Raw genomic sequence first — 57,060 nt, forward strand, 5'->3', positions numbered from 1 at the left:
CCAACCTTCTGTCCGCCACGATCTTTATCACCGACATGAACGTGAAGCCGCAAATGGATGCTGTCTGGAAGGAATGGTTTGCTCCGGAGGAGTTGCCTGCCCGCGCGACCATCGGCGTTGCCGACCTTGGTGACACAACGCTGATCGAACTCATAGCCACTGCTCATTACTGAAGCCCGAAAGCCTGTTGAAGAGACCGCTGTATCGCGGTCGTTGTTGGAGACCTCTATGGAATGCACGTTGATCGGAGCGCCGCTACAAATCGGAGCAGGGCATCTCGGATGTGAGATGGGGCCCGGCGCGCTCAGGATCGCCGGTCTCGCCGCGGCGCTTGAGGAGCTGGGACACAGGGTCCGGGACATTGGCAATATAGGTCCAAAGGTTGTTCATGACATCGCCCATCCCAATGCTTCCGTCCATCACCTCGGCGAAACAGCGGCGTGGATCAAGCTGCTTTCAGCCGCTGCCTATGAGCACAGCCGCGACAGCATGCCGATCTTTCTTGGCGGGGATCACACGATCTCGGCTGGCACCGTACCGGGGATAGCACGGCGTGCTTCGGAAACCGGCCGCCCACTCTTTGTGCTTTGGCTTGATGCCCATACCGATTTCCACACATTGGAAACGACGGTCAGCGGAAACCTGCACGGCACGCCCGTCGCCTACTATACCGGTCGGCGTGGCTTCGAAGGCTTCTATCCAGCGCTTAATCATTCCGTCCAGCCCGAAAACCTGTGCATGATCGGTATCCGGAGCGTGGATCCTGCCGAAAGAGATGCGCTGCGATCCTCGGCGATAACGATCCACGACATGCGCGCGATCGACGAACGTGGCGTCGCAGGTGTAACGCAGCAATTTCTCGAGCGCGTCCGCGCGGCAAATGGAATGCTGCATGTAAGCTTTGATGTCGATTTCCTCGATCCCGACATTGCGCCTGGCGTCGGGACCACTGTTCCTGGGGGAGCTACGTTCCGCGAGGCGCACCTCATCATGGAAATGCTCCACGATAGCGGCCTCGTCAGCAGTCTGGACCTCGTCGAACTGAACCCGTTCCTTGATGAGCGCGGAAAGACCGCGAGGCTGATCGTCGATCTCGTAGCAAGTCTCATGGGCAAGCGGGTCATGGACCGACCGACGCGCGCAGCCTGAAATTAACCTCGAAAAACCGGAGGAAGAATGCCAATCGACCCGAAACTGAACGTGGTTCCCTTCGTCAGTGTCGACCACATGATGAAGCTGGTGCTCAAAGTGGGTATCGACGCTTTCCTGACCGAACTCGCCGCTGAGATCGAGAAGGATTTTCGCCGTTGGCCGATCTTCGACAAGACGCCGCGCGTTGGTAGCCATTCGCAAGAGGGCGTTATCGAGCTGATGCCAACCAGCGATGGCGCGCTCTACGGCTTTAAATATGTCAACGGTCATCCGAAGAACACACATCAAGGCCGTCAAACGGTGACGGCCTTCGGCGTTCTGTCGGATGTTGGCAACGGCTATCCGTTGCTTCTTTCGGAAATGACGATACTCACCGCACTTCGCACGGCAGCGACATCCGCTCTCGCTGCGAAGTATCTCGCGCGGTCCAACTCGAACACGATGGCCATCATCGGTAACGGCGCGCAAAGCGAATTCCAGGCCCGGGCCTTCAGGGCCATTGTCGGAATTCAGGAACTCAGGCTGTTCGATATAGACGCTTCGGCTACCAGGAAATGCACGCGAAACCTCACAGGGCTTGGCTTCAACATTGTTGAATGTGGCTCCGTCGCCGAGGCTGTCGAGGGTGCCGATATCATCACGACGGTGACGGCCGACAAGCAATTCGCCACTATCCTTTCCGACAACCATGTCGGGCCAGGTGTCCATATCAATGCGGTCGGCGGAGATTGCCCTGGAAAGACAGAAATCAGCAAAGAGGTGCTGCTGCGCTCCGACATTTTCGTGGAGTATCCACCACAGACCTGGATCGAGGGCGACATTCAGCAGCTTCCGCGTTCGCACCCGGTGACCGAGCTTTGGCAGGTCATGACCGGTGATGCGACGGGGCGTGCCGGTGACCGCCAGATCACGATGTTCGACAGCGTCGGCTTCGCAATCGAGGATTTCTCGGCGTTGCGTTACGTTCGCGACAAAATCAGCGAATTCGGAATGTTCACAGAGCTGGACCTCCTGGCCGACCCGGACGAGCCGAGAGACCTGTATGGCATGCTTTTGCGCTGTGGGAAGACACTGGAGGTTGTTGGGAGCAGATAGCGACATAGCGGACCAACAGCAGAGACTGCAGAAGTATAAAAGTCATGTCGCGGAGAAGAACGAGGGAAAGCTTCTCTTCGCATGGGTGGCGACGGCGCCGTCAATACTGACGGATGCCGTCGCTTGCCCAATCGTCAAGTCGTCGTGGACCGCTTTTATACTTAAGAGGTGATTTTTCTTTAATCACTATAATCTATAGAAAATATGCACTTTAAAGATCGAAGGCGCCTCCCTACCAATGTGCTTCTCTTAACGCAACGAAGTGCGGTTCTAACGTCCAAACCAGGAAGCAGCATGTCATCAAAAATCACAATCTTAGACGGCGGCATGGGGCGAGAGTTGCTTAGGAGCGGCGCACCGTTCCGGCAACCCGAGTGGTCCGCACTTTCGCTCATCGAGGCACCTGAATTCGTCGAGAGGGCACACGACACGTTCGTTGCCGCGGGCGCTGAAGTGATCACCACCAACAGCTACGCACTGGTCCCATTTCACATCGGTGACGAGCGCTTTGCCGACGACGGACTCGCTCTGGCGGAGCGTTCGGGGCGCATTGCCCGATCCGCCGCGCTGAAGGCCCCTCATCATGTCCGCGTTGCTGGATCGCTCCCGCCTGTATTCGGCTCGTATCGTCCCGATTTGTTCGACGCGAAAAGGGCACCCGCGATCCTCGGCGTCCTGATCGAAGACCTCGCTCCTCACGTTGATTTCTGGCTCGCGGAGACCCAGAGCTCCGTCTCCGAGGTCGAGACGATCCGGGCCGTCCTCGGTGCTGACACTAGACCACTGTGGATTTCCTTCACGTTGGACGACACCAAGGGGGTGGCCGACGTTGTCGCCGGCCACGTTAAGCCGACCTTGCGATCGGGTGAGGCTGTGGCGGATGCTGCCGTCAAGGCAGTCCAGCTCGGCGCTGCAACGCTGCTGTTTAACTGCAGCCAGGCGGAGATCATGGAGGCTGCGGTCAAGACCGCGCGCGAGGCATTTATTACGTATGGCTTCACGACCCCAATAGGCGTCTATGCCAACGCCTTCGTGCCGAAGCCGGAATCAGGAAAGCAACTGGCTGCGAATGAGGGATTGAGCGGACTGCGCTACGATCTCGATCCTCCCGGCTACCTGTTATTCGCTCGGCGATGGGTCGATGCAGGAGCAACCATCATAGGTGGGTGCTGCGGCATCGGACCCGAACATATCGCTGTGTTACGACAAACTTTCGACCCGCAGCCGGCCGCTGCTTGAATTTGATCTTACCTAGGATCCCCCTTATGACACGACATTTCAGCCTCGACACATCGCTCGAACTCGATCGCCGTTCGTTCCTCCGAGCAAGCGCCGCCGTCGCCGCAGGCGCGCTGCTCCTGCCAGGTGCGGCTTTGGCCGCAGGTCCGAAGAAGGGCGGACATCTGGTGCTCGGCATCGACAACGCCTCCACATCCGACCGCCTCGATCCCGCCTATTACTTTGAAGACTATACCTATAACGTCGGTCTGCAGCTCTTTGACACGCTCACCGACCTCAACGACGACGGGAGTCTGCGAGCAGGCCTTGCCGATAGCTGGGAGCCGGCCAAGAACGGCAGCGAATGGATTTTCCGCCTTCGGAAGGGCGTCCAGTTCCACAACGGCAAAGAGCTGACACCCGAGGACGTCATCTATTCGCTCAATCATCACCGTGGAGAGAAATCGGAATCCGCCGGGAAAGGCTATCTCTTAACCGTCACCGATATCGTGAAGTCGGCGCCGAACGAGGTCACCTTCAAACTTAGTGGCCCCAATGCGGATTTCCCGTACCTGCTCGGCGATGTGCATTTCGGCATCACGCCGGATGGCGAAAACTTCGACAAGGGCATTGGTACGGGCGCCTTTGTCCTCGAAGACTTTCAGCCGGGCGTTCGCACGCTTGCAAAGCGCAATGCGAATTATTGGGACCCCGAAAGAGGACACGTCGATTCGGTTGAGACGGTGGCCTATAACGACAAGTCAGCGCGCGTTGCCGCCCTGCTTAGCAAATCGGTCCATCTTGTTAACAACGTCGAATCTCGTGTTGCACAACGTCTAAAGAGCCAGCAAGGCATCACGCTCCACACCGAAGCGGATTCCTCGATCATCCTCTTTGTCGGACGCGCCGACGCCGACCCGTTCAAAAACCTCGATGTCCAGTTGGCGCTCAAATACGCCATTGACCGTGAGCAGATCGTCAAATCGATCCTCAATGGCGCCGGAACAGTCTCCAACGACAATCCGATCTTCCCGTCGAACCGCTACTTCACGAACGACGTGCCAAAGCACGCCTACGATCCGGAAAAGGCTGCCTATCATTGGAAGAAGGCCGGCTATGCCGACAAAATCGTCCTGTCGGCAGCCGATGGTGCGACCTTCTCCGGAGCACTCGATGCCGCACAGCTCTATCAGCAATCCGCGGATAAGATTGGCATCCCCTTCGAGGTCAACCGCGTGCCAGCCGATGGCTACTGGAACGACGTATGGCTTAAACATCCATTCGTAGCCTCGGGCTGGGCCGCGCGTGCAACAGCCGACGCCATGCTGTCGTTGATCTATCTCTCCGATGCGCCGTGGAACGAGTCCGGCTGGAAAAACAAAGCCTTCGACGAACTGGTGCTGGCCGCGCGCGGTGAGCTCGATGAGAACAAGCGCAAGAGGCTTTACCATGATGCCCAGGTGCTGATCGTCGAGCAAAACAGTTCGGTAATTCCGGCCTACGCCGCGAAGATCAGTGCTTCCGTCTCCGACCTGCAAGGCTTCAAGTCAATTCCAGGTCAGGTCGGGGCACGTACCGCCGAAAAAGTCTGGTTCGACAGCTGACGCCATCAGAGGCCAACTGGCTCTCTTCCTGGAGACGTAGCAATGGTCATTGCCCCGCCGGATATTTCCGTATTGCATCGCCCCAGCAGGCGCCGCGGTCTCGCACGCTATGTGCTCGGGCGCCTGGGTGCGGGTCTTGGCCTGCTGCTTGTCCTGTCGAGCCTGGTCTTTATCGGCAGTGAACTGCTGCCTGGGGATGCGGCAACCGCGATTTTGGGGCGCTCGGCAACGCCGGTCGCACTTGCCGAAATGCGCGAGAGGCTCGGGCTCAACGAGCCCCTGATCATCCGGTACTTCAACTGGTTGACTGCTTTCGTTCACGGCGATCTCGGCTCGAGCCTGCTGAACGGGAGAAGCGTTGCGGATAGCATCGGTGCAAGGCTCGGCAACACGCTGTTCCTCGCCGGGGCCGCGGCTATCGTCGCAGTGCCGCTCTCGGTGTTCCTCGGCCTTCTTTCCGTTCGCTATTGTGGCGGGTTCGTCGACCGGACGATCGCGTTGCTGACGCGACCCTTCGTGGCCTTGCCAGAATTTTTCGTCGGTTACCTTTTGATCTATACACTTTCGATTTCGCTTGGCTGGTTCGCAAGCAGCAGCACTGTCTTCGCGCATATGGGTTTTGTAGACAGGATCGAGGCAATTGCGCTGCCCTGCCTCACTCTCGTTATCGTCGTCACAGGCCACATAACCACAATGGTACGTGCGTCGGTGCTCGACGTGATGGGCAAGCCCTTTATCGAGATGGCAGCTCTGAAGGGTATTCCACACGCCACGGTCGTCTGGCGCCACGCGCTGCCGAACGCCTTCTCGCCAATCATCAACGTCGTCTTTGTCAATCTCGCATACCTTGTTGCCGGCGTGGTCGTGGTTGAAGTGATCTTTGTCTATCCCGGCATGGGACAATTCATGGTCGACAGCGTGGTCAACCGCGACGTTCCGGTCGTTCAGGCCACGTCGCTGCTGTTCGCCGGCGTCTACATCGGGCTAAACCTGTGCGCCGATGTCCTTTCCGTCCTCTCCAACCCACGTTTGCGGTTTGCATGATGAACATCAGACTACCGTTTTCCGTCGCGCTATCGGTCCTGACCCTCGTTTTTTGCCTGATCGTCATCGTCTTCGCACCGCTGGTCGCACCTCACGGCGTCAATGAGATCGTAGGTACAAGCTGGGATCCGCCATCCGTTTCCAGCCCGTTCGGCACCGACATGATCGGCCGCGATCTCTTGTCGCGTTTCGTTTGGGGTGCACGTGTCACCATCCTGACTGCCGGAGCAGCCGTGTTGATTGCGTTCGTCGTGGGCTCCGGTCTCGGCTTTCTTGCGGGCTTACGCAAAGGCTGGCTTGACACGGGGCTATCGCGTGTCGTCGATCTCGTAATGGCGATGCCAACCCTCGTTCTGGCGATGGTTCTCCTCACGATCCTGCCCCGCTCTATCGCCTTCATCGTGTCAATCATCGCGCTGGTGGAGGCGACCCGCTTCTTTCGCCTGGCACGCCTGATCGCCGCCGATACGGCTGCACTCGACTACGTTGAGGCAGCTTACCTACGTGGCGAGACCACCCAATGGATTATACGACGCGAAATTCTGCCAAACGCGATCACGCCCCTGCTTGCGGAATTTGGTTTGCGCTTCATTTTCTCCGTCCTTTTTCTGTCGACATTATCTTTTTTGGGGCTCGGTGTGCAGCCGCCGGTGGCAGACTGGGGAAGTCTCATCAAGGAGAACAAGGATGGTCTTCTGTTCGGGATCACGGCAGCCCTCGTTCCGGGCGCCGCCATCGCTGCGCTCGCCTTGGCAGTTACGACGCTCGTGGACTGGGTTTCCGCAAACCGAGGTGGAAGACCTAAGCCATGAGCACGATCAACCTCCTCGAGCTACGCAACCTGACGATCGGCGCGACGAGCCGCGCCAATTCAACCCTTATTGTTGACGACGTCTCACTCAACGTCGGGCGCGGCGAAGTTCTGGGCCTTATCGGCGAGTCTGGAGCCGGCAAGTCAACGATAGGTCTTGCGGCACTTGGATATTTACGACCAGGGACCGAGCTTGTTGGTGGAACGGTCAACTTCGACGGCGCCAACTTGTTCGACCAGACTGAAACTCAGCGCCGAGTTCTTCGCGGCCGCCGGATCGCCTATGTCGCGCAATCCGCCGCCGCCGCGTTCAATCCTGCTTTCCGACTTCTTGATCAGATCATTGAGTCGAGTATGCGCGGCCGTCAGACAACCCGGGCGGCAGCCATAGAGCGGGCCGCCGCTCTACTCGATGTCCTCGGCCTGAATGCCAAGACGATCGCAACGCGCTATCCGCACGAAGTATCGGGGGGGCAATTGCAGCGCGCCATGACCGCGATGGCACTCTGCGGGAAGCCGGATCTGATTATATTTGATGAACCCACGACCGCCCTCGACGTCACAACGCAGCGCGAGGTGGTAACCGCAATCCGCAAGGCCATTGCCGTGGAGTCGACGGGGGCCATCTATATCAGCCACGATCTGCCGCTCGTCGCCGAAATCGCCGACGACGTCCACGTGCTAAGGCAGGGGCGCAGCGTCGAAAAAGGACCAGCAGCAACCATTATGCGCCGCCCCGTGGATCCTTACACGAAGGCGCTGACATCCGCCGCTGATCTGCACTTCTCTCGCCCAATTGCGGCAGGGGAGTCTGTCGTTGAGCTTTGCGACATCAGTGCCGGCTACAACGGCGCCCCGGCAGTTCGACAGGTATCACTTAGTATTGGCCGGGGTGAGACGGTTGCCCTTGTTGGAAAGTCCGGTTCCGGCAAGTCTACGCTTGGACGCGTCCTGAACGGTCTGCTGCAGCCGACTGGCGGACATATTCTCCTCGACGGTCGGCCTTTGGCTGCGTCCATCCACGAGCGATCACTCAGGGATCGCCGGGCGGTCCAAACAATACACCAAACGCCAGATACCGCGCTCAATCCGAGGCAAAAGGTTTCGGAGATTCTCGGTCGACCATTTGCGCTTTACGAAAATCTTCGTGGGCGGGAACGGATTGATCGCATCGAGGAGGTGCTTGATCAAGTTGAACTCAGTCGCGACTTAGTCAATCGTTTCCCTGGCGAACTTTCGGGAGGCCAAAAACAACGTGTTGCCATTGCTCGCGCTCTGGCCGCGCGGCCGCGGGTTCTGATTTGCGACGAACCGACGTCAGCCTTGGACGCCCTTGTGGCACGTGAAGTTCTCGCACTACTGTTGCGCCTCCAAGTGGCCGAGCATATCGCGTGTCTCTTCATCACTCACGATCTCAATATCGTCGGTGCTATTGCCACGCGCGTCATTGAGTTGCGTGATGGCGAAATCCTCGACACGGATTGCGATGCGTTAGATCCTGCTAACAAGGGCTCTGGAAATAAGCTTGGGGGCAAGGTCACAACGACCAAAACGTGTGGTCTTCCGGCCGCAGGGAGCTTAGGGGCAGGCAGACAACATCCGAACTTATAAAAGAACGGATTAACATAGGAACGAACGAATTAACGAACATGACAAAAAGATAGATCCTGTCACACGTCGTTAGCCAGATATAGACTTTAATTCAGCAGAAACTTTAGCGCTCATATTCAAGGAAGAATTGGTCTGCGATGATGAACCGTTCGCGGGTCGTTTTCGTGAACCCATATTTCCATACAGCCAACATTATCTAATAAACAATTGAGGGCATCGAGGCGCGTCTTTGAATATGATGTGACCGGTCTGCCTGATAAGGCACAATGCCACGTCGACACCTTGAAAGGATAAGGATCACGTGCATCTCCTCTATTTGAAGGCGTAGGAAGAGGATTTATCCAGCACAGCACCTTTGAGTTCAGACTAAAATGGCCAAGATAGCAATCCTTGGAGCCGGAAATCTTGCTCTCACCCTTGCCGGTGATGTCGCCTGCAGGCTCGGCGGCGAATTTAGGGCTGTCATCTGGTCACCACCTTTCAATAGGAGGAATTTCAATGATGTCCGTGCCCTAGGTACTCTAGAACTGATCGGCCCCAATTATGGAGGTAGCTTCACTCCGATCCTGCTGGATGATCTCGAAGCCGCTATATCGAACGCGGAATTCATTTTTCTGACAGTCCCAACCTTGGGGCATGAGGGGATTATTCGCCAATTGCTCAACTTCGATTTGAGTAACTGCATACTTGTTGGGTTGCCGGGCAGTGCAACCTCGCTGTCGTGCCGGAGAATCTTGTTTCCGAGCCATTCACCTGCTGCAGTCATAGAGTCAACAACATCCCCCTATGCCTGCCGCCGGACGGGAAAGTGCGTTCACATGCTTGCCTTGAAATCCACCTTCGAAGTTGCAACAACACGGGAACTTGCAGACGGCGTTAAAAGTCGTTTGGGGGCAATCTTTCCGAATCAACTGCAGTGGTATCGAGATGTCGCGTCGATATTTTTCTCGAATACCAACCCTTGTGCGCATCCCCCTGGAATCATTGAGGCGAAGGATATGATTGAACGCGGAATAAACCCACTTCCTAAGTTCTACAGATATTTTGTGCCGCGAGCTATTGAAAGGGTTATCGCTGTGGACAATGAACGCCTTGCGATTGTTGAAGCGCTCGGTCTCGAATCTGATACAGACTTTGGATATTCCAAAAAGTGGTATGGTGGCGAAGCGAATAACTCGAAGGTATTCTATGAGACCTTTGCGGGTTATGCAGAGATAAACACGCCCACGACTGTGCATCACCGCTACCTTACGGAGGATGTCAAGCACATCATGGTTCTCTGGGTTCAAATAGCAGAGGTGGCCGGGGTGCAGGTTCCGACAATGAAGTCAATTATAACGGAGACGAGCGAAATCCTCAAAGAGAACCTCTTTGAAACTGGCAGGACTCTTGCTTCGGTAAACCTAGGTGGCGCGGACCGATATGCTATCGTTAATGCTCTCAATGGCTGCTGAGATTTAACGTTCGACGTGTGCTTCAGTTATGCTCTACGGGATATCGAATAAGAGTCGAGCCGACTGTGACGGGGCATTATATGAAACTCAATGAACCATTATGTGTGACAATTTTATCTTATGAAGATTTAAAATATGTTTCATTTTTATGCATAAATAGTGTTCTGCATTATCCTAGGATAATAACATTTTTATTTGCAATCAAGAAAATTAGTTCTCCTATATTCATAAACCTTCTTCAATTTCTTTGAAAGATCTTCAATTGCTGCATTACATTTTCACCGCTTTGTTAAACTAAAAATAAGATATACCGAATTTTTAACAAAAACTACAATTAAAAGGAATTTTTTAAACACGAAATACATCGAGACAGAGATATTATACATTCCCGGGTGGGTTTAACCAACTTCTCTCGGTAGATATATTTTTCCCAGCTGTGTACTATAGGATTGCCCTCTTCGAGTATTCCTCCGGAATGATGGATTACAGCACATGCGGCATTACACGCCGTCTGAATTGCACCGTCCACCCAGCCTCCAGTGAAGGAACAACTACAGCCTGCTAGGTAAACCCCTGTGTCATGCATCAGGTCTAATGGTTGAAAGAAAAGTCTTTGAGAGTAAACATCATCACCACGCCTATTGAGTTTGAAAGCTCCACCGGCGTTCTCATCAGTCAACCAATCATGTTGAATCACATTTCGATCATAATCAGCATTGACAGGATGCAGGTGCTTAGCAAAGTCTGGAAATACTCCCTCGATGTCCTTCCGCAGCAAACCTAACCGCTCTTTCTTATCCGGAACAGCCAAGAGCCTATGGGAATCATCCTCCCATGTATAGCTAATTAGTACCAGTCCACTTCCCTCCGGATTCTGCGGCTCATAATCCAAGCAGTAGGTTGCTTTAGCAATCCCGGTGGTGAGAAGACACGGCGGCAGTAGGTGGTCGAGCCAGAATTTTCTCTTAGTCAACAGAAACAGTTTTGATGAACCAATCATATGGCTGCTGTTCACTGCGTCGTTTACCTGTGCGCGAAAGAAGGTAGTATCTGATGTCATAAGATGCCGGAGTTGTATATTTGCAAGCCCGGATGTAACCACCACCCTATCATAAAGGTCACACACCCCTCCTTTGTCCCTCACTTTGATCCTTGCATTTTCCTTTTCAATTGCTTCGACTTGAACATGGCGTACGCGCCCACACACTGAGACACCCTGAAGCACTTCGGAAGCGATCCGGCGGGGCAATTCTGAAATCCCCGCACAACTTAGTTGCTGATTGTCCTCATAACCGTTTACGAGCAGGCGCAGGATCTCGATAAAGCCGCTTTCAAAAACTGAACCAAGCCCACCTGTTCCTACGCCCATTAGCTTGAAAAGGTCCCAGTCATGAGGAAAACTCCATTGTTCACCACCGGGAGGATTTGCACCCAAAAAGATTCTTTCTATGCCGGAAGAGAATGATTCCCTCTCGAAACGCGTCAACCAGCTTTGCCAGAACTCATGCGCTTGCTGCAAAAACCCTAATTTCAGAGCCTCCGTGATAGCGTTTGGGGAAGCCAGCATCATGTCTTCATCAAGGTAACCATCCCTCAGGAACGCTTGCCAACCCTTCCACACGCTATGGAATAACTTTGGTGGCCCCTCGCCCGCCTTCCAGCTGTATCGGCGGCCCTCATAGACTATCTGGGTATCGACAATACCGGGATTTGGAAACCGCTCTGTCGAAGCCAAGCCATACCTTCTGAGGTAGAAAAACAAGCAAGATTCACTGGAAGGAAATCGCATCGCTCCCATTTCGGCTATGACGTTTGGAGCATCCTCGAAAGCATGCGACCAAAGCTTTCCTCCAAGCCGTTTACTAGCTTCATACAGCGTGACATCTTCTACGCCTGCATGAAGCAGTTCGCTTGCCACCACGAGCCCTGAAATGCCTGCACCGATCACCGCCACTTTTGGTTTGCTAACGCCTTCGGGAAAGTAACCGATCCGTCCAGCAGCGGAACATCTTTCAAAAAAGGCTCTATAGTCATAGAGCAAGTCAATTGTCGGGAAGATATCTGCACAAGCGTTCGGCATCAGGTTGCGGCCATAAGCCACCATCTCAAATGCTTGCTCAGCTTCAAGTGCCATGGGGAACCCGGTGAAGCTCTCCACGAGGCCTTTTCCGAACGGCGCCATACTTAGTGTCCGAGAGTCGGCAGTCTTGGAAATTGCAATTGCAATGAAATGGCTAAGATCATTGGGTGCGAAATTCTTGCCACCCAGCAAATTGATAGATTGTAGAAGGAGTGCTCTTGGGAGATCCATGCGAAACGGCGAAACGTCGATGGCAACGAAATCACTGACGTTTGCGTGCGCAAAGGATTGCGATTTGAGAATTACATGCAGCGTTTCTTCGCTGACATAGATGAACGCCACACGGACTCCGACCCTCTGACCACCTGAGATCTCCGGGAAAGTGGCTAACCTTTTGCATGCCAGCCCAGCCTCGCACTCGCGAGAAATCTGATCTATTATCCTTTTTCTAGAATCTTGTCGTTTGAAGAATGCGGCGACGAGCCGCTTCCGCAGCTCACCCACATCATCGACCTCAGCCAGACTCATCATTTGGTCAGACTGTGTGCATTGAGAGTCCAGAAGAGATGAACCTGCCATTGCCATAATTTGAGGGTAGAGTTCGTTTGTTGCACCCAGAACCGATGACATGCCCTCCCACTATATAGGCTGAAGATAGGGATATACTTTTTCGCAAATCCCAATGATTATCGAAAATATCAGGCGTGCTGTCGGACGACAAAGTCCACAATTATCACTGGGTTAATCAATTAGTTCACTGTTTGCTTTTTGAAAAAAGACATCTCGATTTGACCGCTGCCCCATAATTTCAGCTACATGCAGTAATAGTTGACTTTCTCTCCAATTATTTGTGCGATTTAAATCAAGCACGGAATATTTCTCCAACCTTAGCTGCAACTGAGCTTCCCCAACCCAAAAAGACAATGGTGCCCATTAGCTCCTTAGCGCAGACCCTCAAATGTCTGAGAAGGAAAGAATACTCCTGCGTCGAACTGGCCCAAACGTTAATTGCTCGTTGCGAAGCTGCAAGGTCGCTAAACGCCCTTCTAGCAACAGACTGGGAGCATCTGCAGCAAAGGGCCAGAAGGATGGATCAACTTGGATGCGCCGGAGTTGGGCTGGGCGGCATTCCACTGTGCTTTAAAGCGAATATCGCAACAGGCATCTTTCCTACAAGCGCCGCTACCCCAGCATTGATGCAGCACTTACCGGCAAAGCCGTCCGGCGTCGTACAACGACTTTTGTCCGCAGGCGCACTGCCAGGCGCCTCGGGAAACATGCATGAGTTATCGTTTGGCATTACGAGTAACAACTATGCGACTGGGGCGGTGCGAAATCCCTGGAACCTAAGTTTGATTGCAGGAGGCTCGAGTGGCGGCGTGGCTGCCGCAGTCGCTAGCCGACTGATGTTGGCCGGCATTGGCACGGATACTGGCGCATCTGTTCGTCTGCCCGCAGCTCTGTGCGGGGTCGTAGGATTTCGCCCGACGCTCCAGCGATATCCAGGTGACCGAATAATCCCTGTTAGCCCTACCCGTGACACCGCCGGGGTTATTGCACAAAGCGTTTCGGATGTGATTCTCCTCGATAGAATTATCTCCAAGAGGACGCCATCAATTCCGCCCGTATGCCTGAAAGGAATACGGTTTGGCCTGCCAACAAGCTATTATTATGACGACTTGGATGCTCATGTGGCCCTAGCAGCAGAAACGACTATCCGGTTGTTGGCCAAGAAAGGTGTAACCTTCGTTGAAGCTGACATCCCGCGCCTGGAAGATCTGAACAATCGCGTCAGCTTGCCGATCGCGCTTTATGAATTCCCTTTCGCTCTCCAGCAATATCTTCGCAAGTTTGTAGAAAATGTGTCTCTTAATGACGTTGTGAGTGCAATTCGCAGCCCGGATGTGGCGAATATCATTGGCGCCCAAATCGAAGGGCAGAAAATTTCCCCAGCCGAATATAGGCTAGCGCTTCAGTTGTTCAGGCCACAACTGCAAGCCGCATACCGAAACTACTTCAAGCGATATCGGTTAGATGCGATCTTTTTTCCCACTGCACCATTGACAGCCAAACCCATCGGCCAAGATAGCTCAGTCATGCACAATGGTTCGATAGCAAACACTTTCAAAATCTACGTGCGAAACGTCGACCCGAGCAGCAATGCGGGCCTGCCAGGCTTAAGCCTTCCTGTTTTTATCACATCGGACAGTTTACCCGTCGGAATGGAAATTGATGGTCGTGCAGGTTCTGACAACCGCTTGCTAGCAATTGGCGCGGCTTTAGAGGAAGTCATAGATTTTCATGGCCAGCCTGAGTTCCCGAAATAAAATCAATGATTGTACTCCGGTCTTTAATTTCCTTTGACTTTGAATAATATTTCTTTTCATTATGTGTTTTATCCATAAATATACTTGTATATTCCGAGGCGCCGCTTGAATAAAGTTCAATGTAAAAAAATTTTTAACTATATATCAAGCTGGCATTGGCTGATATAACATTTCCCTAAATACAAATGAGATCACATCAAATGCATAAAGCAATTTCCTGAAAAAAATAAATCTGTCCCCTGATAGCATAAAGTAAAGCAGTTCCAGTTGACACCACCTTTGGACTTGTCTCTAACAAAGTGAACAAGACGTACACTAATTGCGCTGTCTCGCCTCAAGTACCAAAGCCACATCATTTTTTGGCATTGTCTAAAATCAATTATCTTCAAGCACCGGTAGCCTTGTGGAAGAGAGGCATCCCCTCAAATTTAATCAAGCAAACCATTGCAAAACGAGCATGTTTACAACTGAATATATCCTGCCACTACCTTGCCTTCATGCCTACGCCAGGCTTCGCTTAACGGCAGAATTATCTGCGAAAGGCCTACTTTGTAGGCCGGGAGGGAGCGAGCACGTACCTCAAATTGGCGCCTATACTGCACGGAACAATGAGATCGAACGTCCCTATCACCCCTTGAATCTGATTTGCCACGTCCAGTGCCGTGCGCATAAGCTTCGTTCGAGCCGCGACTAATGTCCGAGAGAGCATGCACGCTGTCGAAGCCCTTTACTCGAACTTCGCGGAGGAAATCGACCTCCACTAGATTCGGGAATTCATCTGTGTCATTCGCGTCAGTTTTGTTGGCTACCATATCGAGCGCCGCTTCGGCGTGACGAGCATCGACGCAATTGGCAGGCAGGCCCTCGGCACGTAGGGCATGATAGAACCGTGCCGAGAGAAGACCTGCTTCGATTTCTACGCGTTCTTGGGGTCAGGACCAGAGCAGTTCGCGAGAGATGTTTCTTGAGGACGTCCGCCCAAGCGGGACCTCTGCTTTCACAACGAATGAGGAATGCTACGCCTGGGGGATCAACGCTTTTTTCGGCGCGGAAGAAGCGGCGTCCACTCAACGCCGTTCGTCTTCCCCCACGCCCATAGAGGCGTAAAGGTTTGCGTCGGCACATTGAAGGGAGACGCCAGCAGCATAGCACGGTTGCCATATCCGAGCGCTCTGCCGGCAAGCCGTGCCCGATATTGCTCCTCAGACTCGTCAGTCTTTCGCTTGCTCTCCGCCTGAAGCAGCTCTGCGCCGATCTGCGCACTCTTGATCATAAACGCTTCTACCTGTCTTTCCGGCAGGCCCTCGAGCGCCTGTGACAGGAACGGGATCTCCTGTTCTGAGATGTTGCGATAGACCGTCGCAGAAAGGCCGAGCTTTTCGGTGATCGATCCAACCTCTGCAACGCCATCATCCCAGGCAGCCGTGAAGACGAAGCCGATCCGCGAGTCTTTCAGAAAATTCTGAATGTCAATGCTGAAGAGATTTCGATCTTCTCCGAGACTTGCCCGTAGGTCATCGCGCCCGAAACCGGCGGCGAGAATATCTTTCGTCTGCCCACCTGATCCGACGAAGTCGTCGAGGAAAATGATGGGCCGGCCGCCACGCTGCTGGAAAGCGTCATCCAGGTTTAGGCATTCGGAGATGAGCTTGCCCTTAAGATCGGCTGCAAAATAGCCGTGAACTGCCCCGCTGTCGCGCGCGCTGCCGAACGGGATCACTACGCTGCCTTGGAAACTTGGATTGGCCTGGATGAACTTTCTGACCGCATCCACCGTGTCGGCCCTGTTGATCATACGCAGCGCGCTCAGGACGCGGACCGCACATTCCAGATGATCATCTGAATCGAATTGGCGAAGCCAACGTTTCGTCGCAGCTTTTGCTTCCTGCTTGTGCGACGGATGGTCTTGCTCGACGGGTGCCTGAAACGCGTCATATTTCGGTTTGAACTCGGCGATGGCCCTGGCGATATCGGCATGGGCGAGCCTCGATGGCTCCGGTCGGATGTCGAACGGCGCGGTCTCATAGTAGCCGCGATCCTTGAGCCTTGCCTTTAGATCGCCGATATAGTCCGGATCCCTCTTGCTCATCTCGAGCGCCGATTCCGGTAGTATGATCCCGTGGTCGATGCGCAAGAGCTTCTCGATCGCGACGAAAACCGCGTCGGCAATATCGGGATCGGCAAAAGCATATCCAGCTGGTTGGTCCGACAGATAGCTGTCGGCCCAGGCAGTGCGGTTAACCAGATAGTCCTTGAATTCGATCGGGCTGCCCGTCTTGGTGATCAGATAGGCGCGTCCGATCTGTGTGCCTCCAGGGGTCTTACCGATCGGGTGCAGCATTATCGATCCTTCCAGATCGACCCGCGAGCGCTTGGGCTCGCCGAGCGCATCGAGGATTTTCTCGACCTCGGCGATCAACCGGATGCGAAATACTTCGCGCTCCTGCGGTTGCTCGATGACCTCGCGAAATTCGATCAAGCCGTGCTTCTGGTCCTCATCCTGGTTTTGATTCCCGCCGGGATAGGTGCGCTGGAGCTGGAACACTTTCGCCGTCAGGCGGCGCGTGCGCAGGTCAAGCAAGATCGCGCTTGCCTTGTTGATGCGCTCCACCACGGCTGGAGCCGCTGTCGCCAGATCCACGCTGAGCGCCACCGCGAGCACCGGCGCAGTCATCGAGAGTAGTTCGTCATCGTTGTGACGGTAGACCAGATTGAGGACGGCACGGACATCAGTCGCTGCGGCGAGCATCACGAGAGCCGTCCGCACCATCTGCTCGATCGCCACCACCTTCGGGTGGCGGTAGATCTTTGCATAGAGCAGCACGCGCGACAGATGCAGCTCATCGAGCACGGAGATGCCGGACCATTTGATGCCGACAAGGACATGTCGATCCTGGGCCTTGATGTCCCGGCCTGTGTTGCCCGGCAGATCGGTGGCGGGCAGTTCACGTAGCGCGATCTTCTGGACGAGCCGCGAAATGTCAAGAAGCGAGGGCGTACCTGCGTTTCGGGCATCCCGCACGAAGTAGTCGAGCTTGTCGGCGTCGAACGGTCCCGAGATGACCTCGTGAAGTAGTGGAAGGCGGTCATCGATACTGCGACCGACGATGGCTCGGGAGACCTTGTCGATGACTTCTTTGACGTTGGCGGCACGCTGATTGTTGAGCTTGATATAGTCGCTGTCGTGGTCGAGAAGGACGCCCATCAGCCGGCTCATTGCCGGTGACTGAACGACAAAATAGGCGAAAATTTCCGAAAGTGAACGCTGTTCGGCGCGGTGGACAGTGCCGAACTCCACGGGGATAGAGGAGAGAGCGTCGAGGAGATCGATTGCGTGCTCCGAGACATGCGAAAATGCAGCGTGTCCGACGTCGTGAAGGAGGGCGGCCAGTCTCAGTAGATTGACCTTGCTTTGAGGAATGAGATCGCGAAGGCCCTGCTGAGCGCCGAGGCTGTCGATGGCGGCGGTCAGATATTCCACTTGGCGAACGACACCAAGCGTATGTTCGAACCGGGTGTGGATCGCGCCTGGATAAACCCAATGCACGACGCCGAGCTGCCGGATTAGCCGCAGGCGCTGAAGCAACGGACTGTCGAGGACCGCGACTTCGGCACCGCTCAGGCTGATCGTCCCCCAGAGTGCGTCGTTAATTTCCTTGCGGCCAGGATTGTGTCCTTTCTTGATCAGGACATCTGTATAGGCCGTAAGGTGGTCTGCCGCGAACGCCTCGGCGAAGATACGGAACTCCTCCAGCGACAGAGGTTGCGCCATCGATGCGGCCTCAGGCGGAAAAATGGGCCTCGACCAGCTGTTCCAACAGCTCGCGCGGGACGGGATTGCGCTCGATGTAACGCTGTGCCCGATCCGGTGAAAGCTTCACATCAAAGGTGCGGAAAGTCGGATTGTTGAAGGAAACCAGTTCCTTTTCCTTAGCTGCCGTCAGTGTCTCTCGCAGGCAGACGGAATCACCGTGATATGGGTCGACGTAGAACGAGAAATTCGGGCGTATATTGTAGCGATCCTCGGCTTCGACAAGATCGCCGAAGGCCTTTTCGAACCGGCCGTCGAGTTCCGTGTCGGTAAGCCAAAAATGCGTCCGATTTTTCAACGCAAGCATCGCAACGATGCCGGCCACGAATTGATCCGACGTTACAAGCCTTGCCATCGCATAGTCCCCCTGAAAACCGAGGTCATCCGTAACTCCAACTGAAGCGGCGCGCCACTGGAATAGCCGAAAAAACTTAACGACGATCGCTCAGCGATCCCGCGTTGACGCAATTCAGACACATAATGCGCAATCGCGGCATTTTTTCCACAGCACCGGTACGAAACGAGAGGCGTGCGAAGCTTATCACGGATGCGAACAAGGCGAATCGCAAAATTCAACGCAACGCGCTTGGTAATCCGGCCGGAATTCGGTTATTTCAGATTCCCGGTCGGACCCTTCGCACCGCGTGATGTTACTGTCGTTGTCGGCTACAACAACATGGCGTGCGAGTGCCTTCGAAAGTCGGCCGCGGCACTCTGCGGCCTTCGTCACCATCAACAATCGTCCCGCAGAGATAGTGCGTAGACCTTGCCGAAACTCCGTGTTAGCGGTGACCGTATGGTCGAACACGAAATCCGTGCCGCGAGGCCCACCGATTTGCTGGGTGTTCTGGCCCTCGATCGTCAGCTCAACCCCGGCGATCCTGTTCTCGATCTTCCCTCAGCCGAAGCAACGTGGTCGGCATTGCTTTCATGCGGCCTGACAACGGTGTTCGTGGACGAAATGGAAGGCAAGCTTGTTTCGTCCCGCACACTTGCGATTGTGCCGAACCTCTCTCGGGGCGCACGGTCCCACGGAGTGATCGAAAATGTAGTAACGGATGCCGACCATCGTCAAATGGGATTAGGAAGAGCCGTTTTACATTCCGCGTGTAAGAAAACATGGGAGGCGAACTGTTATAAGGTTCTGCTGGCGACGGGCTCTCAGCGGGAGTCTACTCTCAGGTTCTATGAAGGCGCCGGATTTCAGCGAGGCGGCAAAACTTACTTCGAGATTCGTCGACCATAAATTCGCTCGCATTCTAGTGTCCTGCGTTCGAGCGAAATTTGGTCGTCACTGGAGCATATTATTCCACTTTCATGCTTTGTTCGACGTTAGCGTGTCCGGGGGCACAGATCTTGTTTCGTCCACGAACTGTCGTAGCGTGGCGACAGCTTAGTGTAGCGACGCCTGCTCAGATGGCAGCAGTTCGCGCACCGCTGCATCGGCGATCTCTCCGAGTCTACGCCATCCGTAAAGATTACGCTCGCTCACCCGCTCCTGGATCGCAGCCAGCATCCAACCAGCCGCCGCTGCGTTATCGGCGTTCTTATGCAAGTTGAAGTGCTCCAGGCATGCCTCGACAGGCGGGCGAGCCGAACCGCGATGACGATCCATCGTCGCCATCAGTGAACGCGCATCGTGGTAGGCCTTCGCCATGCGCTGCTTGCCTTGCGCTCCGCTCTCGACAATCTTCCGGACGGTAAAAAGGAGGGCCATCAACAAGTCGGCCGTTTCGTCGGGTATAGCTGCCACCTCGACATTGAGTGCATAGCTGACGAACGACAGGCACCACTCCTTGAGCGCGAATGTCTGCTCATATTCGAACATTGCATCAAAGAGCACCGACGATACCTGGTCGTGTTGCAGGTACCGACGAAGAAATGCCGGTGTCAGTTTTGACCCTTCCCACAGTCGGCGCTCAACCAAATCCTCGCTGACGACTGTCGGCCGTCCCTCTTCGTTTTCCACAGATGCGCTGATGGTCCTGATCACACCGGTTCGGATCATATTTGCGAGCTCCGGTAGGCGCTCGCCACCGCGTCGACGGTTTCACTAGCACTCAGCATACGCGACACGACCCAACAGCTGGCAACTCAACAAGTATCAGGCGATGGCCGCTGATGCCTGGTTCGTGGATGGTGGCTTCTACGTGATAGCCTAACACAGCGCAGACCCGTAGTGGGGCCGCGGTCTCTACACACACTCGATTTCCCGTAAGTTGTTGACGCGTTTTCACTACCGCTTGCTGTTTTCTACGGCTTATGGCTGAACTACCGCCATGTTGACTGACATTTTTGCTCGCCGCTTTGATCTCAACACTGTTCGGGGCACCTGCGGGCCGCGGGACAGCCGTTTGCTCGTTCAAGAGGCTAGTCCGGCGTCCATGACATTACGGGCTAAAGCCACCGCCGCAATTTCTGTCGACACGAAGAGTAGGTATCGGAGAAGTGACTCAGGACGAAATTAAACAGTTGTTCGCGGAGCTTATAGTGAGTGTCGGCTCGCTCGAACAACTGGACCCCGCCGATCCCAAGTTTCTGCGATGGAAGCGGGAATGCGCTGTAGTGGTCTCCAGGACTTTTGGGGAGAGTTCGGCGCAGATGAAGTCCTGGAACGATATCCCATATCGCTTGATGGTTTTCGGTAGTAACACGACGAAACATAAACACCACGAAGCCTACCGAAAGGGACTTAGGCAAGCAGTCGAATTCCTTGATTCTTTCCAAGCCGACGTCGTACGGTATGGGTTAAATCGTCCGCCGACCGAGACCAACGCCCAACGGACAGTCGAGAAAATCTGCGACCGTTTCCCTTTGGTCGCGCGGCAGTTGCTCCACAGACACGGCGGTCGAGAAACTCTCGTCGTCAACGACGAGTACGACATCCAGGACCTCATGCATGGCCTCCTTCGACTGCATTTCGACGATGTCCGCGCTGAGGACGCGGTGCCAAGCTATGCGGGTGGAAACTCGCGCATCGACTTCTTTCTGAAATCCGAAGGCATTGTCATCGAAACGAAGATGATGCGAGACTCGCTAACGCCCAAGAAGGTCGGCGAGGAGCTAATCATCGACATCGCCCGCTATCAGGCGCGCGGCGACGTCAAGACAGTGATCTTCTTCGTGTTCGATCCAGCGCACCGGATATCAAACCCGACGGCGCTGCTGGACGTCGAAAAACAGGTCGAGTCCGTTCGGATAAAGGTGATAGTTAGGTCCTAGGGAAATCACATGACGCTGAGAGCCACTGACACCAATCCTTTCCCGGGCCTGTCCGAGGTCAAGACTTCGCTCGTGGACGCGGGCTCCCATAGCTACGAGCTGCTGACCGAGCTCCGTATTCATCCCACTGAGGTCGAAGGTGAAAAGCACACCGTTTCAGTCGAGGTGCTCGAGGCCACAATAACCCTTGAGCTTGAGGGCCTTGATATCGTCCCGCAATCCAAACGCGGCCAACCCGTCGTGCCGGCAGACGGGGAAGTGCCTCCTCACAAGGTTCGGCATTTTCCCGTCAAAGCCGTAGGACGCGACAAATGGAAGGTTTCGGAAAAACAGGCGCCACTGGACGGGGTCTATATTGATTTCCAGCCTCTATGCGGACTTAGTCCGATAGTGGGAAGTAACAGACGGCGTTGTGTCACGTCCTTAGGCGTCAAGCAAAAGCATCTGAAGCTCGACGCATTGTCCCCTCCAATTTGGGGTGTCAGCCAAGACAAGTTGCTGGCAGTGCTCCTTGCGAAATCTCTACATGACAGGACTAGCTCCGGCATATTCCGTGGAGAACTCATTATTTCCAGATCGGAAGTTGACGATGAGGCCTGAAGATGAGCTGGACGACTTGGACGTCGACACGGCCATGGAAGCGGTGGAACGCACGTTGGGAAAGAGTTTCTCCGACGCCGTGAAAGCCCTTGGTCTAGATCATCGCCACAATTTCCGCTGCTCCGACCTCAGAGGCGTGGATTTCACCGATTCCGACATCCGCGGTTTCGACTTCACCGAAGCGATGCTCGATGGTTGCTTCGGGATTAACGTAACTTGGGACAAGACTACAATCCTCGATGGAGCAGCAGCCTCAAACTCGATCTTCGCTCTGGATCGCAGGCTTTCATCGGTGTTCGACGACAATAGACGAGCGTCTTCGGTACTCAAGTTGATGTCCGGCTCGACGGATGCCGACCAGATTTCCTGGTTGGCATCCAACCTCAAAGCAGGCGCGAAGTACAACGACATTGCTAGACATGTGGCGGAAGCCCTCTTCCTGAGGGCTAATAAGGCGTTCCTGAAGGCGGAACTTCTGAACTACGTTATCGGCCCGTTCCAGTCCGACGCTGAGATCATCGATACGGCTCTCGGTCTTCTGGCCGACCCCAATGTGGAGGGTTTGGTAGTACGCGCTGCCTTTGATACGTTGAGGCGCCGGCGCCTCTATTCCAAAGACTTTATTCGAGCGACAGCAACGGCAATGCTCGCCAGTGAAAATTTGGCGCACAGGGTCGCTGCGATGCGTTTCATCGTGCAGACGGGCTTAGAAGACAAGGAACGCGAAGCAGTCATTCGAGCTGCCCGCGCAGATGATGGAAAGCTTTTCCGGCACTACGTCGAAGTAGTCGCCGAGAAGCTGGGCGAGGTCCACGATCTTGTGGTTCACGACCCGCGAACCAACGAAATCATGGACCCAATACATCCTATAGCTGCCGAGACACTTCAGCTAATCGCTCGACGTTGGCTGAGAGCCGAGAAATCCGAGGGCAAAGATGCGCATACGCCTTTGAGGTCGAGGAAGTTGGCCTTTCTCCAGTTCCCCGATCAGGTCGTTGCCCATCAGGCGAACAAGGTAGGCGAAATCTTGCGGTCTCTGACCGAATTCGGCATCAACTACACCCTTTCACCCTCTCTAAATACCGCTCTGCAAAAGGCTGTTTGATGGGGCGCCCGACGCACATTTATACGATCGAAGACGTCGCCACCATGATCGGCGAGAACCTGGAGCTCCTCCAGGAAATCGCTGCCAACTCCGATAACATCGACTACGGCGAAATGGTCCACGTCCATAACGGCACAGAGGACGGCACCACCGGCTTCACCAGGCGAGGCATCGAAAGCCTCCAGGAGTTCCTCGCCGAAACCAGGTCATGGGATGGAGGTATGCGATGTCAGGCTCACAAGCATCAGGGGATTGTGCCTGAAGCATGTGCTTGGTGACAATTGAGCGGCGGGTTTTTATCAACTCCGACGAAGTTGACCGAGCCTGTCTTGTCAATTCACCGCATGCAAGTCCCAAGGCCTTGATATCGCCACCGACAAATTATATATTCCGGCCCATCGGAATAATTAAGATGGAGGCGCACATGCCCGCAGTGGCGGAAATGCTGAAGGCGAGCGAGGCTGCCGTTGTCTCGCGCGTGAGCCTACGCGACGTTAATCGCGTCATCGACGAGCACATTTTGCCGGAAACCTTCGTGTCGCTCGACAACGGTCGGCATGTTCTGGCGGCGGCCTGCTCGCTGATCGCATTTTATTTCGAGAGCGCCCGCCGCCTCACCTCGGAAGAACGACTGTTTGCCATCCGGATCGCAGAGGCACGACTGGCAAGAGCGCGCACGCTCGCATGGCCCGCCCTGTTGAGCGAGGATTGGACCGTGCAGCACGAGTTTCTGACGATCGATCTTATGCCCTTTATGAGAGGTGCGAGCGAACGGCTGGACGACCTCGCCGCAGCGCGAGAGGCCGTCACGTCCTCGCCTGATATCCTTGGCGGGACGCCTGTCATCCGCGACACCCGCGTTCCGGTTTATGATGTTGCCGCATCAGTAGCTGCGGGCCATTCGACGGAGCGCATCCTTGAAACGTGGCCTAGCCTTGATGAAGAGAAGATCAGGCTTGCGTCAATCTTTGCTGAAGCCAACCCCTTGCGTGGCAGGCCGCGCGGCGTCGGCGACCTTCCCGAAGGTTCGGTCATTATCGCAGATCGCCGCGTTCCCCGTCGCAGGAAGGCGGGATGAAGTTTCTGATCGATGAGTGCCTAAGCCCTGAACTGGCTAAGATGGGGTTGGAACAAGGTTATGGCGAAACCAGCCATGTCGTCTGGATGAAACTGGGCGGCCTGAAAGATTGGGAACTCAAACCGATCATTCTTGACGGCGATTGGACCTTTGTTACGAAGAACTCGGTCGATTTCCGCGGTCCGAAGGACAAGCCCGGAACGAAGGGGCAATATGCCGACGTCGCTATCCATGCCGGGCTGATCTGTCTCAACGGCCCGCCTGGCATGGACCTCGATATGCAGATCGAGCTGTTCGAGCAGGCACTGGCTGAACTCGATAACGACGAAGATCTCGTCAATCGGGTGCTGGAAGTTTCCCTCGAAGATGAGGAAGAGTTGCGCGTGCTCCGGTACGCCCTGCCGAGAGAGTAATCATAGCGTTCGTGAGGGAAATATGGCTGAGGCAGCCAAGCCGCCAAAACTTCTGTACAAGTATCGAGCGTTCAGCCCTCGCCTTCTCGACATGCTGGTCGCCGATGAGCTTTACTACTCGGATCCCAGCGACTTCAACGATCCCCTCGATTGTCGCCCAAGCCTCGACGCCGATCTTGCGAATGATCGATTGGAAATGGTTCTCAGCCGTCTGCGCGAACAACGTGCTCTCGCCGAGATGCAGGCCGCCGCAAAATCGCTGAAATATCGCGGTCCGAAAACCATCGACCACATAGCACGGCACAGCCAGAAGGAAGCCGGCCGGCTCCTTGATGAGATCCGCTATCATGCGACCGATCCAAGCTACGATGTAGATGACCCGCTTCGCTGGCTTCTGCGCCAGTATCTCGAGGAGGAACTCCTGCGGCGTTACGATCGCGGGATCGTCTCCTTCGGCTCGCGTGCAACATGCCCCTTGATGTGGAGCCACTATGGCGATCAGCACAACGGCATTTGCGCCGCCTACTCCGTTCCACCGGAGGCACAACCCAGCCTGCATAAAATCACCTATGGCGGCAGCCGGGAGGTTCTGGCCAGCGAAGTGGCCGCAATGGACAACGACAACGAAGCCCGCCGCCGGGTCGACGACGCCGTCCTCCTTCGTAAGGCCGCAAGCTGGGGTTACGAACGCGAATGGCGTCTGATCGGGAAACGCGGCGTTCGGGATTCTCCTCTTGAGCTCGAAGAGGTCATTTTCGGGATTCGCTGCAAATCGACTGTCAAGTTCACCATCGTCCAAGTGCTGTCGAACAGAGGCAGGCCAGTGCGCTTTTTCGAGATGCGCGAGGTCGCCGGCACTTTCCGTCTTAAAAAATATGCTCTCGACACCGACGAGCTTACGGCCTCACTCCCCCGACGATCGCGCTTGGCTCATGAGATGTTCGAGAATTTGGACTGATCTGAACAAGACCCTATGAAATTTCACTTTCAAGCAACCTGCGGCTGCTAAATCTCGATCCCATCACAACATGCGAAGTCCGCCAGACTATAGAGCAGCTATTTCTGCCGGGTAACAAGCGAAGAGGCAATGATGATCGGCAGAGGTTCGCAATGGCGGCGATGGGAGCCACACATCCACGCGCCCGGGACTATCCTGAACAACCAGTTCGGAGGCGGCGACCCGTGGCTTGCATATCTTGCATCGCTGGAAAGCTGCACTCCTGCAATCGAGGCTATCGCCGTCACCGACTACTATGTGACCGATACCTATGAAGAGTTTTTGCGCCGGAAGCAGGCCGGGGGGCTGCCCCATGTGCAGCTCGTCTTTCCCAATGTCGAATTGCGGCTCGACATCGCTGCCAAGACAGGCTTCGTGAACCTTCATCTTCTGGTCAGTCCGGAGGACCCCAATCACCTTGGCGAATTGCATCGAATCCTGCAACGATTGCAGTTTCAGGCGCATGGCGACACCTACAACTGTACGCGCAATGATCTGATCGCGCTTGGCAAGCGCGCCGACCCTTCGATCATGGATGATGGTGCGGCTCTTCGCCATGGCGCGACGCAATACAAGGTCAATTTCGACCAATTGCGCCGCGTGCTGCGCGAGAGCGACTGGGCGAAAGCCAACATACTCGTTGCGGTCGCCGGGGCGGCCGGCGACGGCACATCCGGTCTACGACAGGCCGCCGATGCGACGATGCGTCAGGAGATCGAGCGGTTCGCGCACATTATCTTTTCGAGCAGCCCCGCCCAGCGCGCATTCTGGTTCGGCAAGAAAGGCGTAAGCGTCGAACAGCTGCGCGAGAACTATGATGGCTGCAAGCCATGCCTTCATGGCAGCGACGCGCACGACCAGAAAAGCGTGGGCCAGCCTGTGGAAGAGCGCTTCTCGTGGATCAAGGGTGGGCTTGAATTCGATGCCCTTCGTCAAGCATGCATCGACCCTGAGGGCCGTGCCTATGTCGGGACGGAACCGCCGCGAACGGCGATGCCCTCGCAAGTGATCTCACATATTTCGATCGCGGACGCTGACTGGGCCACGACCCCGGAGATCCCTTTGAACCCCGGCCTGGTCGCCATCATCGGCGCGCGCGGCTCGGGCAAAACAGCGCTCGCGGATATGATCGCCGCCGGATGCGATGCCATTACCCCGACAGGATGGAACGCCAGCGAGAATATCAGTCCCTCCTTCCTCGTCCGCGCCCGCAAGCTGGTCGGCGAGGCCACCGCGACGCTGACCTGGGGCGGAGGCGCCACGGTCACCCGCGCACTTGATGGCCGGGACGCCAACGGGCATTTATCCTTCCCTCGCGCCCGCTATCTGTCACAGCAGTTTGTCGAAGAACTCTGCTCCTCCGGCGGCTTCTCAGACGGACTTATCGCCGAGATCGAACGGGTCATTTTTGAGTCCCACTCCAACGACCAGCGGGACGGCGCCATCGACTTTGCCGAACTGCGCAATCACAGCACCAGCCGCTTCCAGCAAGCCCGCGCGCGCGAAGCCGATGCCATTGCGGACATTTCCGATCGTATCGCCACGGAGCTTGAAAAGGAGAGTTCTGTCGCGACGCTCGCCGCCCAGGTCACACAGAAGACCGGCCTGATCACAAGCTACAACGAAGATCTTGCCAAACTGGTCGTCAAAGGCACGGAAGCGCAGGCGCAGCGCCACACCCAGCTTAGTCAGGCCGTTCAGGTGTTGCGCGGCAAGCTCCAGGGTTTCGGAAACCAACGACGGACGTACCTCGCCCTACAAGACGAGGTGAAAAGCACCCGCGCCACCAAAGCGCCGGAACTATTACGGCAAGCCAAGGAGCGCCATCAACAGGGTCACATGAGCGACCAGCAGTGGGATGAATTCCTGCTGGTCTACAAAGGCGATGTCGACACGAGCCTCGCAGGCTACGTGACATGGGCTGATCAACAGATCGCCGCACTCACGGGTGTTCCGGTCCCGCCCCCACTTCCAAACGTTCCGGTCATCGCCGATGGCGTCGATCTTTCGACGCTGACACTCACCGTTCTTCAGGCCGAAATGACGCGCCTCGAAGCGTTGGTCAGCGCCGACAAGCTAATCCGGGATCAATACTCCGCGCTTTCTGTGCGCATCGCTCAAGAGAACACTGCGCTCCAAAGCTTACAGACCCGGCTCCTGGACGCCCAAGGCGCGGCAGCGCGCAAGAAAGAGCTGCAGACCGAAAGAGACGCTGCCTATGGCAGGGTCTTCGAAGCCATCATCAATGAACAGACGGCGCTTGCCAATCTCTACGCTCCCCTCATGACCCGACTGGCAGCGTCATCGGGAACCCTACAAAAGCTCGGCTTTTCGGTACGCCGTATTGTCGATGTCGAAGCTTGGGGAACCGTCGCCGAGGAGAAGCTTCTCGACCGACGAAAAGCCGGTCCCTTCAATGGGCGGGGATCGTTGATCCAATTGGCCACCACAGCACTCAAGCCTGCATGGGAAACCGGATCGGCGGCTGACGTGCAAGCCGCTATGGCGAGTTTCATCGCCACCTATATGTGGGCGATGATCGGGCACGCTCCCATCCCCCAAACCCAGCAGGCGGAATTTCGTGCTTGGCTGAAAGAGTTCGCCCACTGGCTCTTTGCAACCGACCATATCTCGGTGCGCTACGAGATCGTTTATGACGGCATCGACATCCGCAAGCTCTCACCCGGCACGCGCGGGATCGTCCTTCTCCTTCTTTATTTGGCGTTGGACGATGCGGACGACCGCCCGCTGATTATCGACCAGCCAGAGGAGAACCTCGACCCCAAGTCCGTCTTCGAGGAGCTCGTTTCCTTGTTCATCACCGCCAAGGCGAAGCGGCAGGTCATCATGGTCACCCACAATGCGAACCTCGTGATCAACACCGACGCGGACCAAATCATTGTTGCGGCGGTCGGACCGCATCAGATCGGCGGCCTGCCTCCGATTACATACAAGGCTGGCGGCCTTGAAAACGCCGATATCCGCAAAACCGTTTGCAATATCCTCGAAGGTGGAGAAGAAGCGTTTCGCGAACGGGCTCGACGTCTACGGGTGAGGCTGGAACGCTGATGTATGAGAGCCAGACCTCCTTGAGACGGGAAAGCCTTCCCTTCCTACGGCGCACGCCTCAGTCCTCCAATTCTTGGCTTTCAGTGTCAGCCGTCGCGCCCTCTGCGAACGCCTGCCGGCTGAGCAGCCCGGCATCCTCGAGCCGCTCGAGATCGGGCAGCTCGCGCAGGGTTTCCAGGCCGAACGCCGAGAGGAAATGCTTCGTCGTCACATAGGCGTAGGGTGCGCCGGGTGTCGGGCTACGCGGCCCGGAGCCGAGGAAGCCGGCGTCACGCAGGCTGGCAATGGTGTCGCGGCTCACTTCCCTGCCGAACAGATTTGACAGCTCGCCACGGGTCACCGGCTGCAGATAGGCGATCGCCGCCAGCACCGCAGCTTCGTGCTCGGACAGCGAGGGCGAGGACGACCGCGTTTGCGCCTGCGACGCCCTAATCGCGTCGGCGTAACGCGAACGCGTTCGGTGCTGCCAGCCGCCGGCGACCGACGCCAGTTCATAGGGCCGGTCGCGCAGTTCCTCGCGCAAATCATGGATGAGTAGCTCGACACTGCAGTCTTTTCCGACCACTCGCGCCAAAATCTCACGGGGAACCGGTTCCGCCGAGGCAAAAATCACCGCCTCGACCCGCAGCATCCATTCGCGCCAGCGCAGCTCCGGCGGCAGATCCTCCAGCTCCCGATCGTACAGGACGTCGTCCTGGCGAGCCTTCTTGGCGTTGCGGCGTGGCTGCGGCGTCGCGCTCATACCGGCCGCCTCACAATCCAAATATCCGGAACGACGGTCGGCCGGACAGTTCGCGCACGGCGCCCAAACTCGCCAGCCGTTCGAACAGTCGCGTGCTGGCCCAGCGGGAGAGAGGACTGCCGGGCGCCGACGCCGGCACGGCATCCTCGTCGAGCAATTTCCGGATGACGGCGCCGGCGCCCTTGGTGCGGATTTTTGGCACTACCGCCAGAAGGACATCCGTCCGCCGGGCAATCTCGCCAGCCGACCGCAGCGCCGCGTCGGCGGCGCCGGCCAGGGCCAGGCAGACAGCGCGCGGGAAACCGGCCTCGCCGGGGCGCACGCGGCCCCGGCCCCCGAGCGTGCGAAACGCCGGGCCATACCGTTCGGCCATCAGCAGCGGCACGGGTTTCTCCCATTGCAGCATCGCGGCGATCAGCAGGTCGGCGAGCCCCCAGGCGAGCGGCTCGGCATCCGGGCGAGCGGCAACAATCGCCGTCACCAGCTCCGCCGCGGCAAACGGCGCGGCGCGGCCGGATTGCAGCGCCGCGTCGGCATGGTCGACGGCGCCAGCCAAACCATCGTCCAAGGGAAGGCCGAGCAGGTCGGCAAGTTCGGCCACGCTTTTTGAGGAGAAGCCGGGTTTTCGGCTGGTGAGCCTTTTGTAGGCCAAAAACACGCGTCCGGCCGGGCCAGGGTCATCCCCAGGGGCGGTCAGCAAAAGCGCGTCACGCAACGCGTGTTCGGTCTCGTTGCGGCCGATCAGTCGCACCGCCTCCACCGCGCATGTCAAGGCCTGGCGGGACCGCCAGCAGCCGGCCCAAGCCGGCTCCGAGCGCACGAGATCGTCCAAGGATTTCAGGGCAATGCCGGCAGCAAAGGCGGCGTCGCCTTCGCTGACGTTGCTGAGGTCGCGCCCGCGCGGCAAGGCCCAGCCCGGCAGGTGGGAGGACCAGGAGGCGATCGGCGAGAGTACGGTCACGGGCGAATCCATGCCGCAGAGGCTACACGACGCGTGCGGTTTTTGCCAGAACTATTGCCACAAACCGCACGGCTCGTCGGCAAAGGATTATGTCCAATAATGTTGCATTATCGGACGTTATTTTGTCTGACGTCACAACGTTGTATCATCGCGTCCGAATCAACCGGATTCGCCGGAAAATCGGATCGTTTTGGCGGTCCGCCCTTCAATTTGCCGGCCGACCGTGCCATATAATGGCTAGACAGTCTAGCTAGGTTGGAGCAGATCGATGGAATGGCAGCTACAGGACGCCAAGAACCAGTTTTCGAAAGTGGTGCAAAAGGCGCGACATGAGGGACCTCAGGAGATTACAGTGCGCGGTGAACGCACCGCCATCGTGCTCTCCGCCCGCGACTACGACGCCCTGCGCGCCGGACGGCCAACACTCGTCGACGATCTGCTCGGCGGTCCGGTCTGGGATGATGAACTCGCCGATGCGGTCGCAACCCGCACCAATACTCCCAGCCGCGACGTGGCGTTCTGATGTATCTGGTCGACACCAATGTTATTTCGGAGGCGCGACGCGGCACGCCGCAGGCGGTGTCCTGGCTACGCTCGGTTGACCCGCTCAGTGTCCATCTGAGCGCGCTGACGCTCGGCGAGATCATGCGCGGCATCGCGCTGAAGCACAAATCCGATCCGAAGGCCGCCGCTCACCTCAGCGAATGGCTGCGCAAGCTGCGCCACGATCATGGCGACCGCATTCTGCCGGTGACCGACCAGATCGCCGTCGAATGGGGCCGCCTTGCCGCCATTCGCCCCCGCGGCGATATCGATGGTCTAATTGCCGCGACGGCGATCGTTCACGACCTGATCCTGGTCACGCGCAACGTCAAAGATTTCGAGGATACGGACGCATTCGTGATCAATCCGTGGGAGATCGAGATATGAACGGTGCCTCGGACGCACGACCGGCAGACAACGAAATGGCCTCTCCTGGCAATGCAACGGACGACAGCAATCCGGCCGGTGCTCTCCCCTCCCCCATCGCGAAGGCGACAGGAGCCCCGGCCACGCATCTCGAGCGCCTCGCCGATCGTGCCAGGGGCTACGTCGAGGCGGCGAGTTCCGCCAACACCCGCAAGGCCTATGCGTCCGACTGGAAACACTTTGCCGCGTGGTGCCGACGCGCCAACCTCCCTTCCCTCCCCCCGGATCCGCAGACGATCGGCCTCTACATCACCGCCTGTGCTTCCGGCGCTGCGGAGCGTGGCACAAAAGCCAATTCGGTTTCGACGATCGAGCGGAGGCTTTCATCGCTGTCGTGGAACTATACCCAGCGCGGACTTCACCTCGATCGCGAGGACCGGCACATCGCAACAGTGATGGCCGGCATTCGCAACAGCCATGGAAAGCCGCCGGTGCAGAAGGAAGCAGTTCTGGCCGACGACATCGTCGCGATGATCGAAACCCTCGACCGCGGCGGCCTACGCGGCCTGCGCGACCGGGCGATGTTGCTGATCGGCTATGCCGGCGGTCTGCGGCGGTCCGAGATCGTCGGCCTCGACCTGAAGGCCGCCCAAACCGAGGACGGGCGTGGCTGGATCGAAATCCTAGAAAAGGGAATGCTCCTCACCCTGCGCGGCAAAACCGGTTGGCGCGAGGTGGAAATCGGCCGCGGCTCCTCCGACGCCACTTGCCCGGTCGCGGCTGTCGAGACGTGGATCAAGTTTGCCAAACTCGCGCATGGTCCCCTCTTCCGCCGCGTCACGGGCCGAGGAAAGACTGTCGGTCCTGATCGATTGAACGACAAAGAGGTGGCGCGGCTGGTCAAGCGCACCGCTATGGCGGCCGGCGTTCGCGGCGATCTGAGCGAAATCGAGCGCGCCATCAAATTCTCCGGCCATTCGCTGCGCGCCGGCCTCGCCTCCTCGGCGGAGGTCGACGAGCGATACGTGCAAAAGCAGCTCGGTCACGCATCCGCTGAGATGACGCGCAGGTACCAGCGCCGGCGTGATCGCTTTCGCATCAATCTGACCAAGGCGGCAGGGCTCTAGCATCGCCCTCCCCTGCCAATCCCTGGTGCAAGCGCGAGCGCTCATAGGTCGTACCCTGATTGCCTGTCGTCGACAAAGATGGTTCAAGGCGACATCACCTCGGCTCAATCGCAAAACTCCAGGACACCGATGGCAACGAAAGCGACCCTCAACGCAAAGAACCTCGAAGCGCTCGGTGCGGCACGCCTAGCCGAGCTTCTCATCGAGATCTCCACCGGCAGTGCTGCACACAAGCGCCGCTTGCGCCTGGAGCTTGCTGGCAACCAATCCAGCACCGAGATCGCCCGCGAGGTCCGCAAACGGCTCTCCAGCATCGCCAGAGCTCGCACATTTATCGATTGGCGAAAAGTAAAGGAAACCAAACTCGATCTCGAAACTCAGCGTAAGATGATCGTCGAGACCGTCGCCAAGGACAAACCCGCGGAAGCATTCGAGCTCATCTGGCAGTTTCTGACGTTGGCGGATTCGATCTTTGCCCGATCCGACGATGGCAACGGCACGCTTATCCAAACCTTTCAGCAGGCTTGCTCCGACGCAGGTGTTCTCGCCGAGGCGGCAGCTATCAATAAGGACGTGCTTGCCGAAAAGGTCTTCAAGGCGATGCAGGACAATGGCTATGGGCAGTTCGATGGCCTGATTACCGTGATGGCGGCGGCGCTTGGTGGTGCAGGGCTGGAAAGTTTGAAAGCACTGTTCGTGACTTGGTCGAAGGAGCCGCAAGAAAAGCTTGCGAAGAAGGACCGCAAGGTCATCGGTTGGAGCAGCCAGGGCGAGATTTATGAGGACGAGGTCTTCGGGCGCCACAAGGAGCGCACGATCAGCTACGCGCTGCAGGAAATTGCCGATGCCCAGGGCGATGTGAATGCATATATCGCCCTACAGCCGGAAAAGACCCGTGCCGCTCCAATGGTGGCGGCCGAGATTGCCAACCGCCTGATTTCGGCAGGACGAGCTGATGATGCCCTAAAGGCGCTCGACAAGGTCGACACCAAAGGGCGCAACGACGTTCCCTTCGACTGGCAGCTTGCGCGCATCGAAGCCTTGCAGGCCCTGGAACGAGAAGACGAGGCCCAGGCATTTCGGTGGCAGTGCTTCGAACAGTCGTTGAACGACGAACACCTGCAGGCCTATGTCAGACGTCTACCGGACTTCGACGATCTGGAAGCTGAGGAGAAGGCCTTTGCCTACGCGCAAGGCTTCCCGGATATTCACCGTGCTCTGTATTTCTTCCTGCGTTGGCCGTCGCCGGCCGAAGCCGCAAAGCTCGTTATAAAGCGCCGCATCGAACTCGACGGCGACTATTACGAACTGATGGCGCCAGCGGCAGAGATGCTGTCGGAGAAGCATCCGCTCGCCGCGACGATCGTCTTACGGGCCATGGTGGACTTCACACTGGAAAACGCAAGATCCGGCCGGTACAAGCATGCTGCCCGGCATCTGGCAGAATGTCGGTCGTTGGCCAAACAGGTCGATGACTTCGACGCGATCGGATCGCATGAGGCCTATGTCGCAAACCTGCGGCACGACCATGGACGCAAATCCGGCTTCTGGAGCCTCCTACCAAATTGCTAAATGGGCGTGTTTAGGCTCAAGCCGCCTTCCGGTTGCCTCTGCGAATTCTGATGAGTTCAAGACGGCAAGAGATACCTGCATTCTGCGGCCTTTTGAGCAGATCTGATAGCGGTTCGGCAGAAAGACCGACAGATACGGCTATCGGCCCCGCCCTTCGCGAGGGCGGTTTTCGAGTTGCTGGCGCGCAAGTTCATAAGTATCGCTTATAGCTTGCTGCACGGGCCTCGCGGAATGAATTCGGGAATAATCACTTCCGGTCGTTACCGCAACATCACTCTGGATTGAGCGTTCCAGGTCTGAAAGTCGCCCCTCAACAGTAGGCTTTTGATTGGAACGCCAAGCCGACTTCTCCGCTTCGCGGTCTTGATGCCACCCTTCAACCAGCTCTCTCTGCGTCCAATGCAGCTCGGCTAGGTGAGGATTTTCTAACACCACATCAAGCATCTTTGCCTTTAGGCTGTCTTCCATATGAGGATATGCCTTGTACAACGCGTACGTTCCACAAAAATTTTCGTCACTTGGCAGCCCCTCTTGAAACGGCTTCGCAAAGTGCAGCAGAATTTTGTCCACAACACGATGGCGATCCTCCTTGCTTAGATCGCCAACATAAGGAGCAATAGACTCGAGGGCATAAGCTTGATCGAAACCTTCGCTCATATTCAAGATGCGATCGACAAGAGCCGATTTCCGCTGCCGTGTTTGCAACTTGAAAGTTCCGCCAACCGCTTCAATTCGCTCTGCTGCCATTGCATAATCCCTTTGCAAAGCTGGAGCATATTCAGGATGCTCTGCGAATCCCTCCACAGGCACAGCGTTATCATATAGGGCCTTGCTTGCAGTACCAAGCCGGTTGATATGTTGATGGAATTGTCCGTACGCACTACGCTCAAAACCTTGTTTCACTGACTTGTTAATCAGCTTAAATTTTGTGAAGTTTTTAGACGTTTCCACCGGGTCTTCTGTGACAATGTGATGCGCGATGTTGGCGATCGCATCGTCATCCAAGGCCCCGCCAAGCGCTGGCGTATTTTCGATCGGTATTGGGGCATGGCTATGCAGATCAGGTCCTTCATTGTTCTTCATCTCTCGCACTCCCGAGATCTTAGACATATTGAGATACTATCAGAAAGAGCGCCCAAGAGAAAAAAAGGCTGTTTCATCTGAAATAGGCATTGCGACACGAAAGTCTTGGGTTCGTCCGTCTCTCGGGAACATAGGATAATCACGCCGCGATGATGGAAATTTCCTGCGGCAACGGCCTGAGATCAGCGCAGCCCCCTAACCCAGATGTGGTCTCCAGCGCGACCGATATACTGCCAGCCGAGTGGGGTAAGTGCTTGATGACCTGTGACAGCGAAGAAGATCCAAGAATTGATCTGGCAAGAGCGGATAGGCGTGACCCAACGAAGGATGTCATTCCAATTTGCCTCGATCCGCTCGATGTTAACGGGTTCGCCAACGAGCAAGGCTAGGTTCTCGGGAGGCCCGTCACTAGATGCAAGTCGTCGGCTTTTACATTGCTGCCAGCACCGTTGGCGCTGACACCGCCTCCAGCACGGCGCCTGAAGCACAAGGGCCGATTCCGCGTTGAAGAAGATCGAGCGGCGGCTGCCCGCTCTCAGCAGGACGCGTGCGCAGCCCAGCCCAAAACTCGACCATGACGGCATTTTTCGCACCGCCATCGGCGGAATCTACACCACCAGTACCGCCGCTCCCCGACGAAGAGAAGCCATTCTGCCGGACCACCTGTTCGCCACGCTGGAGACGCGACAGGGGAACCCGGTGTGATTGCGCCATAGAACAGACTGGCTTAGCCGGTGCGCCGCGCCATCCAGGGGTCATAGGGCTGGATTGCCGTCGCGACGAGACCGGCGAAGGCCGCGATTGGAGCGAGAGCTTCGGCCTACTCGCCGTCGTGCGCAGCGAAACCGGCTGGCTCGAAGTCGAAATCGCTCGCAGTTGGTCTGACGCCCCCTGGTCGGTCGTCGCCGTCGAAGCCAGGATCAGGTTCGCTCGGATTGCAATAGGTTCCTGCTTCCGCTCGTCACGATAGCCGGAGTCCGCGGCGATCTTTCCGAGAGCGGGCGCGCCAAGGATTTGCGGCCAATCGCTTCGCATCGGCGCCGCCTCTTCGGCTCAGGTCGGCGAGCCGTTATGTCCAGAGGCAACTCCACCAACCTAGCATCGAGATAACCCGCAAATATCAGCGGCGACGCGTCCGGCTCCGGGTAAATCTTATCAAGACATCGGGGTTCTAAGGTGCTGGGCTTGTTGCCTAGGGGTGAGGGCAGCTGCTGCCGGAAGACCTTTGGCCGAGGTGGCTTGCTAACCCCGGGTTCTCCGCTAACCGACGAGCAAGAAATTGAATCAACGTATCAGTGATTCCTTTTTTGCCTCATCAGATATTGTTGAGGAACTAAGTGGAGCGCTTGCAACAATGACGACACTACCGAACGTGGCCATTTAATGCCTGGCGCTTGTAAAACCTGGATCCCGGCTTGCCCGCGAGTGGAGGTAAACAAAACCGAGCTACGGCATCTACGAGTACGATCCAGTCTTTGAAAGTCGGGAACTACGTTGGGGCTCTGGCTCCTGGCAAGAGCTTGCTGACGAGGATCACACTGATCTGATCCTGCTCACACAGTTCGGCGAAAAAAGTGGACGCGCTTTTTAACTGAGATCTTCTTATACGATCAGGTAAGCTAAATACCTTTGAAGGCCTCACGGCTCCAACGTGCAGACGGTTTTGCTCTCATCCGATTTTAGTTCCACGAATATTCGACTGACTTCAAATGGGGCACCGAACCTCATCAGATTGATGCTTAGGGATCAAAGTCAGAAGCACGACTATGGCTTTGCTCAAGGAATTAGGAGAAACTTATTCAAAATCCGCTTGTTCGTGATCAATTACCTCCCTCTTCTTTATACGCAAAGCAGCTTGAAAGGCGGGGGGACATGAACGCACGATGGCGCTTGCCACCGCGTCCTCCGACGCAATAGAGTAGCATTTAGTGGTCTCTGGGCTTCAGTGACTTCCCCGACATGGTGTTCATACGGAACTCCTCCTGTAGAACCTTAAGCTAGTTCCGACTGGCTTAGTGGCTGCAAATACCCGAAAAGTAACAACTGTTACTTTTCGGGGCATAAAGACCATAGCTTTCAGATCGCTCCAAACGTATTTGAGGTGGCTCTACGAATGCCATCCTCCCTTGGCAACTGCTACCCGCCCGGCTATCAGATGTACGATGGAGGCTCCGCTCTGGAGGTCTCGACGGCTCCCCCGAACCGTGGAACGCACCTACTCATTACACCCGAAGTCTCCTGACGACCCCGTCGGCCCATATGATGATATATACCACTATGTGGCCAACATCAGAAACGAAGTCGTTGTAGGAAGAAGCGTTCAGATTTTCATTCGAGTCGATGCTCAACGGCAAGATCTCCCGGCCGGCAAAAGTAACAGCTGTTACTCCTCTCAGAAACTTCCATACCTGCTGTCAGCAAGGCCGAAGAGGCTGCGCTCCAGGTTCAGCCTACCGTCGACAGCGCGGTCGATCATCGCACGGAAATATCCGCCAGGTCTTGAGATTTGCTCAGGGTCGCGGATCGCCTTTTCGAGTACTGTCGCCAAAATCGCCGCTGCAGCATATAGCCCGACCTTCTTTTGTCCATCGGCCCAACCGGCTTCCGACAAACCTATCATCCTGCGAAGCGTCTCACCTGATCGACCGAGCGTAGACCAACTATCGAACTGCTGCGCGATCATTGACTGCGTGCCAGGGCAGGCGGCCTGAATAAGGCCAAGTGACACCGAGCCCAACACTTCAGCCTGAATCGTGCTTACCTCTCGATCCACATTGCCGGATTGGCCTTGCTTAACTCCAGTGGCTCCGCGAGGCTTTTTTTCAAAAGCCTTTTCGGCCGCTGAGCGGCCGTTAGAGTTTGATTGTTCCCGCTCGTTAGAGCGGGTCCGCTCTTCTTTACTTTCAGATGGAGATTCTCGGGTTGTATTAATATTAGGGCTGACGTCAATGTCACCCTCGCATGACAAATTAAATGGTAAAAACTGAGGTGTGAGCGCCGTCAACGCCCTACTGTGGAGTTCCCGTACTAGCTCAGCCCGTTTCATCACGCCGCCATCGACAGCCAATATCACACCAAGCTCTGATTTTACACAGTCTGCTTTTGACGGGTTGGCTGAGCAAAGGTCTTCGATCGCTCGTGAAAGCCTGCTGATATCCCGCTTCGCTTCAAGTTCGGCGTTCAACCGCTTTTGATATTGATCGACCGCCTGCTTCAGCTCTTCAACCCTCACACGCGATGGTGTAAAGTCAATTCCAAAACCGGCCTTCACATCACCGGCTTCATTCCGATAGATAAACCGCCGGCCCGTTGAACTATCTCGATAGGCCGCGATGCCAGCTTCGACCAGGCGCCGAATGCATCGAATTACCGTGCGCTCCGAGCGCATCGTATATTCGGCTAACTTCGCATTTGATATCGCCACAATAGGACGTCCAGAGCCCTTCCAGTCATCAGAGCGTGAGAGCCCGAGGAGAATATCCATCACATGATACGTCGTACCGTCGATGCCTAAGACTGGTGCCGCCTTCTTCAAAAGCAATGCCATCTCTGACTTCGTTGTGTCAGGAACATCGTTTGCCATCGCAAGACGTGCACTTGCGGCGATTTCGGGAGTGACTCGTCGAAACGACGCCACTAACGACACTTCAGTCATAGCTTTCCTGCTGCGGATCAAAGGATCGCAGTCCCAATCATTCGATTTTCAGGAAGCCTTCGGATCGTTAGGCGCAAAAAAACCGTCCCTGGTAGTTACAGAGACTTGATTAACGCCCTCGTCCGTCCTAGAATCAGAATGTACAGCTGATGTTGACGGTGCAGAGATGTTCCGTTGGCCAATGGTTCAAGGGTCTATCGATTGCAGTCGATGGGCCCTTTTCCGTTTCTGGTGACTAAATCATTCCAGAACCCTTTCCTTGCTTTGTTGAAACTCTTCGAAAAGCTTAGGTAGCCGTTGCAGCAACCAGTCCGAAAGCCCAGGAAGGCGATTGTCAGGAATTGATATGCGAGTCGAATTATCGGTCCGCTTCGCTGCGATGATGGCGCCACCGCCCAGAGTGACTTCGACCAAGTCTGGCTTGCGTTTTGCAGACTGATCGAAAGCATCTATGATCAGCGCAAACCGCTGATCGCTTCCGCTCTCTGACCATGCAGAAGATGCGGTCACATCAGCCAGGATTTCCTTCTGTCTGGTGCTTAGGCTCCGGTTATTGATCAAAGCCCCCAGCTTTTCCCATTTTGGACGACCGACCGAGGAGGCTGGCCCGATCAACCGGATGAGCTCCTCGGGGATCAGCGCAGCGGTGTTTGTGAGGATCGAGATATAGGCCAGGCGTTGCCCTTCCTTGCGACCTAATGCGTCCGATATCACTTCCCGCGAGTATTTCCGCTCCCTTAGCGTCAGGGCAAACAGAGCTTGCTCGATGAAGGATAGATTGAGTCGCTCGGAGTTCTCGATGCCCTGTGAGACAACAAGCTCCTCGTCGCTCAAGTTGCGGACGATGGCCTTGACGGGTCGCTTGAGTATCTGGCAGGCACGGAGGCGCCGGTGGCCATAGGCAGCCTGAAAGTGGCCCGGTTTCCCGGCCAACGGACGCACAAGAATAGGAAGCTTCTGACCAGCTTCTTTGATCCCTTCTACGAAAGCTTGAAAGCTCTCGTCGCCTTCGATATCCAAGCGATCATTGACAAACGACGGCACGACACGGTCAGGGTCGAGTTCAATAATCGATTCAGCAGAAAGAAGCTGATCATGAAGACGCCTATTCTCGTCTTCGATTGAGACGAACGCTCGGTCCATGGACTTGACGGCCGCGGAGCCGACTCGACGCTTTTCCTGGTCGATAGGGGAGGGCGACGTTTGCTTCGCGAGCGCCTCAGTATCGACGTTCGCGAACAAGCTCTTCATCCGCTGATTTCGTTCTTTGGGATTTACCATCATCTACCCCACACGTCTTTAATGTGAAGAAAGATTTCGCGGTTGACCGCGTCCACGGACTCGAGTGCGCGACTAAGCGTATCGCGTCCAACGCTTCCTCTCGATAATTCATAGAGACTCTTCTTTTCGAGCCCCGCGCTCGCGATCGCTGTCGTCTCAACGACAGCCGGGGCTAGAACATCTTCTTTGAAGAGGGATCGGAGCAAAGTCACTACGTTCACCTGAGGGCCATCATTCGGATTATGCCGCGTAATTACATACCGAATGAAGTCGTGACTGAGTGTGCCACCACGATCTTCAATCACGCTCATAAGATCGCTCATCATAGCGAGGAACTGGTTCATACTCGCGACGTCAATCATCGCGGGATGAATAGTAATAAGCAGCGCGGTGGCAGCACAAAGGGCGCCAAGTGTCAGGTAACCGAGTTGAGGAGGGGCATCGATCAAAACTATGTCGTAGTCTGCTTCAACTTCGCTGATGACGGCCGACAGTCTGCGAAAGAAAATCTCATCTCCTCGGCCGTATCCGTCCGCGATAGCCTGCGGAGTTTCGTGCTCGTACTCCATCAGTTCCAAGTTCGCCGGGATCAAATCAATCCCTGCGAAATAGGTCTTTCGTATCACTTCTCGGACGGGTCTCCGTCGATCATCATATCGAATAGCAGCATAGACGGTCTCGTTCTCGTCAACGTCGAACTCGGGCTGGTATCCAAACATTGCCGATAATGATGCTTGCGGATCGAGGTCGATCGCAAGAACACGGAGGCCCTGGATTGCGAGGTAATGCGCCAGATGGACTGTTGTCGTGGTTTTGGCTGAGCCACCCTTGAAGTTTGCGACCGCGATAACCTGCAATTTCTCACCGTCTCGGCGGCGCGGAAAAAACTCTAGTCCTTCGTTCGGGCGCTTTCGAGCGAGATGCTCGCGTATCTGATTTACCTGAGAGAGCGTATAGATCCGTCTGCCGTTGTCCTGCCGGTCGGGAATAGCGCTCTCCCCATCGAGCGACATCTGGCGTAGCGTCGATTCCGCAATACCGAGCAGCGCCGCAACTTCGCGTGAGGTGAAAGTCTTGAGGCTCTTCGCGGCCTCAGGTTCATAAAGCCGCTCGCGGATTGACTGGAGCTGCGCAGACAGCAACTGTGATTGTCGGCTGATCTTCATCGCCGATGATTCTGCAGGTTCGATCTGCTGCGAGTTCGCTCTCATTTTGCCTCACGACGGTTTTTTTGTGATCGGCAGTGATTTTCCGTCGAGGGACAGTTACCCGATTCCCGCTTTGCGTCAAACGTTAGTTCGTTAACCGACTGTTACGGTCCAACTCAGAAATCTGTAGAGCAAAGACGATTTACCAGCAAAGACATATGTTTAGCAGCTTCCCCGGCATTCCTCGTTCACTATTCGTTTTACTGTGAATCCTACAAACGTAACGCATATCAAATTATGATCACCGCGCAATGTCGTCGCGTTTCGGCCAATCTGAAGAACGACTCAGCTGGTTCTACCTTGTAGGATTCTACAACTCCCTCTCAACTACGATTCGTGCTGAGTTCCCCGCCGACCAATGTCGACGGAGAAATTCATGCACATTCTCGCGATCTCAAAACCACTTAATGCTCAGGAAGCCGAACTTCTCCGGCGCCACCAGCAGTTACGCGCGCGCGTCTTCGCCGACCGGTTAGGCTGGGAGGTTGCCGTTGCAGATGGCCTGGAATCGGACGCCTATGACGACCTAATGCCGACCTACATCCTTGCAGTTTCCAACCGTGACCAAGTGGCGGGATGCGCAAGGCTACTCCCAGCCCTTGGCCCGACAATGGTGGCCAACGTCTTCGACTCGCTGCTTCCGAATGGCGGGCTGAATGCACACACCGCGATGATCGAGAGCTCCCGTTTTTGCGTCGATACGACCCTTGAGGAGGGCAGGGGAGACGGCTCCGTCCATGAAGCGACCCTGACCATGTTCGCGGGCATCATCGAGTGGTGCGTGGCCAACGCCTACACGGAGATTGTCACGGTAACCGATCTCCGGTTCGAGCGGATCCTCGCGCGCGTCGGCTGGCCCCTACAGCGGTTGGCTGAGCCGAAGAAGATCGGGGTGACCATGGCCGTGGCCGGGATCCTGCCCGCAAACGCCGACACATTCCAACGGCTCCGGCCAACCAACTACCGATCCGAACTCAGCACCGTCAGCCAGGCAGCGTAAGGAAAAAACGCCTTGAACCAGCTTCGCTCTCATCCTCGACTTGTCCGCAAACTCCAGGAGGCGCTCGGCGACCAACTCTGCATCGCGTTGGACGACTCAACCGTCGTCGAAATCATGCTCAATCCCGATGGCAAGCTGTTCATCGAACGGCTGGGGCATGGCGTGGCGCCGGCCGGCGAAATGTCCTCCGCAGCTGCGGAAATGGTGATCGGAACCGTGGCGCATGCACTCCAGTCCGAGGTCGATACCGAGCAGCCGATCATCTCAGGGGAATTGCCAATCGGAGGTCATCGCTTCGAAGGATTGTTACCTCCCGTAGTCGCCAAACCGGCCTTCACCATTAGGCGGCGTGCCTCGCGCCTGATCCCGCTCGACGATTATGTGCGCTCTGCCGTTATGAGCGAACATCAGGCTTCGACTATCCGCAGCGCAATTTCGTCGCGGCTCAACATCATCATCTCCGGGGGCACTGGTTCCGGCAAGACGACGCTTGCTAACGCCGTCATCGATGAAATCGTCAAGTCTGCCCCGGAAGACCGCCTCGTCATCCTTGAAGACACCGCCGAGATTCAGTGCGCCGCCGACAACGCCGTGCTCCTGCACACCAGCGATAACGTCGACATGGCGCGACTGTTGAAGAGCACCATGCGCCTGCGTCCGGACCGGATTGTCGTCGGCGAGGTCCGCGACGGTGCCGCGCTCACGTTGCTGAAGGCTTGGAACACTGGCCACCCTGGTGGTGTCGCGACGATCCATTCCAACACCGCGATGTCGGCGCTCCGCCGCCTTGAGCAACTAACCGCCGAAGCCAGCCAACAGCCCATGCACGAGGTGATAGGTGAAGCGGTCGATCTCATCGTCTCGATAGAACGGACGCCGCGCGGGCGGCGCGTTCGCGACGTCATCCAGGTCGAGCGCTTCGCGGGCGGCCAATACGAGATCGAATCTGACCAGCTTACGGAAGAACAGGAGGCGCGCCATGTCGCGTAGAAACGCTGTCATCGCCGTCGCACTCCTTGCGGCACCTATCGTCCTTTCCTCGGTCGCGCCGGCGCTCGCCAGTTCCGGCGGAAGTCTTCCGTGGGAAGGACCGCTGCAGCAGATCCAGGAGTCGATCACCGGACCGGTCGCCGGCGCCATCGCGCTGGCGGCCGTCGCGATCGCAGGCGGCATGTTGATCTTCGGTGGAGAGCTGAACGATTTCGCGCGGCGGCTCATGTATATCGTGCTTGTCGCCGGCATCCTGCTTGGGGCCACCAACATCGTCGGCCTATTCGGCGCGACGGGAGCTTCCATCGGAATTCCAGACGAGCAAACCACCTCGATCGGTCAAAGCGAAACAGGGGAGGGGGCTCATGGCTGAGTCCCTGTCCGGGCTGCAACGCAACCGCATCCACCGCGCGTTGTCGCGTCCAAACCTTCTGATGGGCGCGGACCGGGAACTGGTGCTGATCACCGGCCTTGCCGCAGTCATTCTGATTTTCGTTGTCCTCACGATCTATTCCGCGCTCTTCGGCGTTGCCGTTTGGATCGTCGTCGTCGGGCTCCTGAGAATGATGGCCAAGGCCGATCCGCTGATGCGGCAGGTCTATGTCCGCCATATCTCCTACAAGCATTACTACAAGGCGACCTCCTCGCCTTGGCGCCGGTATTGAGGGTCAGGCATGGTTGCTCTCAAACGCTTCCGGGCCACCGGCCCATCCTTTGCGGATCTCGTTCCCTATGCCGGCCTGGTCGACAACGGCGTGCTCCTGTTGAAAGACGGAAGCCTGATGGCAGGCTGGTATTTTGCCGGGCCGGATTCCGAAAGCGCCACCGACCTGGAGCGCAACGAGCTCTCGCGGCAGATCAATACGATCCTGTCGCGCCTCGGAAGCGGCTGGATGATCCAGGTCGAGGCGGTTCGGATCCCGACATTCGACTATCCGTCGGATGATCGTTGCCACTTTCCCGATGCTGTCACCCGCGCGATCGACGCCGAGCGGCGGGCACATTTCGCGCGCGAGCAGGGGCATTTCGAGAGCAAGCACGCGATCATCCTCACCTATCGGCCGCTCGAGTCCAAAAAGACGGCCCTCAGCAAATACATCTACTCGGACGAGGAGAGCCGGAAGAAGACCTATGCGGACACGGTGCTGTTCATTTTCAAGAACGCTGTCCGGGAGATTGAGCAGTATTTCGCCAACACCCTGTCGATCCGTCGCATGGAAACCCGGGAAACTGTCGAGAGGGGAGGGGAGCGGGTCGCCCGCTATGACGAGCTGCTGCAATTCGTTCGCTTTTGCGTCACAGGCGAGAACCATCCGATCCGACTGCCGGATGCCCCAATGTATCTCGACTGGCTTGCAACTGCCGAGCTCGAGCATGGCCTGACACCGAAGGTCGAAAGCCGTTTCCTCGGCGTCGTGGCTATCGACGGACTGCCGGCCGAGAGCTGGCCGGGAATTCTCAACAGCCTCGATCTGATGCCGCTCACCTATCGCTGGTCATCGCGCTTCATCTTCCTCGATGCGGAAGAGGCCCGGCAAAAGCTCGAACGCACCCGTAAAAAGTGGCAACAGAAGGTACGCCCGTTCTTCGATCAGCTCTTCCAGACGCAGAGCCGGTCGGTAGACCAGGACGCCATGACCATGGTCGCCGAGACCGAAGACGCCATCGCTCAGGCGTCCTCGCAACTGGTGGCCTATGGCTACTATACGCCGGTCATCGTTCTTTTCGATCGCGACCGGGAGGCACTGCAGGAAAAAGCAGAAGCAATCCGCCGGCTGATCCAGGCGGAGGGTTTCGGTGCACGCATCGAGACGCTCAACGCCACTGACGCCTTTCTCGGCAGCCTGCCGGGTAACTGGTATTGCAATATCCGGGAACCGCTGATCAACACAAACAATCTCGCGGATTTGATACCGCTCAACTCAGTCTGGTCGGGCAACCCGGCCGCACCTTGCCCGTTCTACCCACCGAATTCGCCACCGCTGATGCAGGTGGCAAGCGGATCGACGCCATTCCGCCTGAACCTCCATGTCGATGACGTCGGTCACACGCTGATCTTCGGGCCGACCGGCTCGGGAAAGTCAACACTGCTGGCATTGATCGCAGCGCAGTTCCGGCGTTACGAATGCGCCCAGATCTTCGCCTTCGACAAGGGGAACTCGCTCCTGCCGCTCACGCTTGCTGCCGGTGGAGATCACTATGAGATCGGTGGCGACGCTCAAGAAGAAGCAAAGGCGCTTGCCTTCTGCCCGCTGTCGGATCTCTCCAGCGACGCAGACCGGGCATGGGCCACTGAATGGATCGAAATGTTGGTCGCCCTGCAGGGTGTCGCCATCACTCCTGATCATCGCAACGCCATTTCGCGCCAGATTGGGTTGATGGCCAGCGCAGCCGGTCGATCGCTTTCGGACTTCGTCAGCGGCGTTCAGATGCGCGAGATCAAGGACGCGCTCCACCACTACACGGTCGACGGACCGATGGGCCAGCTTCTCGACGCAGAACAGGATGGTCTCTCGCTCGGTGCCTTCCAGACCTTCGAGATCGAGCATCTGATGAATATGGGCGAGCGCAATCTGGTGCCCGTGCTGACCTATCTCTTCCGGCGGATCGAGAAGCGTCTCGACGGTTCGCCGAGCCTGATTGTGCTGGATGAGGCCTGGCTGATGCTCGGTCATCCAGTGTTCCGCAGCAAGATCCGCGAGTGGCTCAAGGTGCTGCGCAAGGCGAATTGCGCCGTCGTGCTTGCCACGCAGTCGATCTCAGACGCCGAGCGCTCCGGAATCATCGATGTCCTGAAGGAATCCTGCCCAACGAAAATCTGCCTGCCGAACGGAGCCGCCCGGGAACCGGGAACCCGCGAGTTCTACGAACGGATCGGCTTCAATGAGCGACAGATCGAGATCGTTTCGAATGCGATACCCAAGCGCGAATATTACGTGGTTACCCCCGAAGGCCGGCGGCTGTTCGACATGGCGCTCGGCTCCGTGGCGCTCAGCTTCGTCGGCGCATCGGGCAAGGAAGACTTGAAGCGTATCCGCGCGCTCCATTCCGACCATGGCCACGACTGGCCGATCCACTGGCTTCAAACGAGAGGAGTTCACGATGCCGCATCGCTGCTCAACTTCGAATAAATGGCTCGCCGGTCTGGTGGCCGCCGCGTTGACGAGCGCAGCCGTGACGCCGGCCCATGCCGGCACGGCCACGGGAGCAGCAACCGAGTGGACGCAGGTTCTCAACAATGGGGAGCTGATTTCGCTGGTCGGGAAGTCCGGCGAGCAGATCCAGAACCAACTGACCCAGATCAGCCAGTTGGCGCAACAGATCGAAACGCAGCTGAACATCTATCAAAACTTGCTGCAGAATACCGCGACCCTCCCCTCGCATATGTGGGGACAGGTTGAAAGCGATCTCAATCAGCTCCGCAGCATCGTTGATCAGGGTCAGAGCATCTCGTTTTCGATGGGCAATGCCGATGACGTGCTGCAGCAGCGCTTCCAGAGCTATTCGAGCCTCAAGACCAACTTACCGGACGCGACAAGTTTTTCGTCGAGCTACCAGAGCTGGTCGGACACGAACCGGGACACGATCGCCAGCACACTGAAGGCGGCGAGCCTGACGGCCGAGCAATTCGATAGCGAGGAAGGCACGATGTCCTCGTTGCGGTCGATGTCCGAAACCGCGGACGGCCAAATGAAGGCCCTGCAGGTGGGTCACGAGATCGCTGCGCAACAGGTCGCGCAGATGCAGAAGCTCCGCGGTCTCGTCTCCCAGCAAATGACCATGATGGGAACCTGGCTTCAGACCGAACAAACCGACAAAGACCTTGCCCAAGCGCGGCGCGAGAAATTCTTCAACGCCGAGGTCAAGAGCATTCCCGAAGGGCAAAAGATGGAGCCTCGCTGGTGAGCCGCGCCGTTGTCATTGCCGTGCTCGTGCTTGTTGCAGCTGTTTCGTCGGCGGCGACCGTGCTGATCGTCAATTCCAAGGAAGCCAACAAACCTGCGCTCACCGAAGAACAACGCGCCGTCAGGGAGAAGTTCTTCGGCTCGAACAAGGAGCTGCCGCCGATCAAGGAAGGCCAGGAGATGCGCCCAAGATGGTGAAACGTCGCCTTGAACAATCGTTCCTGATCGCTGGCCTCCTTTGCCTCGTCTTTGCAGCTCCCGCCTTCGCGCAACAGGGACAAGTCCTGACCGAACTGGAAAATCAGGTTTCGACCGCCGCTAAAGGGTGGGAGACCACCATCATGGATGCGGCGAAATCTCTGTTCTGGATCCTGGCGACGATCGAGGTGGGCATTGCCGCCGTCTGGCTGGCGCTCCAGGCGGCGTCCCTCGACAGCTGGTTTGCCGAACTTGTCCGGCGCATCATGTTCATTGGCTTTTTCGCTTTTGTTCTCACGCAAGGACCGGCCTTTGCCCGAGCGGTCGTCGACAGCCTCTTCCAGATTGGCGCCGGCGGCGGATCGGCGTCGCCCGCCGAGGTGTTCGACGCCGGTATCCGGGTTGCCTCGCAAATGTCGCAGCAGGCACAATTCGGCGTGTTCGAGGACAATGCACTGGCGATCGCGGCCGTTTTGGCGATGGGCGTTGTTGTCATCTGCTTCTCGCTCGTTGCTGCGATTTTCGTGTCAGTCATGGTGGAAATGTACGTCGGCTTACTCGCCGGCATGATCATGCTCGGGCTGGGGGGATCCTCCTTCACCAAGGACTTCGCGGTCCGTTATCTCGTCTACGCCTTCGGCGTCGGCATGAAGCTGATGGCGTTGGTGATGATCGCAAAGATCGGATCCGAGGTCCTGATGGGTTTGGCAAATGCGCCAACGGCCTCTTCAGACCAGTTCGTCACGACGCTCGCCATCGCCGGGATCTCGGTCGTTGTGTTCATCATCGCAATGTACGTTCCGAACATCATTCAGGGTGTCGTTCAGGGCGCGTCCGTCTCGGGCGGAATGGAGGCGATCCGGCACGGTGGTCAGGCAGCCTCCTTTGCGACGGGCGCAGGGTTCCTCGCGGCTGGCGCTGCCGGTGCGGGATTTGCGGTGGGACAGGCTGCTCGAGCTGCAGGTTCATCCGTTGCTGGTGCGGCTCTTCGAGGTTTCGGCGCTGGGATCGGATCCGCCGGGATGGCCGCAGGCTCTGCGGCCAAGGAAAAGGCCATCGGTTCGCCAGGAGCATACGCTGGTTCCATCCTCGGGCTTGCGAACGCAAAGCTGGATCAGGCGCGCAGCGGGCACAGCGGACCAACGCCACCTCCCGAACGCAGAGACTAACAGCAATCAGAAAGTGATAAATCGATGGCAGCGAACCGCGCCCCCGAAAACCCGTATCTTGCCGCGCGCCAGGAATGGAGCGAGCGATACGGCTCCTATGTCCAGGCCGCCGCCGCATGGCGTATCGTCGGCATTCTCGGTCTGACCATGGCCGTCATCGGCTTTGGCTATTCGATGTATCTGAGCACCCAGGTCAAGCTGGTGCCCTATATCGTCCAGGTCGATAAGCTGGGCACGGCGGTGACCGCGGGCTTCCCCGAACAGATCGAATATGCCGATGCGCGGGTGGTGCGTGCCACGCTCGGCAATTTCGTCACCAGCTTCCGCTCGATCACGCCGGACGCCGTGGTGCAGAAACAATATATCGACCGGACCTACGCACTCCTTCGGACTTCCGATCCGTCGACCGAGAAGATCAACGCCTGGTTCCGCGGCAACTCCCCCTTCGAGAAGGCGAAATCGTCCACCGTTGCCATCGAGGTCAACAACATCGTGGCGCTGTCGAACCAGACCTATCAGATCGACTGGACCGAATACGAACGCGACCGCAAGGGCAAAGAAATCGGCACGCGCCGGTTCCGCGGTATCGCGACGGTGACACTCACCGCGCCGCAGGACGAGGCCACCATCCGCCTCAATCCGATCGGCCTTTATGTCCGGGATTTTGACTGGACGGCACAGCTTTAAGGGCAGGGAATTTCTCAATGAACAGAACAGGATTGATCGCAGCCGCCGGCTGCCTGGCCGGACTCGTCTTTGTCGGGGGCGTTGAGGCGCAGAGCATGACGAACAATGAGGTGAAGGGAACGAACATTTCGAAGAAGTGGCGCGGGACATCGGGGCTGGTCACGACCGGCCCCGATGGCAAGGTCATCTTCCTCTTTGGCGAAACCCAACCGTCCGTCGTCTGCTCACCGCTGCAGGTCTGCGATATTGAGTTGCAAGGCGGCGAAATCGTCCGGGATGTCTTGGTTGGAGACACCGTGCGGTGGAAGGTCGAGCCGGCGACATCCGGCGCCACGGGCGGCCAGGCCATACACCTGATCGTCAAGCCGTCGGAAGCAGGTCTCATCACATCGATGGTGGTCACGACGTCGCGCCGCACCTATCACATCCAGCTCAAGTCCCATCCGAGCCAGTATATGGCCCGCGTCGGCTTCGAATATCCGGAGAACGTCTCGACCAAGCTCGCCGATATCAATTCCCGACTCGAGACCGGAGGCATTCCCGGGACGGCGCCCGACAAGCTGAACTTCTCCTACTCGGTGAGCGGGAGCGCCTCCTGGAAGCCGAAGCGCGTCTATTCGGATGGCACCAAAACCTACATTCAATTCTCGAAATCAGTCTCGAGCCAGGACGCACCGGTGCTCTTCGTCGTCAGCGGCGGCCAGAACCGCATCGTCAACTACAGAATGAAGAACGACATGATGATCGTCGATTATGCGGTCGACAAGGCGATCCTCGTCTCTGGCGTCGGATGGCGCCAGCAGAAAATCACCATCCGGCGGGGAGGCTGAGCCATGCACAAGCTTCTCGTCATCATTATCATCGCCACCCTGCTTTCAGGCTGCCAGACGGCCGAGGATGGATTGACCACCAGTTCCACGCCCGTCGCCGTCACCGGCCCCGCCGCAAGTGCGATTGCCGGCGACATGGCGAGCCGGCTCGCCGAACAGATCGGTCCGGCCGGCACGACAACGCTCAAAATGGAAAAGGACTCGTCCGACTTTGCGACCGCACTCGAGGCGGCGCTGAAAGGATGGGGCTACACTGTCATCACCGACGGCAAGGTTGCAAAGGATGTCAAGCCGGTAGAGCTCGCCTATTCGATCGATGGCATCGACGGTCAGGTGCTCGCACGGCTCTCAACGCCATCCGTCGCGCTTGGGCGGGCCTACACCGCATCGGCGGCCGGTGCCACGCCGGCAAGCCCGCTCTCTATCATGCAGCGGAATTGAGGGGAGGCGAGTATGGTCCAATCGCTCCAGCTCGGCGCATCCAATCACGCTGACGATCAAAAAGGGATGCGCCGCCTCAATCGGCTGCCGGTCATCATCGCCATCGTCATCGTCGCGCTGTTCGTGGGCGTGGTGGTGATCGGGCTCTCGTGGCGCGGCCTGCCGTTCAATCGCAGCAACGATATCGACAGTGCCTCGAATGCTCCCGCGACGAATTTCGGAGACCAACTCAAACGCGGCGTCACGGACGGTATCATCGGCGAGCCGGTCGAACGGGAGGCGTTTCAGCCAACACCGGCCGTCGAACAAAAAGTCGAGAAGGAAACACCTGTTGTCGACCGCCGGCCAACTGAACGGGAAGAACGGCGGCCGAGGCTCGAATCCGAAGAGGAATGGAAGGCCCGCCTGAAGCGGGAGCAGGACGAGCAATATATCCGCGAGGCCCAGCGCCAAAGGATGGCTCGGCTGCAGGCGCGGGCAACGGCGCTGGACTCGCCGTTGAAGGTGGATATTTCCGATGTTGAGAAAACCGCCAGCAACGCCACGGACGCGGGCCGGCAGACGACGGCCACGGCCAACAATGCCTCGGACCTCTATGCCGCCGCCATGAAATCCGGGCTCATGGGTCAGAACGCCGATCCGAATACCCAGGCTTCGAAGGAAGATTTCTTCAACCAGGACATCAAGGACCTGGGCTATCTCCCGAACCGGGTCGTACCGCAGATATCGCCGTATGAGCTGAAGCGCGGCTCGGTCATTCCGGCCACGTTGATCACCGGCCTGAATTCAGATTTGCCGGGCAGGATTACCGCGCAGGTCAGCCAGAATGTCTACGACAGCGCCACCGGCTACCGGCTCCTGATCCCACAGGGGGCCAAGCTCTTTGGTCGTTACGATTCCAAAGTCTCGTTTGGCCAGGAGCGCGTCCTCGTCGTCTGGACCGACCTCATTTTCCCGAATGGATCGACCCTGCAGATCGGCAGCATGGCCGGCACGGATGCCGAAGGCTATGGCGGCTTCAAAGACAAGGTCGATCGCCATCTCTGGCGCACCTGGAGCTCGGCAGCCCTCGTCGCGTTAATCGGAACCGGCATTGATATGTCGATGCCGGAGAGTTCGACGCTGGCGACACAGGAAACCGCATCGGACGCCACCCGCCGCAACTTCGCAGAATCCTTCGGCCGTGTTGCTGAGCAGACCATTTCGAAGAACCTGAATGTGCAGCCGACAATCCAGATCCGACCCGGCTATAAGTTTAACGTCCTCGTCGACCAGGACATCATTTTTCCGTCGGCTTACCGCAAGAACTAAAGGAAACGCCGTGGTCTTCTCTGCCGGAGGTGCAAATCTGCACCTTGCCGTAGACGAAGAAATGGTGCCGGATCGTCCTGCTCAACGCGCGAAAGGATAGACGATGACCGAAATGGATCTTGGCGATTTGCCGGATGACGACCCGGATCGTCTCGAAAACACCGCTTTGCCGAAGCGGTTTATCTCGCGCCTTCGAAAGGCGTTTTACACCCGGCTTTCGGATTTCGACGACATGGAGGATATCCAGATGCTACGCGAACCGGGAATTGACTGGCGTATCATCAAAGCGGTCAGATCCGAGCGGGCTCGTATCGACGCTAAGTGATCTTGCGTCTTAGGAAGCGCATGCGGTTGAGTTGGGCTCTGTGCTTGTGCAAAAGGGCCAAGCTCCTGTGTCGCGTTCCTTTCAGTAAACAACAATCGCCTCAGCTTTTGATCTCAACAGCGGAGCACACGATATCCAGCCATTTGCCAATAGCGCCAGGCACCGTTCTATCTCCATTGCGGAGGTCGAAGAGTGCCTCACCTTTGAGACGCACAACGCAAACGGAGAATGCTCGTTTTTCATCACGACTGTTCCATCGGCGCTGAACGTCAGAAATGTCCTACAATCCTCTGCCTAGCGAACGCGGACTGACGCAAATGTTTGCCATCCCTTCTCCCAGGCACACATAGGACGGAGGACGTTTGCGACAATTAGACAGTAATGCGCGCACTGTCCGGCGTCCCAGTAGGGACGTGGCGGATTACTTGGTCATCTTTCAAAAAATCCGAACCATCGGATGAGGGCGAGCATGCGAGCGCAAAAACTTTTCTCGATTTATCATCTTTTTGAGGCCAGCTGCCTTGAAAGCTTCCCCTTTATGGTTAGTGCTAACGCACACGGCAAAAGGGATTGCTTTACATGAACCCGGCACCGTCGGTTGCGTAGATTCCGTCAGTGGGCAACTAACAAATCTGTGCTCGTTGCCAAACAACGATGCCCATCATTCAGCGTCTCGGCTGGCAAATAAAAGACCACCCTACGGTCAAGAAGATAGGAGAAACGTTCATGGATGGAGAGTTTCGCTCGGTCGTCGATATGCTGGAGGCCTCGCAGGACGAGGCCATGATCAAGGGAGCTCTAAGGCAGTTCGCGCATTCCCGCGGATACGAACGCTTTGCTTATCTTGAACAAGAAGGCACCCAGATCAGGACATTCAACTCCTACCCCAAACCTTGGGAGGGTCTTTACCTCTCGGCCAACTATTCCAGCATTGATCCCGTGGTGACGGAGGCGAAGCGCAAACGGGATGTATTCTTGTGGACCGCGGAGGATTGGCCGGCACGCGGCTCTTCAACGCTCAGAAAGTTTCGCGACGAGGCGATCGACCACGGGATCCGCCGCGGCATGACAATCCCTGTAGAAGGTGGTTACGGTGCGTCGATGATGCTGACCTTTGCATCCTCCGAAAGAGAAATGGACGTCACGGCCGCTTTCGACTCGAAAAGTGCAGTCCAATTGGTGATGATTGTCCACTACCGATTGAAGATGATTGCTGGCAAAACCGCCATCAATCCAAAGCAGGTGTTGTCGCCACGCGAGATGTTGTGCTTGACATGGGCGATGAAAGGAAAAAACACGCTCGAAACTGCCGCAGTCACCGGCATCAACTCGAGGACCGTGCAGCATTATCTTGACAAGGCCCGTGCCAAGCTTGGAGCTGAATCAGTGCCGCAGCTTGTGGGAATCGCGAAAGATCGTGGGTTGCTAAGCTCTAACTAGCGTCGTCCAAGGGGACGTCGGGGATGTAGCCAAGCGCGTCGATGATCTGCGACAGCTCCTCCTGCTGCGCCCCGGATTTCTTCTGACGCTCAACGTATTCGTCCTGCAGGCTTGCCAGCACGTCGCTGGAAACCGAGGGATCGCAGCTGGCACGAGTCCACTCCTCGTAGACAGCCTCGTCTGCAGCGAGCAGACGGCGGTGTTCGTATATTGCGGACACAGCCAATTCTTCCAACGCTTCCTTCGGCATCGAACAGAACCGATGATCCCGCTCGCGTCTTTCGGTCTCGGAGGACTCTGCATCGCTCATTCGTTTTTCCTCGAAACTCATTCCTTCACCACTTGAAACGATGCTTTGGCGCCGCATGCGCGGCCCGTGCTACAGACTATCATACGACCAACATTGCAAGTCAGTCGAAGAACGATTGCCATCCAATAACACAGGTCATGTCGAATCGGAACTATAGTTCCTAGAACAATAGTTCCGATTCAGGTTCCGCTCGCGTCATGGATCTCAACGAGGTCATGGCGAGCAATTTGCGTCGAATACGTCATGGCAAGAAACTGACGCAGGAGGAACTGGCGCACCGCACGGGCCTAAGCGCACGCCATATCGGTGCCATCGAGCGCGCCGAGATGTCGGCAACCCTCACGGTCCTTGGCCAAATTTCAGAAGCACTAGGTGTCGAACCCGCCGAGCTTGTGACCAAATCGAACTGATCTGCAGTCGCGCCCTGGTCGACTGGATTTTTAGGGTTTCCGCTTCGAAGCCAATGAGCATCGATCTATTGGGACATCTCGACCGCTGAGATCGAGCATAGGTCAAGGCTTTACACAAGCGGCGGCCGCATTATATATTCTCCACAAGGAGAATGATTATGGCCACCACGTCACACGCCTACACGCCCGCCGAGGCGGCGGCTGTCAGCGAGATCGCTGTGAAATCGGTGCACAATGCGATCGACAAGCGCATCATCGAGACCCATCTCGTTGGTAGCAGGGGTCGAGCACTCACCGATGAGGATCTGCTTCGGTTGAAGCTCTGGTACGGCGTCGGATCGATCTTGTCTGCCGAGCGCCGCAAGCGCTTATTCGAGACGATCGACCAGAACCCCGATGCCGAAACTGTCAGGGCAGACGACTATCTCATTATCGACGTTGCGCGGGCACGAGAACAACTGGCGGCGCGGGCCGAGGCGCTTCGAGAAGCCGAACGAGTGATTGAGAGCGTGAAGGGGGTCGTGGGTGGCGAGCCGGTTTTCAAGCGAACCCGTGTTCCCGTGCGAACGATTGCCGCGATGAAGACCCAAGGCGCAAGTACAGCGGAAATCGTCGAGGGCTATCCTTCGCTCACCGAGCGCATGGTGGAACTTGCCGAGATCTGGGTTGCGGCCCATCCCGCCAGAGGACGTCCGCGGAAGCTTTCGGAGCAGGGCCTGAAGGTGAAATCCGTGAAGCACCTGAGCCTTCGGAACGAGAACGTCTCCAAACCGTCTGGCTCGACCTCGTGAAGTTTCTTATCGATGAATGCCCTCACACGTCTCTCGTGGCCGTAGCACAAGGGCACGGCCACGATTGCTTCCATGTGAACTGGCTAGGACTGAGCGGCGAAACCGACTGGGATCTGATGCCTCGGATCATCGAGGAGGATTTTACGTTCGTCACGAATAATGCCCGCGACTTCCGGAAGCTGTACGCGAAAGAGGAATTGCATGCGGGCCTGGTGATCATTGTCCCGCAGGTGCTTCCCGCGCAGCAACGAGAACTGTTTGCGCTCATACTGCAGGATTTGGCAGGAGAGCAGGATATGGTCAACGAAATCATCGAAGTGACCCTCGATGGCGAGGATGCTGTTCTCACGCGCTATTCGCTTCCGGAAGCATAGCGGCCCTCATTTGGCATCATTTGCCCCCAATCCTCGACAGGTCGATCCGCATCTCTGCTGATCCGACGCTTTCGCCTTTCTCGATGTTTTCAGTGTTTGTATCCGCAGGCGGTATGTCCACGCTGGCCTTGTCCTGGTCTGCCGGCAACACGTGGTCGATCGTGATGCTTTTTCCGGGATCGTCCGCCTGGAAGACGCTCACGCCCTCGAACTCGCCGGTCTTCCAGGCATAGACAGCATCGTCGAAGATTTGCGGGAAAACCTCATTGCTCCTGGTGTTGCCGTACCACTTGGCAACGATCCGCAGAACCTTCGCGAACATCGCCGTTCCCTTGCGGAGGTTTTGGCAGGCGTCGACCAGATCGGGCTTCAGATCGGCCGCGTCCTTCACGCCGACGCCCGCCGGAAACTGCGTCAGGCCGACACGCACCACGGCCTGGCCGACATACTGCCGGACAATCGCCATCGCCTCATCCTGCGTTGTCGCTTTCGGAACGAGGATCAATCGGCCACCTGATTTGACCGTGACGGCCAGCGGATCATTCGTGCCCGCCGCGGTCACGAACTGCTCGACGATTGCGGGCTTCAAAGAGGGATCGGCGCATTGTTGGATGAGAGCAGCGTCGAGCATCAGGTCTCCATGGCATTCAGATGTTGAAGGAAAGAATGACGGGTTTGTCGAACAGGCGCGCCCAGGCTTGCGTCCCGGCGCGCTGGATAGCCACGATCGATGTCCCCTTGGTCCACCAGCCGTTGCCTACGGCGACGATGACGTCCGGATCGTGCAGCATGGATTGAAGAACCGGCCAGACGATCAGTTGCTCGTAGCAGATCAGCGGTGCGACCCGAGCGTCGGCGATAGTCACAACCGGGTTCGAGAAGAAGTGCGCCCGCGCGCCGCCGCTTGCCCCAAGCAGGGAACGCCAAGGCTGCCACATCGAGCCTGGGACCGGCATCCGCTCGCGATAAATGACGCGAGCACCGTCACCGGAGAGGGCGACCTGAACATTGTCGTATCCGCCCGCATCGATGACGGTGGCGCCGGCGATGACGGTGACGTCACTCCCCTGCAGTGCATTTACCCAGAGGCGCTCGACGGTGGGCGTCCAGAAGCCCAGTGCGCTTTCCGGAAGAACAATAATACGAGTTCCAACGGATGCTCGATCCGCCACCGTGGCAATCAGATCACGGTGACGCGGCATGCTGGCGTCGCGCCCCAGCGATGGCCCCATTTCGATGTCGACCCCCTGCCAGGATTCCGGTAGTTTCGCTTCGTCCCAGGTTGCGGCGGACCAGATCCAAAAGCCTGCCAGGACAATCGCGACAGCTGGCCATATGCGGGTTACGAGGCCCATGAGGCCGGCTGTCGCGGCGGCCAGCCCCCACCATCCCCACGCTGGAAACAGCACGCCCGCGGCGGTGATCGGATGCGCCCAGCCGGTGATGCCGAATGGCGGAATGGCCATCAGAACCGCTGCCAGAAGATAGCGACACTGACGAGCACCCGTCCGCTTCGTCCAGAGGACGGTGTGCACGAAGACGAAGCCGGCGGATGCACAGAGCCAGAGCAATAATCCAGGCCGGAGGTCCGACGAATAGAAGTTGGCAACGCCCTGCGGCAATCCCCGGGATGCGGCCAGGAAATAGCCG

The 57,060-nt window shown here is 57.0% G+C and carries 54 protein-coding genes and 1 pseudogene (1 of these 55 only partly in view); 41 read left to right on the forward strand and 14 right to left on the reverse strand.

Annotation, left to right across the window (positions count from 1 at the left end):
- The first annotated feature begins 8 nt into the window (after positions 1-8).
- The 9 genes from O8B93_RS11050 to O8B93_RS11090 all read left to right on the forward strand — a co-directional run bounded on the left by O8B93_RS11050 (position 9) and on the right by O8B93_RS11090 (position 9,989).
- Entirely contained in the window at positions 9-173 is a 165-nt protein-coding gene (locus tag O8B93_RS11050; RefSeq protein ID WP_269710297.1) for a Rid family hydrolase, read from the forward strand.
- A 55-nt stretch (positions 174-228) separates the two neighbouring features.
- Positions 229-1,149 (forward strand): arginase, encoded by a 921-nt coding sequence (gene rocF / locus O8B93_RS11055; RefSeq protein WP_269709935.1) that lies wholly within the window; start codon positions 229-231, stop codon positions 1,147-1,149.
- A gap of 27 nt (positions 1,150-1,176) precedes the next feature.
- On the forward strand, positions 1,177-2,247 hold the full coding sequence (locus O8B93_RS11060) for an ornithine cyclodeaminase (RefSeq protein WP_269709937.1): 1,071 nt from the start codon (positions 1,177-1,179) through the stop codon (positions 2,245-2,247).
- 294 nt (positions 2,248-2,541) lie between these two features.
- Positions 2,542-3,486 carry a homocysteine S-methyltransferase family protein gene (locus O8B93_RS11065; RefSeq protein ID WP_269709940.1) on the forward strand — a complete coding sequence of 315 codons (945 nt, stop codon included), beginning with the start codon at positions 2,542-2,544 and terminating at the stop codon, positions 3,484-3,486.
- Between the two features lie 26 nt (positions 3,487-3,512).
- On the forward strand, positions 3,513-5,069 hold the full coding sequence (locus tag O8B93_RS11070; protein ID WP_269709942.1) for an ABC transporter substrate-binding protein: 1,557 nt from the start codon (positions 3,513-3,515) through the stop codon (positions 5,067-5,069).
- A 42-nt stretch (positions 5,070-5,111) separates the two neighbouring features.
- Positions 5,112-6,113 carry an ABC transporter permease gene (locus O8B93_RS11075; protein ID WP_269709944.1) on the forward strand — a complete coding sequence of 334 codons (1,002 nt, stop codon included), beginning with the start codon at positions 5,112-5,114 and terminating at the stop codon, positions 6,111-6,113.
- On the forward strand, positions 6,113-6,925 hold the full coding sequence (locus tag O8B93_RS11080; RefSeq protein ID WP_269710298.1) for an ABC transporter permease: 813 nt from the start codon (positions 6,113-6,115) through the stop codon (positions 6,923-6,925). The genes O8B93_RS11075 and O8B93_RS11080 overlap by 1 nt, the downstream gene beginning before the upstream one ends.
- A complete protein-coding gene (locus O8B93_RS11085) occupies positions 6,922-8,535 on the forward strand; it encodes an ABC transporter ATP-binding protein (protein ID WP_269709946.1) in 1,614 nt (537 codons plus the stop codon). The genes O8B93_RS11080 and O8B93_RS11085 overlap by 4 nt, the downstream gene beginning before the upstream one ends.
- Before the next feature lie 371 nt (positions 8,536-8,906).
- The gene (locus O8B93_RS11090) at positions 8,907-9,989 is read left to right on the forward strand and encodes an NAD/NADP octopine/nopaline dehydrogenase family protein (protein ID WP_269709948.1); all 1,083 of its coding nucleotides are present in this window, start codon (positions 8,907-8,909) and stop codon (positions 9,987-9,989) included.
- 334 nt (positions 9,990-10,323) lie between these two features.
- On the opposite strand, the gene O8B93_RS11095 is transcribed toward O8B93_RS11090, so the two are convergent.
- A complete protein-coding gene (locus O8B93_RS11095) occupies positions 10,324-12,699 on the reverse strand; it encodes an FAD-dependent oxidoreductase (protein WP_269709950.1) in 2,376 nt (791 codons plus the stop codon).
- A 293-nt stretch (positions 12,700-12,992) separates the two neighbouring features.
- Between O8B93_RS11095 and iaaH the strand changes: the two genes are divergently transcribed.
- Positions 12,993-14,396, forward strand: coding sequence for an indoleacetamide hydrolase (gene iaaH / locus O8B93_RS11100; RefSeq protein ID WP_269709952.1), 1,404 nt, complete (start codon positions 12,993-12,995; stop codon positions 14,394-14,396).
- A gap of 506 nt (positions 14,397-14,902) precedes the next feature.
- Here iaaH and O8B93_RS11105 read toward each other — a convergent pair.
- From O8B93_RS11105 to O8B93_RS11115, 3 genes and pseudogenes are all read right to left on the reverse strand, one after another.
- Positions 14,903-15,322: pseudogene (locus O8B93_RS11105) on the reverse strand (IS110 family transposase); the annotation flags it as partial.
- Positions 15,323-15,426: 104 nt separating this feature from the next.
- The gene (locus O8B93_RS11110; protein WP_269709954.1) at positions 15,427-18,168 is read right to left on the reverse strand and encodes a phosphoribosyltransferase-like protein; all 2,742 of its coding nucleotides are present in this window, start codon (positions 18,166-18,168) and stop codon (positions 15,427-15,429) included.
- Between the two features lie 10 nt (positions 18,169-18,178).
- Positions 18,179-18,562, reverse strand: coding sequence for a hypothetical protein (locus O8B93_RS11115; protein ID WP_269709956.1), 384 nt, complete (start codon positions 18,560-18,562; stop codon positions 18,179-18,181).
- A 441-nt stretch (positions 18,563-19,003) separates the two neighbouring features.
- Here O8B93_RS11115 and O8B93_RS11120 point away from each other — a divergent pair, with 441 nt between their 5' ends.
- Positions 19,004-19,453, forward strand: coding sequence for a GNAT family N-acetyltransferase (locus O8B93_RS11120; RefSeq protein WP_269709958.1), 450 nt, complete (start codon positions 19,004-19,006; stop codon positions 19,451-19,453).
- A gap of 147 nt (positions 19,454-19,600) precedes the next feature.
- On the opposite strand, the gene O8B93_RS11125 is transcribed toward O8B93_RS11120, so the two are convergent.
- Positions 19,601-20,215, reverse strand: a complete 615-nt coding sequence (locus O8B93_RS11125; RefSeq protein WP_269709960.1) for a hypothetical protein — start codon at positions 20,213-20,215, stop codon at positions 19,601-19,603.
- A 440-nt stretch (positions 20,216-20,655) separates the two neighbouring features.
- Between O8B93_RS11125 and O8B93_RS11130 the strand changes: the two genes are divergently transcribed.
- The 8 genes from O8B93_RS11130 (at position 20,656) to O8B93_RS11165 (ending at position 28,691) form a co-directional block, all read left to right on the forward strand.
- Complete coding sequence (locus O8B93_RS11130) at positions 20,656-21,429, forward strand: PD-(D/E)XK nuclease domain-containing protein (protein ID WP_269709962.1); 774 nt, start codon at positions 20,656-20,658, stop codon at positions 21,427-21,429.
- A 9-nt stretch (positions 21,430-21,438) separates the two neighbouring features.
- Positions 21,439-22,029 carry a hypothetical protein gene (locus O8B93_RS11135; protein WP_269709964.1) on the forward strand — a complete coding sequence of 197 codons (591 nt, stop codon included), beginning with the start codon at positions 21,439-21,441 and terminating at the stop codon, positions 22,027-22,029.
- A complete protein-coding gene (locus O8B93_RS11140) occupies positions 22,019-23,134 on the forward strand; it encodes a hypothetical protein (RefSeq protein ID WP_269709966.1) in 1,116 nt (371 codons plus the stop codon). Before O8B93_RS11135 ends, O8B93_RS11140 begins: the two co-directional genes overlap by 11 nt.
- Positions 23,134-23,412 (forward strand): hypothetical protein, encoded by a 279-nt coding sequence (locus O8B93_RS11145; protein WP_269709968.1) that lies wholly within the window; start codon positions 23,134-23,136, stop codon positions 23,410-23,412. The genes O8B93_RS11140 and O8B93_RS11145 overlap by 1 nt, the downstream gene beginning before the upstream one ends.
- A gap of 134 nt (positions 23,413-23,546) precedes the next feature.
- The gene (locus O8B93_RS11150) at positions 23,547-24,212 is read left to right on the forward strand and encodes a DUF433 domain-containing protein (protein WP_269709970.1); all 666 of its coding nucleotides are present in this window, start codon (positions 23,547-23,549) and stop codon (positions 24,210-24,212) included.
- Positions 24,209-24,625, forward strand: a complete 417-nt coding sequence (locus tag O8B93_RS11155) for a DUF5615 family PIN-like protein (RefSeq protein ID WP_269709972.1) — start codon at positions 24,209-24,211, stop codon at positions 24,623-24,625. Before O8B93_RS11150 ends, O8B93_RS11155 begins: the two co-directional genes overlap by 4 nt.
- Before the next feature lie 22 nt (positions 24,626-24,647).
- A complete protein-coding gene (locus O8B93_RS11160; RefSeq protein ID WP_269709974.1) occupies positions 24,648-25,583 on the forward strand; it encodes a DUF2971 domain-containing protein in 936 nt (311 codons plus the stop codon).
- Positions 25,584-25,715: 132 nt separating this feature from the next.
- On the forward strand, positions 25,716-28,691 hold the full coding sequence (locus tag O8B93_RS11165; RefSeq protein ID WP_269709976.1) for a TrlF family AAA-like ATPase: 2,976 nt from the start codon (positions 25,716-25,718) through the stop codon (positions 28,689-28,691).
- A 58-nt stretch (positions 28,692-28,749) separates the two neighbouring features.
- Here the strand turns inward: O8B93_RS11165 and scpB are convergent, their stop codons facing one another.
- Together scpB and O8B93_RS11175 are read right to left on the reverse strand one after the other, a co-directional pair.
- Complete coding sequence (gene scpB, locus O8B93_RS11170) at positions 28,750-29,433, reverse strand: SMC-Scp complex subunit ScpB (protein WP_269709980.1); 684 nt, start codon at positions 29,431-29,433, stop codon at positions 28,750-28,752.
- A gap of 10 nt (positions 29,434-29,443) precedes the next feature.
- On the reverse strand, positions 29,444-30,406 hold the full coding sequence (locus O8B93_RS11175) for a DUF1403 family protein (RefSeq protein WP_269709982.1): 963 nt from the start codon (positions 30,404-30,406) through the stop codon (positions 29,444-29,446).
- Positions 30,407-30,662: 256 nt separating this feature from the next.
- Here O8B93_RS11175 and O8B93_RS11180 point away from each other — a divergent pair, with 256 nt between their 5' ends.
- The 4 genes from O8B93_RS11180 (at position 30,663) to O8B93_RS11195 (ending at position 34,002) form a co-directional block, all read left to right on the forward strand.
- A complete protein-coding gene (locus O8B93_RS11180; protein ID WP_269709984.1) occupies positions 30,663-30,917 on the forward strand; it encodes a type II toxin-antitoxin system Phd/YefM family antitoxin in 255 nt (84 codons plus the stop codon).
- The gene (locus O8B93_RS11185) at positions 30,917-31,324 is read left to right on the forward strand and encodes a type II toxin-antitoxin system VapC family toxin (RefSeq protein WP_269709986.1); all 408 of its coding nucleotides are present in this window, start codon (positions 30,917-30,919) and stop codon (positions 31,322-31,324) included. The genes O8B93_RS11180 and O8B93_RS11185 overlap by 1 nt, the downstream gene beginning before the upstream one ends.
- A gap of 35 nt (positions 31,325-31,359) precedes the next feature.
- Positions 31,360-32,430, forward strand: a complete 1,071-nt coding sequence (locus O8B93_RS11190; protein WP_269710299.1) for a tyrosine-type recombinase/integrase — start codon at positions 31,360-31,362, stop codon at positions 32,428-32,430.
- A 129-nt stretch (positions 32,431-32,559) separates the two neighbouring features.
- Positions 32,560-34,002: a DUF6880 family protein gene (locus O8B93_RS11195; protein ID WP_269709988.1), complete on the forward strand. Its 1,443-nt coding sequence runs from the start codon at positions 32,560-32,562 to the stop codon at positions 34,000-34,002.
- Positions 34,003-34,140: 138 nt separating this feature from the next.
- On the opposite strand, the gene O8B93_RS11200 is transcribed toward O8B93_RS11195, so the two are convergent.
- Positions 34,141-35,085 carry a hypothetical protein gene (locus O8B93_RS11200; protein ID WP_269709990.1) on the reverse strand — a complete coding sequence of 315 codons (945 nt, stop codon included), beginning with the start codon at positions 35,083-35,085 and terminating at the stop codon, positions 34,141-34,143.
- 504 nt (positions 35,086-35,589) lie between these two features.
- On the opposite strand from O8B93_RS11200, the gene O8B93_RS11205 reads away from it, so the two are divergent.
- Complete coding sequence (locus O8B93_RS11205) at positions 35,590-35,790, forward strand: hypothetical protein (protein ID WP_269709991.1); 201 nt, start codon at positions 35,590-35,592, stop codon at positions 35,788-35,790.
- 1,687 nt (positions 35,791-37,477) lie between these two features.
- Here O8B93_RS11205 and repC read toward each other — a convergent pair.
- From repC to repA, 3 genes are all read right to left on the reverse strand, one after another.
- The gene (repC, locus tag O8B93_RS11210) at positions 37,478-38,740 is read right to left on the reverse strand and encodes a plasmid replication protein RepC (RefSeq protein ID WP_269709993.1); all 1,263 of its coding nucleotides are present in this window, start codon (positions 38,738-38,740) and stop codon (positions 37,478-37,480) included.
- Between the two features lie 240 nt (positions 38,741-38,980).
- Positions 38,981-40,024, reverse strand: coding sequence for a plasmid partitioning protein RepB (gene repB / locus O8B93_RS11215; RefSeq protein ID WP_405049056.1), 1,044 nt, complete (start codon positions 40,022-40,024; stop codon positions 38,981-38,983).
- Positions 40,021-41,232 (reverse strand): plasmid partitioning protein RepA, encoded by a 1,212-nt coding sequence (repA, locus tag O8B93_RS11220; RefSeq protein ID WP_269709997.1) that lies wholly within the window; start codon positions 41,230-41,232, stop codon positions 40,021-40,023. Before repA ends, repB begins: the two co-directional genes overlap by 4 nt.
- Positions 41,233-41,605: 373 nt before the next feature.
- Between repA and traI the strand changes: the two genes are divergently transcribed.
- From traI to O8B93_RS11290, 14 genes are all read left to right on the forward strand, one after another.
- Positions 41,606-42,229, forward strand: coding sequence for an acyl-homoserine-lactone synthase (traI, locus tag O8B93_RS11225; protein WP_269710000.1), 624 nt, complete (start codon positions 41,606-41,608; stop codon positions 42,227-42,229).
- A 12-nt stretch (positions 42,230-42,241) separates the two neighbouring features.
- Positions 42,242-43,219 (forward strand): P-type conjugative transfer ATPase TrbB, encoded by a 978-nt coding sequence (gene trbB / locus O8B93_RS11230; protein WP_269710002.1) that lies wholly within the window; start codon positions 42,242-42,244, stop codon positions 43,217-43,219.
- Positions 43,209-43,592, forward strand: coding sequence for a TrbC/VirB2 family protein (locus O8B93_RS11235; RefSeq protein WP_269710004.1), 384 nt, complete (start codon positions 43,209-43,211; stop codon positions 43,590-43,592). The genes trbB and O8B93_RS11235 overlap by 11 nt, the downstream gene beginning before the upstream one ends.
- Positions 43,585-43,884, forward strand: a complete 300-nt coding sequence (locus O8B93_RS11240; RefSeq protein WP_269710006.1) for a conjugal transfer protein TrbD — start codon at positions 43,585-43,587, stop codon at positions 43,882-43,884. The genes O8B93_RS11235 and O8B93_RS11240 overlap by 8 nt, the downstream gene beginning before the upstream one ends.
- Before the next feature lie 9 nt (positions 43,885-43,893).
- Positions 43,894-46,350 carry a conjugal transfer protein TrbE gene (locus tag O8B93_RS11245; protein WP_269710008.1) on the forward strand — a complete coding sequence of 819 codons (2,457 nt, stop codon included), beginning with the start codon at positions 43,894-43,896 and terminating at the stop codon, positions 46,348-46,350.
- Entirely contained in the window at positions 46,322-47,125 is an 804-nt protein-coding gene (gene trbJ, locus O8B93_RS11250) for a P-type conjugative transfer protein TrbJ (protein ID WP_269710010.1), read from the forward strand. Before O8B93_RS11245 ends, trbJ begins: the two co-directional genes overlap by 29 nt.
- A complete protein-coding gene (gene trbK / locus O8B93_RS11255) occupies positions 47,122-47,322 on the forward strand; it encodes an entry exclusion protein TrbK (RefSeq protein ID WP_269710012.1) in 201 nt (66 codons plus the stop codon). The genes trbJ and trbK overlap by 4 nt, the downstream gene beginning before the upstream one ends.
- Positions 47,316-48,491, forward strand: a complete 1,176-nt coding sequence (gene trbL / locus O8B93_RS11260; protein ID WP_269710014.1) for a P-type conjugative transfer protein TrbL — start codon at positions 47,316-47,318, stop codon at positions 48,489-48,491. The genes trbK and trbL overlap by 7 nt, the downstream gene beginning before the upstream one ends.
- A gap of 24 nt (positions 48,492-48,515) precedes the next feature.
- Positions 48,516-49,178 carry a conjugal transfer protein TrbF gene (locus O8B93_RS11265; protein ID WP_269710016.1) on the forward strand — a complete coding sequence of 221 codons (663 nt, stop codon included), beginning with the start codon at positions 48,516-48,518 and terminating at the stop codon, positions 49,176-49,178.
- Positions 49,179-49,195: 17 nt separating this feature from the next.
- On the forward strand, positions 49,196-50,008 hold the full coding sequence (gene trbG / locus O8B93_RS11270) for a P-type conjugative transfer protein TrbG (RefSeq protein ID WP_269710019.1): 813 nt from the start codon (positions 49,196-49,198) through the stop codon (positions 50,006-50,008).
- 3 nt (positions 50,009-50,011) lie between these two features.
- Positions 50,012-50,449: a conjugal transfer protein TrbH gene (gene trbH, locus O8B93_RS11275; protein ID WP_269710021.1), complete on the forward strand. Its 438-nt coding sequence runs from the start codon at positions 50,012-50,014 to the stop codon at positions 50,447-50,449.
- Between the two features lie 12 nt (positions 50,450-50,461).
- Positions 50,462-51,760, forward strand: coding sequence for an IncP-type conjugal transfer protein TrbI (gene trbI, locus O8B93_RS11280; RefSeq protein ID WP_269710023.1), 1,299 nt, complete (start codon positions 50,462-50,464; stop codon positions 51,758-51,760).
- 103 nt (positions 51,761-51,863) lie between these two features.
- Positions 51,864-52,085, forward strand: coding sequence for a hypothetical protein (locus O8B93_RS11285; RefSeq protein ID WP_269710024.1), 222 nt, complete (start codon positions 51,864-51,866; stop codon positions 52,083-52,085).
- A 726-nt stretch (positions 52,086-52,811) separates the two neighbouring features.
- Complete coding sequence (locus O8B93_RS11290; RefSeq protein WP_269710300.1) at positions 52,812-53,525, forward strand: autoinducer binding domain-containing protein; 714 nt, start codon at positions 52,812-52,814, stop codon at positions 53,523-53,525.
- Here O8B93_RS11290 and O8B93_RS11295 read toward each other — a convergent pair.
- Positions 53,518-53,835 carry a transcriptional repressor TraM gene (locus O8B93_RS11295; protein WP_269710026.1) on the reverse strand — a complete coding sequence of 106 codons (318 nt, stop codon included), beginning with the start codon at positions 53,833-53,835 and terminating at the stop codon, positions 53,518-53,520. The genes O8B93_RS11290 and O8B93_RS11295 overlap by 8 nt on opposite strands.
- 197 nt (positions 53,836-54,032) lie before the next feature.
- Between O8B93_RS11295 and O8B93_RS11300 the strand changes: the two genes are divergently transcribed.
- From O8B93_RS11300 to O8B93_RS11310, 3 genes are all read left to right on the forward strand, one after another.
- Positions 54,033-54,245, forward strand: coding sequence for a helix-turn-helix domain-containing protein (locus O8B93_RS11300; protein WP_269710028.1), 213 nt, complete (start codon positions 54,033-54,035; stop codon positions 54,243-54,245).
- Between the two features lie 158 nt (positions 54,246-54,403).
- Positions 54,404-55,036, forward strand: coding sequence for a DUF433 domain-containing protein (locus tag O8B93_RS11305; RefSeq protein WP_269710030.1), 633 nt, complete (start codon positions 54,404-54,406; stop codon positions 55,034-55,036).
- On the forward strand, positions 55,033-55,410 hold the full coding sequence (locus O8B93_RS11310) for a DUF5615 family PIN-like protein (RefSeq protein WP_269710032.1): 378 nt from the start codon (positions 55,033-55,035) through the stop codon (positions 55,408-55,410). The genes O8B93_RS11305 and O8B93_RS11310 overlap by 4 nt, the downstream gene beginning before the upstream one ends.
- A 16-nt stretch (positions 55,411-55,426) precedes the next feature.
- On the opposite strand, the gene O8B93_RS11315 is transcribed toward O8B93_RS11310, so the two are convergent.
- Complete coding sequence (locus O8B93_RS11315; protein WP_269710034.1) at positions 55,427-56,041, reverse strand: TraH family protein; 615 nt, start codon at positions 56,039-56,041, stop codon at positions 55,427-55,429.
- A gap of 16 nt (positions 56,042-56,057) precedes the next feature.
- Positions 56,058-57,060: the 3' portion of a conjugal transfer protein TraB gene (locus O8B93_RS11320; protein ID WP_269710036.1), read on the reverse strand. The gene runs 161 nt beyond the window's last position; the window shows 1,003 of its 1,164 coding nt (coding positions 162-1,164); its start codon lies beyond the right edge, outside the window — the gene reads right to left on this strand; the stop codon is at positions 56,058-56,060.

The organism is Martinezella rhizogenes (assembly GCF_027460065.1).
In the GTDB taxonomy this organism is placed as follows: domain Bacteria; phylum Pseudomonadota; class Alphaproteobacteria; order Rhizobiales; family Rhizobiaceae; genus Agrobacterium; species Agrobacterium rhizogenes_C.

Excerpts from the sequence above, each read along its gene's own strand:
- rocF (WP_269709935.1), top strand. The coding sequence starts at position 229 with ATGGAATGCACGTTGATCGGAGCGCCGCTACAAATCGGAGCAGGGCAT.
- O8B93_RS11060 (WP_269709937.1), top strand. The coding sequence starts at position 1,177 with ATGCCAATCGACCCGAAACTGAACGTGGTTCCCTTCGTCAGTGTCGAC.
- O8B93_RS11065 (WP_269709940.1), top strand. The coding sequence starts at position 2,542 with ATGTCATCAAAAATCACAATCTTAGACGGCGGCATGGGGCGAGAGTTG.
- O8B93_RS11070 (WP_269709942.1), top strand. The coding sequence starts at position 3,513 with ATGACACGACATTTCAGCCTCGACACATCGCTCGAACTCGATCGCCGT.
- O8B93_RS11075 (WP_269709944.1), top strand. The coding sequence starts at position 5,112 with ATGGTCATTGCCCCGCCGGATATTTCCGTATTGCATCGCCCCAGCAGG.
- O8B93_RS11080 (WP_269710298.1), top strand. The coding sequence starts at position 6,113 with ATGAACATCAGACTACCGTTTTCCGTCGCGCTATCGGTCCTGACCCTC.
- O8B93_RS11085 (WP_269709946.1), top strand. The coding sequence starts at position 6,922 with ATGAGCACGATCAACCTCCTCGAGCTACGCAACCTGACGATCGGCGCG.
- O8B93_RS11090 (WP_269709948.1), top strand. The coding sequence starts at position 8,907 with ATGGCCAAGATAGCAATCCTTGGAGCCGGAAATCTTGCTCTCACCCTT.
- O8B93_RS11095 (WP_269709950.1), bottom strand. The coding sequence starts at position 12,699 with ATGTCATCGGTTCTGGGTGCAACAAACGAACTCTACCCTCAAATTATG.
- iaaH (WP_269709952.1), top strand. The coding sequence starts at position 12,993 with ATGGTGCCCATTAGCTCCTTAGCGCAGACCCTCAAATGTCTGAGAAGG.
- O8B93_RS11110 (WP_269709954.1), bottom strand. The coding sequence starts at position 18,168 with ATGGCGCAACCTCTGTCGCTGGAGGAGTTCCGTATCTTCGCCGAGGCG.
- O8B93_RS11115 (WP_269709956.1), bottom strand. The coding sequence starts at position 18,562 with ATGGCAAGGCTTGTAACGTCGGATCAATTCGTGGCCGGCATCGTTGCG.
- O8B93_RS11120 (WP_269709958.1), top strand. The coding sequence starts at position 19,004 with ATGGTCGAACACGAAATCCGTGCCGCGAGGCCCACCGATTTGCTGGGT.
- O8B93_RS11125 (WP_269709960.1), bottom strand. The coding sequence starts at position 20,215 with ATGATCCGAACCGGTGTGATCAGGACCATCAGCGCATCTGTGGAAAAC.
- O8B93_RS11135 (WP_269709964.1), top strand. The coding sequence starts at position 21,439 with ATGACGCTGAGAGCCACTGACACCAATCCTTTCCCGGGCCTGTCCGAG.
- O8B93_RS11140 (WP_269709966.1), top strand. The coding sequence starts at position 22,019 with ATGAGGCCTGAAGATGAGCTGGACGACTTGGACGTCGACACGGCCATG.
- O8B93_RS11145 (WP_269709968.1), top strand. The coding sequence starts at position 23,134 with ATGGGGCGCCCGACGCACATTTATACGATCGAAGACGTCGCCACCATG.
- O8B93_RS11150 (WP_269709970.1), top strand. The coding sequence starts at position 23,547 with ATGGAGGCGCACATGCCCGCAGTGGCGGAAATGCTGAAGGCGAGCGAG.
- O8B93_RS11155 (WP_269709972.1), top strand. The coding sequence starts at position 24,209 with ATGAAGTTTCTGATCGATGAGTGCCTAAGCCCTGAACTGGCTAAGATG.
- O8B93_RS11160 (WP_269709974.1), top strand. The coding sequence starts at position 24,648 with ATGGCTGAGGCAGCCAAGCCGCCAAAACTTCTGTACAAGTATCGAGCG.
- O8B93_RS11165 (WP_269709976.1), top strand. The coding sequence starts at position 25,716 with ATGATCGGCAGAGGTTCGCAATGGCGGCGATGGGAGCCACACATCCAC.
- scpB (WP_269709980.1), bottom strand. The coding sequence starts at position 29,433 with ATGAGCGCGACGCCGCAGCCACGCCGCAACGCCAAGAAGGCTCGCCAG.
- O8B93_RS11175 (WP_269709982.1), bottom strand. The coding sequence starts at position 30,406 with ATGGATTCGCCCGTGACCGTACTCTCGCCGATCGCCTCCTGGTCCTCC.
- O8B93_RS11180 (WP_269709984.1), top strand. The coding sequence starts at position 30,663 with ATGGAATGGCAGCTACAGGACGCCAAGAACCAGTTTTCGAAAGTGGTG.
- O8B93_RS11185 (WP_269709986.1), top strand. The coding sequence starts at position 30,917 with ATGTATCTGGTCGACACCAATGTTATTTCGGAGGCGCGACGCGGCACG.
- O8B93_RS11190 (WP_269710299.1), top strand. The coding sequence starts at position 31,360 with ATGGCCTCTCCTGGCAATGCAACGGACGACAGCAATCCGGCCGGTGCT.
- O8B93_RS11195 (WP_269709988.1), top strand. The coding sequence starts at position 32,560 with ATGGCAACGAAAGCGACCCTCAACGCAAAGAACCTCGAAGCGCTCGGT.
- O8B93_RS11200 (WP_269709990.1), bottom strand. The coding sequence starts at position 35,085 with ATGAAGAACAATGAAGGACCTGATCTGCATAGCCATGCCCCAATACCG.
- repC (WP_269709993.1), bottom strand. The coding sequence starts at position 38,740 with ATGACTGAAGTGTCGTTAGTGGCGTCGTTTCGACGAGTCACTCCCGAA.
- repB (WP_405049056.1), bottom strand. The coding sequence starts at position 40,024 with ATGATGGTAAATCCCAAAGAACGAAATCAGCGGATGAAGAGCTTGTTC.
- repA (WP_269709997.1), bottom strand. The coding sequence starts at position 41,232 with ATGAGAGCGAACTCGCAGCAGATCGAACCTGCAGAATCATCGGCGATG.
- traI (WP_269710000.1), top strand. The coding sequence starts at position 41,606 with ATGCACATTCTCGCGATCTCAAAACCACTTAATGCTCAGGAAGCCGAA.
- O8B93_RS11235 (WP_269710004.1), top strand. The coding sequence starts at position 43,209 with ATGTCGCGTAGAAACGCTGTCATCGCCGTCGCACTCCTTGCGGCACCT.
- O8B93_RS11240 (WP_269710006.1), top strand. The coding sequence starts at position 43,585 with ATGGCTGAGTCCCTGTCCGGGCTGCAACGCAACCGCATCCACCGCGCG.
- O8B93_RS11245 (WP_269710008.1), top strand. The coding sequence starts at position 43,894 with ATGGTTGCTCTCAAACGCTTCCGGGCCACCGGCCCATCCTTTGCGGAT.
- trbJ (WP_269710010.1), top strand. The coding sequence starts at position 46,322 with ATGCCGCATCGCTGCTCAACTTCGAATAAATGGCTCGCCGGTCTGGTG.
- trbL (WP_269710014.1), top strand. The coding sequence starts at position 47,316 with ATGGTGAAACGTCGCCTTGAACAATCGTTCCTGATCGCTGGCCTCCTT.
- O8B93_RS11265 (WP_269710016.1), top strand. The coding sequence starts at position 48,516 with ATGGCAGCGAACCGCGCCCCCGAAAACCCGTATCTTGCCGCGCGCCAG.
- trbG (WP_269710019.1), top strand. The coding sequence starts at position 49,196 with ATGAACAGAACAGGATTGATCGCAGCCGCCGGCTGCCTGGCCGGACTC.
- trbH (WP_269710021.1), top strand. The coding sequence starts at position 50,012 with ATGCACAAGCTTCTCGTCATCATTATCATCGCCACCCTGCTTTCAGGC.
- trbI (WP_269710023.1), top strand. The coding sequence starts at position 50,462 with ATGGTCCAATCGCTCCAGCTCGGCGCATCCAATCACGCTGACGATCAA.
- O8B93_RS11285 (WP_269710024.1), top strand. The coding sequence starts at position 51,864 with ATGACCGAAATGGATCTTGGCGATTTGCCGGATGACGACCCGGATCGT.
- O8B93_RS11290 (WP_269710300.1), top strand. The coding sequence starts at position 52,812 with ATGGATGGAGAGTTTCGCTCGGTCGTCGATATGCTGGAGGCCTCGCAG.
- O8B93_RS11295 (WP_269710026.1), bottom strand. The coding sequence starts at position 53,835 with ATGAGCGATGCAGAGTCCTCCGAGACCGAAAGACGCGAGCGGGATCAT.
- O8B93_RS11300 (WP_269710028.1), top strand. The coding sequence starts at position 54,033 with ATGGATCTCAACGAGGTCATGGCGAGCAATTTGCGTCGAATACGTCAT.
- O8B93_RS11305 (WP_269710030.1), top strand. The coding sequence starts at position 54,404 with ATGGCCACCACGTCACACGCCTACACGCCCGCCGAGGCGGCGGCTGTC.
- O8B93_RS11315 (WP_269710034.1), bottom strand. The coding sequence starts at position 56,041 with ATGCTCGACGCTGCTCTCATCCAACAATGCGCCGATCCCTCTTTGAAG.